This is a genomic window from Marinobacterium halophilum (assembly GCF_003014615.1).
Taxonomy (GTDB): Bacteria; Pseudomonadota; Gammaproteobacteria; order Pseudomonadales; family Balneatricaceae; genus Marinobacterium; species Marinobacterium halophilum.
Genome location: NZ_PYGI01000005.1, coordinates 1 through 57,671 on the forward strand (window position 1 = coordinate 1; position 57,671 = coordinate 57,671).

The 57,671-nt window shown below is 53.9% G+C and carries 55 protein-coding genes (1 of these 55 running past the window's edge); 10 read left to right on the forward strand and 45 right to left on the reverse strand.

What is annotated here, in order from left to right; genetic code table 11:
- Positions 1-326: transposase (locus tag CLV44_RS04395; protein WP_146139981.1), on the forward strand; the 326-nt coding region annotated here is incomplete at its 5' end.
- 28 nt (positions 327-354) lie between these two features.
- Here CLV44_RS04395 and CLV44_RS04400 read toward each other — a convergent pair.
- The 10 genes from CLV44_RS04400 to CLV44_RS04445 form a co-directional block, all read right to left on the reverse strand.
- Positions 355-1,074: a hypothetical protein gene (locus tag CLV44_RS04400; RefSeq protein ID WP_106590902.1), complete on the reverse strand. Its 720-nt coding sequence runs from the start codon at positions 1,072-1,074 to the stop codon at positions 355-357.
- Between the two features lie 124 nt (positions 1,075-1,198).
- The gene (locus tag CLV44_RS04405) at positions 1,199-1,579 is read right to left on the reverse strand and encodes a hypothetical protein (RefSeq protein WP_106590903.1); all 381 of its coding nucleotides are present in this window, start codon (positions 1,577-1,579) and stop codon (positions 1,199-1,201) included.
- Positions 1,580-1,681: 102 nt separating this feature from the next.
- Positions 1,682-2,026, reverse strand: a complete 345-nt coding sequence (locus CLV44_RS04410) for a hypothetical protein (protein ID WP_106590904.1) — start codon at positions 2,024-2,026, stop codon at positions 1,682-1,684.
- 93 nt (positions 2,027-2,119) lie between these two features.
- Positions 2,120-3,034, reverse strand: a complete 915-nt coding sequence (locus tag CLV44_RS04415; protein ID WP_211298078.1) for a hypothetical protein — start codon at positions 3,032-3,034, stop codon at positions 2,120-2,122.
- 80 nt (positions 3,035-3,114) lie between these two features.
- Entirely contained in the window at positions 3,115-3,657 is a 543-nt protein-coding gene (locus CLV44_RS04420) for a hypothetical protein (protein WP_106590906.1), read from the reverse strand.
- 104 nt (positions 3,658-3,761) lie between these two features.
- The gene (locus CLV44_RS04425; protein WP_106590907.1) at positions 3,762-4,064 is read right to left on the reverse strand and encodes a hypothetical protein; all 303 of its coding nucleotides are present in this window, start codon (positions 4,062-4,064) and stop codon (positions 3,762-3,764) included.
- 422 nt (positions 4,065-4,486) lie between these two features.
- The gene (locus CLV44_RS04430) at positions 4,487-5,290 is read right to left on the reverse strand and encodes an ABC transporter ATP-binding protein (RefSeq protein WP_106590908.1); all 804 of its coding nucleotides are present in this window, start codon (positions 5,288-5,290) and stop codon (positions 4,487-4,489) included.
- Positions 5,287-6,192 (reverse strand): ABC transporter permease, encoded by a 906-nt coding sequence (locus CLV44_RS04435; RefSeq protein WP_106590909.1) that lies wholly within the window; start codon positions 6,190-6,192, stop codon positions 5,287-5,289. Before CLV44_RS04435 ends, CLV44_RS04430 begins: the two co-directional genes overlap by 4 nt.
- 85 nt (positions 6,193-6,277) lie before the next feature.
- Positions 6,278-7,249 carry an ABC transporter substrate-binding protein gene (locus tag CLV44_RS04440; RefSeq protein WP_245912600.1) on the reverse strand — a complete coding sequence of 324 codons (972 nt, stop codon included), beginning with the start codon at positions 7,247-7,249 and terminating at the stop codon, positions 6,278-6,280.
- A 235-nt stretch (positions 7,250-7,484) separates the two neighbouring features.
- The gene (locus CLV44_RS04445) at positions 7,485-8,252 is read right to left on the reverse strand and encodes an EAL domain-containing protein (protein WP_106590910.1); all 768 of its coding nucleotides are present in this window, start codon (positions 8,250-8,252) and stop codon (positions 7,485-7,487) included.
- 495 nt (positions 8,253-8,747) lie between these two features.
- Between CLV44_RS04445 and paaX the strand changes: the two genes are divergently transcribed.
- Both paaX and CLV44_RS04455 read left to right on the forward strand, forming a co-directional pair.
- Positions 8,748-9,668: a phenylacetic acid degradation operon negative regulatory protein PaaX gene (gene paaX, locus CLV44_RS04450; RefSeq protein ID WP_106590911.1), complete on the forward strand. Its 921-nt coding sequence runs from the start codon at positions 8,748-8,750 to the stop codon at positions 9,666-9,668.
- Positions 9,669-9,701: 33 nt separating this feature from the next.
- Positions 9,702-10,274, forward strand: a complete 573-nt coding sequence (locus CLV44_RS04455) for a DUF2889 domain-containing protein (protein WP_106590912.1) — start codon at positions 9,702-9,704, stop codon at positions 10,272-10,274.
- A 43-nt stretch (positions 10,275-10,317) separates the two neighbouring features.
- Here CLV44_RS04455 and paaY read toward each other — a convergent pair whose 3' ends face one another.
- Positions 10,318-10,929 (reverse strand): phenylacetic acid degradation protein PaaY, encoded by a 612-nt coding sequence (paaY, locus tag CLV44_RS04460; protein WP_106590913.1) that lies wholly within the window; start codon positions 10,927-10,929, stop codon positions 10,318-10,320.
- A gap of 380 nt (positions 10,930-11,309) precedes the next feature.
- On the opposite strand from paaY, the gene CLV44_RS04465 reads away from it, so the two are divergent.
- Both CLV44_RS04465 and CLV44_RS04470 read left to right on the forward strand, forming a co-directional pair.
- Entirely contained in the window at positions 11,310-11,855 is a 546-nt protein-coding gene (locus CLV44_RS04465) for a hydrolase (protein WP_106590914.1), read from the forward strand.
- A gap of 120 nt (positions 11,856-11,975) precedes the next feature.
- On the forward strand, positions 11,976-13,925 hold the full coding sequence (locus tag CLV44_RS04470) for an acetoacetate--CoA ligase (protein WP_106590915.1): 1,950 nt from the start codon (positions 11,976-11,978) through the stop codon (positions 13,923-13,925).
- A gap of 51 nt (positions 13,926-13,976) precedes the next feature.
- Here CLV44_RS04470 and CLV44_RS04475 read toward each other — a convergent pair whose 3' ends face one another.
- Together CLV44_RS04475 and dsbD are read right to left on the reverse strand one after the other, a co-directional pair.
- The gene (locus CLV44_RS04475; protein ID WP_245912601.1) at positions 13,977-14,294 is read right to left on the reverse strand and encodes a hypothetical protein; all 318 of its coding nucleotides are present in this window, start codon (positions 14,292-14,294) and stop codon (positions 13,977-13,979) included.
- 17 nt (positions 14,295-14,311) lie between these two features.
- Positions 14,312-16,150, reverse strand: a complete 1,839-nt coding sequence (gene dsbD / locus CLV44_RS04480) for a protein-disulfide reductase DsbD (protein WP_106590916.1) — start codon at positions 16,148-16,150, stop codon at positions 14,312-14,314.
- Positions 16,151-16,388: 238 nt separating this feature from the next.
- Here dsbD and CLV44_RS04485 point away from each other — a divergent pair, with 238 nt between their 5' ends.
- Complete coding sequence (locus CLV44_RS04485; protein WP_106590917.1) at positions 16,389-17,456, forward strand: 3-deoxy-7-phosphoheptulonate synthase; 1,068 nt, start codon at positions 16,389-16,391, stop codon at positions 17,454-17,456.
- A gap of 71 nt (positions 17,457-17,527) precedes the next feature.
- On the opposite strand, the gene CLV44_RS04490 is transcribed toward CLV44_RS04485, so the two are convergent.
- The 7 genes from CLV44_RS04490 to CLV44_RS04520 form a co-directional block, all read right to left on the reverse strand.
- Positions 17,528-18,901, reverse strand: a complete 1,374-nt coding sequence (locus CLV44_RS04490) for a diguanylate cyclase domain-containing protein (protein WP_170069260.1) — start codon at positions 18,899-18,901, stop codon at positions 17,528-17,530.
- Between the two features lie 151 nt (positions 18,902-19,052).
- Positions 19,053-20,231 (reverse strand): 2-methylaconitate cis-trans isomerase PrpF, encoded by a 1,179-nt coding sequence (prpF, locus tag CLV44_RS04495; RefSeq protein ID WP_106590919.1) that lies wholly within the window; start codon positions 20,229-20,231, stop codon positions 19,053-19,055.
- A gap of 65 nt (positions 20,232-20,296) precedes the next feature.
- Complete coding sequence (gene acnD / locus CLV44_RS04500; protein ID WP_106590920.1) at positions 20,297-22,903, reverse strand: Fe/S-dependent 2-methylisocitrate dehydratase AcnD; 2,607 nt, start codon at positions 22,901-22,903, stop codon at positions 20,297-20,299.
- Positions 22,904-23,032: 129 nt separating this feature from the next.
- Positions 23,033-24,163 (reverse strand): bifunctional 2-methylcitrate synthase/citrate synthase, encoded by a 1,131-nt coding sequence (gene prpC / locus CLV44_RS04505; RefSeq protein WP_106590921.1) that lies wholly within the window; start codon positions 24,161-24,163, stop codon positions 23,033-23,035.
- An 84-nt stretch (positions 24,164-24,247) separates the two neighbouring features.
- Positions 24,248-25,138: a methylisocitrate lyase gene (gene prpB / locus CLV44_RS04510; RefSeq protein ID WP_106590922.1), complete on the reverse strand. Its 891-nt coding sequence runs from the start codon at positions 25,136-25,138 to the stop codon at positions 24,248-24,250.
- On the reverse strand, positions 25,131-25,853 hold the full coding sequence (locus tag CLV44_RS04515; RefSeq protein WP_106591045.1) for a GntR family transcriptional regulator: 723 nt from the start codon (positions 25,851-25,853) through the stop codon (positions 25,131-25,133). Before CLV44_RS04515 ends, prpB begins: the two co-directional genes overlap by 8 nt.
- Positions 25,854-25,982: 129 nt before the next feature.
- Complete coding sequence (locus tag CLV44_RS04520) at positions 25,983-26,849, reverse strand: alpha/beta fold hydrolase (RefSeq protein WP_106590923.1); 867 nt, start codon at positions 26,847-26,849, stop codon at positions 25,983-25,985.
- Positions 26,850-26,957: 108 nt separating this feature from the next.
- On the opposite strand from CLV44_RS04520, the gene pabB reads away from it, so the two are divergent.
- The gene (gene pabB / locus CLV44_RS04525; RefSeq protein WP_106590924.1) at positions 26,958-28,331 is read left to right on the forward strand and encodes an aminodeoxychorismate synthase component I; all 1,374 of its coding nucleotides are present in this window, start codon (positions 26,958-26,960) and stop codon (positions 28,329-28,331) included.
- Here pabB and CLV44_RS04530 read toward each other — a convergent pair whose 3' ends face one another.
- The 5 genes from CLV44_RS04530 to rluC form a co-directional block, all read right to left on the reverse strand.
- Positions 28,332-29,564, reverse strand: a complete 1,233-nt coding sequence (locus CLV44_RS04530) for a peptidoglycan DD-metalloendopeptidase family protein (protein WP_245912602.1) — start codon at positions 29,562-29,564, stop codon at positions 28,332-28,334. It lies immediately after the preceding gene.
- Between the two features lie 58 nt (positions 29,565-29,622).
- Complete coding sequence (thrH, locus tag CLV44_RS04535; RefSeq protein WP_106590925.1) at positions 29,623-30,240, reverse strand: bifunctional phosphoserine phosphatase/homoserine phosphotransferase ThrH; 618 nt, start codon at positions 30,238-30,240, stop codon at positions 29,623-29,625.
- Positions 30,241-30,300: 60 nt separating this feature from the next.
- Positions 30,301-31,275, reverse strand: a complete 975-nt coding sequence (gene cysB / locus CLV44_RS04540; protein WP_106590926.1) for an HTH-type transcriptional regulator CysB — start codon at positions 31,273-31,275, stop codon at positions 30,301-30,303.
- Positions 31,276-31,363: 88 nt separating this feature from the next.
- Positions 31,364-32,464, reverse strand: coding sequence for a DNA-binding protein (locus CLV44_RS04545; RefSeq protein WP_106590927.1), 1,101 nt, complete (start codon positions 32,462-32,464; stop codon positions 31,364-31,366).
- Between the two features lie 14 nt (positions 32,465-32,478).
- On the reverse strand, positions 32,479-33,447 hold the full coding sequence (gene rluC, locus CLV44_RS04550) for a 23S rRNA pseudouridine(955/2504/2580) synthase RluC (protein ID WP_106590928.1): 969 nt from the start codon (positions 33,445-33,447) through the stop codon (positions 32,479-32,481).
- 464 nt (positions 33,448-33,911) lie between these two features.
- Between rluC and rne the strand changes: the two genes are divergently transcribed.
- Complete coding sequence (rne, locus tag CLV44_RS04555; protein WP_170069261.1) at positions 33,912-37,241, forward strand: ribonuclease E; 3,330 nt, start codon at positions 33,912-33,914, stop codon at positions 37,239-37,241.
- A 104-nt stretch (positions 37,242-37,345) separates the two neighbouring features.
- Here rne and murB read toward each other — a convergent pair whose 3' ends face one another.
- From murB to CLV44_RS04595, 8 genes are all read right to left on the reverse strand, one after another.
- Complete coding sequence (gene murB / locus CLV44_RS04560; protein ID WP_245912603.1) at positions 37,346-38,359, reverse strand: UDP-N-acetylmuramate dehydrogenase; 1,014 nt, start codon at positions 38,357-38,359, stop codon at positions 37,346-37,348.
- A 2-nt stretch (positions 38,360-38,361) separates the two neighbouring features.
- Positions 38,362-38,850, reverse strand: a complete 489-nt coding sequence (locus CLV44_RS04565) for a low molecular weight protein-tyrosine-phosphatase (RefSeq protein ID WP_245912604.1) — start codon at positions 38,848-38,850, stop codon at positions 38,362-38,364.
- A 36-nt stretch (positions 38,851-38,886) separates the two neighbouring features.
- Complete coding sequence (kdsB, locus tag CLV44_RS04570; protein ID WP_106590932.1) at positions 38,887-39,648, reverse strand: 3-deoxy-manno-octulosonate cytidylyltransferase; 762 nt, start codon at positions 39,646-39,648, stop codon at positions 38,887-38,889.
- Positions 39,649-39,652: 4 nt separating this feature from the next.
- Entirely contained in the window at positions 39,653-39,844 is a 192-nt protein-coding gene (locus CLV44_RS04575; RefSeq protein WP_106590933.1) for a Trm112 family protein, read from the reverse strand.
- Positions 39,825-40,871 carry a tetraacyldisaccharide 4'-kinase gene (gene lpxK / locus CLV44_RS04580; protein WP_106590934.1) on the reverse strand — a complete coding sequence of 349 codons (1,047 nt, stop codon included), beginning with the start codon at positions 40,869-40,871 and terminating at the stop codon, positions 39,825-39,827. Before lpxK ends, CLV44_RS04575 begins: the two co-directional genes overlap by 20 nt.
- Positions 40,871-41,293, reverse strand: a complete 423-nt coding sequence (locus CLV44_RS04585; protein ID WP_106590935.1) for an ExbD/TolR family protein — start codon at positions 41,291-41,293, stop codon at positions 40,871-40,873. Before CLV44_RS04585 ends, lpxK begins: the two co-directional genes overlap by 1 nt.
- A gap of 14 nt (positions 41,294-41,307) precedes the next feature.
- On the reverse strand, positions 41,308-41,928 hold the full coding sequence (locus CLV44_RS04590) for a MotA/TolQ/ExbB proton channel family protein (protein WP_106590936.1): 621 nt from the start codon (positions 41,926-41,928) through the stop codon (positions 41,308-41,310).
- A gap of 63 nt (positions 41,929-41,991) precedes the next feature.
- A complete protein-coding gene (locus tag CLV44_RS04595) occupies positions 41,992-44,226 on the reverse strand; it encodes a DNA internalization-related competence protein ComEC/Rec2 (RefSeq protein ID WP_106590937.1) in 2,235 nt (744 codons plus the stop codon).
- A 106-nt stretch (positions 44,227-44,332) separates the two neighbouring features.
- Here CLV44_RS04595 and CLV44_RS04600 point away from each other — a divergent pair, with 106 nt between their 5' ends.
- Positions 44,333-44,842: a DUF2062 domain-containing protein gene (locus CLV44_RS04600; RefSeq protein ID WP_245912605.1), complete on the forward strand. Its 510-nt coding sequence runs from the start codon at positions 44,333-44,335 to the stop codon at positions 44,840-44,842.
- A gap of 12 nt (positions 44,843-44,854) precedes the next feature.
- Here the strand turns inward: CLV44_RS04600 and lolD are convergent, their stop codons facing one another.
- On the reverse strand, positions 44,855-45,541 hold the full coding sequence (gene lolD, locus CLV44_RS04605; protein WP_106590939.1) for a lipoprotein-releasing ABC transporter ATP-binding protein LolD: 687 nt from the start codon (positions 45,539-45,541) through the stop codon (positions 44,855-44,857).
- A complete protein-coding gene (locus CLV44_RS04610) occupies positions 45,534-46,784 on the reverse strand; it encodes a lipoprotein-releasing ABC transporter permease subunit (protein ID WP_106590940.1) in 1,251 nt (416 codons plus the stop codon). The genes lolD and CLV44_RS04610 overlap by 8 nt, the downstream gene beginning before the upstream one ends.
- Positions 46,785-46,971: 187 nt before the next feature.
- Here CLV44_RS04610 and CLV44_RS04615 point away from each other — a divergent pair, with 187 nt between their 5' ends.
- Positions 46,972-47,283: a hypothetical protein gene (locus CLV44_RS04615; protein ID WP_106590941.1), complete on the forward strand. Its 312-nt coding sequence runs from the start codon at positions 46,972-46,974 to the stop codon at positions 47,281-47,283.
- 31 nt (positions 47,284-47,314) lie between these two features.
- On the opposite strand, the gene sthA is transcribed toward CLV44_RS04615, so the two are convergent.
- From sthA to CLV44_RS04670, 10 genes are all read right to left on the reverse strand, one after another.
- Positions 47,315-48,715 carry a Si-specific NAD(P)(+) transhydrogenase gene (sthA, locus tag CLV44_RS04620; protein WP_106590942.1) on the reverse strand — a complete coding sequence of 467 codons (1,401 nt, stop codon included), beginning with the start codon at positions 48,713-48,715 and terminating at the stop codon, positions 47,315-47,317.
- Between the two features lie 88 nt (positions 48,716-48,803).
- Positions 48,804-49,043 carry a (Na+)-NQR maturation NqrM gene (nqrM, locus tag CLV44_RS04625; protein WP_106590943.1) on the reverse strand — a complete coding sequence of 80 codons (240 nt, stop codon included), beginning with the start codon at positions 49,041-49,043 and terminating at the stop codon, positions 48,804-48,806.
- A gap of 17 nt (positions 49,044-49,060) precedes the next feature.
- Positions 49,061-50,095, reverse strand: a complete 1,035-nt coding sequence (locus CLV44_RS04630) for an FAD:protein FMN transferase (protein WP_106590944.1) — start codon at positions 50,093-50,095, stop codon at positions 49,061-49,063.
- A 5-nt stretch (positions 50,096-50,100) separates the two neighbouring features.
- The gene (gene nqrF / locus CLV44_RS04635) at positions 50,101-51,333 is read right to left on the reverse strand and encodes an NADH:ubiquinone reductase (Na(+)-transporting) subunit F (protein WP_106590945.1); all 1,233 of its coding nucleotides are present in this window, start codon (positions 51,331-51,333) and stop codon (positions 50,101-50,103) included.
- Positions 51,334-51,371: 38 nt separating this feature from the next.
- Positions 51,372-51,980 carry an NADH:ubiquinone reductase (Na(+)-transporting) subunit E gene (nqrE, locus tag CLV44_RS04640; RefSeq protein WP_106590946.1) on the reverse strand — a complete coding sequence of 203 codons (609 nt, stop codon included), beginning with the start codon at positions 51,978-51,980 and terminating at the stop codon, positions 51,372-51,374.
- A gap of 3 nt (positions 51,981-51,983) precedes the next feature.
- Positions 51,984-52,643, reverse strand: coding sequence for an NADH:ubiquinone reductase (Na(+)-transporting) subunit D (locus tag CLV44_RS04645; protein ID WP_106590947.1), 660 nt, complete (start codon positions 52,641-52,643; stop codon positions 51,984-51,986).
- Between the two features lie 3 nt (positions 52,644-52,646).
- Positions 52,647-53,423 carry a Na(+)-translocating NADH-quinone reductase subunit C gene (locus tag CLV44_RS04650; RefSeq protein ID WP_106590948.1) on the reverse strand — a complete coding sequence of 259 codons (777 nt, stop codon included), beginning with the start codon at positions 53,421-53,423 and terminating at the stop codon, positions 52,647-52,649.
- Positions 53,413-54,621: an NADH:ubiquinone reductase (Na(+)-transporting) subunit B gene (locus CLV44_RS04655; protein WP_106590949.1), complete on the reverse strand. Its 1,209-nt coding sequence runs from the start codon at positions 54,619-54,621 to the stop codon at positions 53,413-53,415. The genes CLV44_RS04650 and CLV44_RS04655 overlap by 11 nt, the downstream gene beginning before the upstream one ends.
- Before the next feature lie 12 nt (positions 54,622-54,633).
- The gene (locus CLV44_RS04660) at positions 54,634-55,974 is read right to left on the reverse strand and encodes a Na(+)-translocating NADH-quinone reductase subunit A (protein ID WP_106590950.1); all 1,341 of its coding nucleotides are present in this window, start codon (positions 55,972-55,974) and stop codon (positions 54,634-54,636) included.
- 309 nt (positions 55,975-56,283) lie between these two features.
- A protein-coding gene (locus CLV44_RS04670; protein WP_106590952.1) for a glyceraldehyde-3-phosphate dehydrogenase crosses the window boundary here: on the reverse strand, positions 56,284-57,671 show its 3' portion. It continues 55 nt past the right edge of the window; only the last 1,388 of its 1,443 coding nucleotides appear in the window; its start codon lies beyond the right edge, outside the window; the stop codon is at positions 56,284-56,286.

The window sequence follows — 57,671 nt, forward strand, 5'->3', positions numbered from 1 at the left end:
CCCTCATCACCGAGTTGCCAGAGCTCGGTAAACTCAACCGTAAAGAAATTGCAGCTCTTGTCGGTGTCGCACCGATGAACCGCGACAGTGGCACCAGGAGCGGCAAACGACGCATCCGAGGAGGTCGTCACAGGGTACGTACGGTCATGTTCATGGCAATGCTCTCATCTATCCAGTGCAACCCCGTGTTCAAACGTTTTTACGAACACCTTAAAGCTCAGGGAAAACTGCCCAAAGTCGCCATCATTGCCTGCATGCGTAAGCTCATTGTGGTGCTCAACACACTCCTGAAAAACGAGGAAGTATGGTGCCAAAAAACGGCTTAATATATTGACAAAACACCACAGTCACTTGTTACGTGTTTTCGGAAGCCGCATTATTGGCCTTATACGCTTGGACCTTTTCATAGATCTTACGAACTGTATTATCAATAATTCTTTGCGCACTTTCCCTAGAGGTGTATCTAAGCTCTCCAGGTGTTTGACCTTCCTGAACCAGCTTTCTAAATAGGTCATCTCTCTGGCTTTCTGCTATTCCAGCTTGATCACATAGATCGTCAAATGGGCTAGATGCGCCAGTAAGGGCAATAATCTCAGATGCTTTAAGCGGCGAAGTTAGTACAACCTCGCCTTGTGAATCTTTAAAGTGAAATAAAGGCTTAGACTCTTCTGGAAAATTCTCTTTGAATTTGTCCGCCGCCTCTATGAATTCCTGATTTTGCCACAACGCACAAATATTAATTACCACCTCTTCATCCGTAGGCTTATGCTCAAATATAGCCCCTGAGACTGCTCCTTCTTTTTGGAGGTCTTTGAATCGCTCAGCAAACTCTTTGTCTATGGTCCAGCTAACGACCCCCTCGCTCTTTTCATCTTTCAGGATTATGTCAACGAGCTCTCCTTCATGCAGGAAGCGTTTTCGATAGCATATAGAAGGTACCTTTCTAAAAGTCGGATCGAGCCCCTTTGTGGACTCAAGCAATTTCTCAGAGAGCTCAATCCGCTTTGATTGATCCTCCCTCCAACCTTTTTGCCAATTTGCGATAGCGCGCAATAACTCTTCTGAAAAATTCAAATCAAAAACCCATACTCTAATTTAGCGGGACACGTAACGCCGCAATAAACGGACCGAAAAGCGTAGCTTTTTTGGTCCGGTGGAGGCCCAAAGGGCCGGAACGAATTTCATTGCCTTGTTAGCCTCATAAGAGACTACTTCCGTATTTTATTACCGTAGAGACTAAGCTCTTGATTAGCTCTTTTTTTCCAGTTTCAGCAGCGTCCTTAATTGCACCAACCAAATTAGATTCAATTTCTAATTTCACGGGAGCCTCAATATTTAAAATAGAGAAACCTTTCGAAGTTAGCCTTACTCCAAAAAATCCACCATATAATTGATCATCATATTTTATGTAACCCTCATCAAAATAAAAAGAAACCGTATTAATAAATATGCTAGAACTCTCTTCATTATCAAAATCAGGGTAATCACTGACACGAAGATCCAATTTACTTGGGAATACCTCATAAAGCTTAGGAAATATTAAAGCAGAAATCTCGTTAAACTGCGATATATTACTCATTTAAAGCCACCTCTTAGATAGGAGAGCTAACGCTCAATTAAGGGGCCGAAAAAGCATAGCTTTTGAGGTCCCAGCCCGCTTGCGGGCGCCTTGAATTTCTTGTTAGCATTTTTTGAAATTCTTCATATACTCGTAATTTCTAACTGCGTTTTCATACTGACTTAAAGCATTTAGTTTTTGGGGCTGACCTTGAATCAAGGTAAATGATGCTGCTTCATCTAAGCAAATACACCTCACTGCTCGAATGCAAGAAGAAACAACAGCTTCGGCGCACATGTATTCTTCATTATGCTCACCACCACGATTAATAAGCCTACAAGCATCTTTAAAAATTGATACAAGATTAACCTTATCTATTTCATGAGAGTCCCAAGAAAAACCATATAATCCGTCATGTAGCAGGTCCGCAGCTTTATGTTCGTATTGTAAATCTGTGATCTTATCCATAATTCCAGCTCACATCTTCCTGAATGCTAACGCCTGGCTCTGGGGCCGCATGGAGCGAAGCGTAGTGCGGTCCGTAGCAGCCACTTGTTACATTTATAGCTGTTCATAATATTCAATCAAACCAGAACAAAAATTCTTTCCAGCTTTATAAGCACCGAATCGGCCCAATTCCTTTTTTAGAAGGTTAACCCTCACTTTATGATTTTTATTATGGTCCGTATCTGGGAGATCAGAAGCCAACTTATGGTAAAAATAGAGTGTTTGATACTCCCCGATATGGTTTTCAAGAAGATGCCTATCAATGTCTTTTGCGACCGCATAGATCAAACTCTGGTACTCAATAGTATTTTCTCGTTGCAGTTTCTCAATAGGCATAATATCAATTACATCGTGGTTTCTACTTTTCTCAATATCTCTGCCAAAAGAGTGACCCACTCTATTTCTTAAATTTCTAATTTTTTCGAGCGTTGAAACATTATCTTTTAACTTACCAGGAACTTTCCCGAACACACGTTCATAGGCAGCGACACGACTACCCCATTCACCTTTTGTACATGATATAACCTTATCTTCAAAGTCGAATGGTTGCGACTTTCCGTGCTTTAATATCGACGCGCCATCTATTTTTCGATTAGCTCCATATAAAACCCCTACATCCGACTCCAAAGCCAATTTTATTACTGTAGCCATATAGGTTTCTAAGTTGGAAGCCATAGCCATAACAGAATTTAGGTTAATCCAATTGTCAAACGAATTAAACGAATCGGACCAACTGCGAAGATTTTCAAATGAATTTTCATGTGTCGGATCAGAAAATGAGAAGTGTTTAGTAACTCCATCATCCCACTTGGCAGATTTCCCAAGATTTGTATATACATAAGAATGTGCAGCAATATGCGCGATATACATCCTGCTTAATTCACGATTATGTTTCTGAAAAACCTGAAATGTCCAAGAGCTGAGTTCTCGAGATTTCCATCTTTCAAATCTTAATTGGCTACGAGACACGATATTCCTCAGGAATGTAACGCCCGCATTTGCGGCTTGTTTGGAGCGCAGCGGAAAACCAGTCCGACAACATGCGCTTGTTAGCATTGTAAGTACATTTCTGGTTTTGCCTTATAGCTTGGAGTTAAAGGGATACCCGATTCAAATTTTTGGTATGCCTCTGGACCAACACTGTATGACTTTACCTTTTTAAAGTTCTTTAGAAACACTTTCCTGAAGGTTTTATAAAGTGATGTAGAAAAATCACTGATACCAGGAGAAAACTCACCTGGAATAAGGTATGCCTCTTCATACTCCCCAGAAGGTACGAATCTAAAACAGATTTCCATTTGTTTATTCATATCATTTACTGAATACTTGATACCACCTCTACGCTGTGGAACTTCTTTTGGCACCACTTTAAAGTCGCTCGGATAGATTAGGTAGATCGGTTGAGAATTAGTGGTGCCTTGCGTTGAAAGCCCGAAGTCAGGAAAATCTTTGTACGTCTTATACTCAGTTGTCTCTGGCGAATCAAATAAACCAAGTCTGGTATATTTAATTGATACCTCTGATTCAATTTTTTCAAGTCCTGATTCCATATCTGCTTTGGTCGCAAAATAGAATATTCCTTTTCTAGGCATGAACTCTCCTCATGATGCTAACGCCGTGTTAAGGGGCCGAAGCAGCACAGCTGCGAAGGTCCCAGTGAGTGCAGCGAACGAACTTGAACACCTTGTTATAAAATCTAATCCCCTGCACAGATTATCTCTTGGTTTTTTCTAACGGCAATACTAAAAAAGCTTGATAAGCGAAGGATAAGTAATTTGAATTGTGCATTTGAATAAATATTTAATGAATTCAATTTTAGCAATTCAAATATGAGTTCGCTTGCTTCAAGTGAAGAAAAAACAACATTTCCATAAAAATTCAAATGCATTTTATTTAGCTGAGGATATTCTTTCTCGTCGCCATCGATCATGGATAGTATGTATTCTTCTTGAACATCAATCGAATCATGCTGGTTACCGATGTACATATCAAAAGCCATACATTCTCCCTGATTTATAACAGCCTATTTATGAGGTCTAATACCTCATAATAATTATTAGCGGGTATACCTTTTAATTCTGGCCACCAATATAATATTTCTTTAAAAACAACAGGTTATATTTTCCATATATTGAAAAAAGGTAATTTTCATGATGCCATAGCATCCAGCGGGTATTGAGCAAACAGGTACTCACAGCCGCAAACAACGGGCTGTTCGGGTAGTCATATGTGCCGCTTTGGGCTGTGGATGTGGCTGGCATGGCCTCTTCCCTGTTATCTGCCTGAGGATGGTCCCTTACAGTGGCCAACTCCATGCCACTGTTTAACTGAGCTTAACCTGATTGAGTGTTTGAATAAAGCAACAGAGTGCTCAAGACGACCAAGGTCTCAGCACTCTGTTGTGGTTGGGCCTGTGCTGAATCAGGCCCCCAGCAGCAGTTTGTCGTCGTCCAGTTCTTCCCCGTCGGGACGCATCTGGGCGAACAGGTTTAGCAGGTCTTTTACACCGTAGTTGCTGCGCTCTTCACCGGCCAAATCAAACGCGACCTTGCCTTCATGCATCATGAGGGTGCGGGTGCCGTGGTCCAGCGCCTGACGCATGGAGTGAGTGACCATCAGCACGGTGAGCTTTTTCTCCGTGACGATCTGGTCGGTAATTTCCATCACCAGTGCGGCTGTTTTCGGGTCCAGTGCGGCGGTGTGTTCGTCCAGCAGCAGAATTTTACTGGGCTGCAGCGCAGACATCAGCAAGCTAACAGACTGGCGCTGGCCACCCGACAGCAGGCCCATCTGGGCGTCCAGCCGGTCTTCAAGGCCCAGGTTCAAACGCGACAGCTGCTCGCGGAACAGTGTGCGCAGGCGATCGTTCAGCGCCAGTTTCAAACCGCCCCGCTTGCCGCGGCCATAGGCCAGTGCCATGTTCTCTTCAATGGTCATCTCGCCACAGGTGCCCGCCAGCGGGTCCTGAAATACGCGGGCCACATCGCGGGTACGCGCAGCGGCTGACAACGCGGTTACGTCACGGTCATCAAAGTAGAGACGCCCGCCAGAGCTGCGAATGTCACCGGCAATGGTGTTGAGCAGGGTCGATTTACCCGCGCCGTTGGAGCCGATCACGGTGATAAACTCGCCCTGGGGAATGCTCAGATCAACACCGCACAGAGCGCGTTTTTCCGTCGCCAGGCCGGGATTGAAGGTCACTTTAAGCTGTTCACAGCGGATCATGCGGCATCTCCCTTGGCGGCTTTGCGGGCTTTCCACTCACGGCGCAGCTGCGGCAGGATAAGCGCCAGGCCAACCAGTACAGCGGTAATCAGGTTGAGATCGGATGTAGTGAAGCCGATAAAGTCGGCGTTCAGGGCCACTGCGATGGCCAGTCGATACAGCAACGAGCCAATGATGCAGCTGAGTACAATGACCAGCATGGAGCGGCTGTTGAACAGGCTCTCGCCCACGATTACCGCCGCCAGGCCGACGACAATGGTGCCGACGCCCATGGTCGAGTCGGCAAAGCCGTTGGTCTGGGCAAATAATGCACCCGCCAGTGCGACCAGTCCGTTGGACAGTGCCAGCCCGGCATAGATTTTCTGGTTTACGACGATGCCGTTGGCCTGCGCCATGCGCGGGTTGGCACCTGTGGCGCGCATCGCCATGCCGTACTGGGTATTGAGGAACCAGGCCAGCAGCAGGCCGATCGCAATCACCACTACCGCTACGAATATGACCTTGAGGTACATGCTCGGAATACCCAGCGACTGGAACGGCGACAATACAGTCGGTTCCATGATCAGCGCCAGGTTGGGCTTGCCCATGATGCGCAGGTTGATGGTGTACAGCGCCGTCATGGTCAGGATACTGGCCAGCAGGTGCAGGATGTTGAAGCGCAAGTTGAGCCACGCGGTCACCAGTCCGGCGGCGGCACCACCAAAGACTGCGCTGATTGTGGCAAGGTAGGGGTTCACCCCGGAAATGATCAGTGCCGCCGCCAGTGCCGCACCCATCGTGAAGCTGCCGTCGACCGTGAGATCAGGAAAATCGAGCACGCGGAAGGTCAGGTACACGCCGAGAGCAACCAAGCCAAAAATAAAGCCGATTTCCAGCGTACCCATAAAAGAGAAGAGAGACATTTGAATCTACCGTGTCAGGTGTCGCAGCACGGCGCATGCCCAGGCTCACTAAGTACTCGTGGCCTCGGCAGCGCCGGTTCGGGTGTTACTGGATCACTTTAGTCGCACGCGCCAGCACGGCCGCAGGGATTTCGATGCCCATCAGCGGGGCCATTTTGGTGTTCACGTACAGGTCGGAACCACTGGCCACACGCACGGGGATATCACCGGCCATTTCACCTTTCAGGATACGTACGATGACGTCACCGGTTTGACGGCCAATATCGAAATAGTTGAAGCCCAGTGCCGCAACGGCTCCTCGCTTGACTGAGTCAGTATCAGCAGAAAACACCGGAATACGCCCATCAATACCGACTTTCACCACCGACTCCAGCGCCGTCAGGATGGTGTTGTCTGTCGGGCAGTAAATGGCTTCAACGTCACCGATCAGTTTCTGTGACGCCATCATCACGTCGGATGATTTCGGGGCCGGTGCTTCAACAATGGTGATGCCCTGCTTGGCCGCTTCTTCCTTCAGCAATGCCACGATCGCGACGGCGTTCGGCTCACCCGGATTATAGGGCACGCCCAAGCGGGTCAACTCGGGTACAAACTCGCGGATCAGTTCAAGATGCTGGGCAACCGGGGTTTTGTCCGACAAACCAGTGACGTTGCCACCCGGCGCATCCAGGTTGGCAACGAGTTTCGCTGACAGAGGGTCGGTTACAGCCGAGAATACGATAGGTATGTCACGGGTTGCGCTCACCAGGCTTTGCGCCGAGGGTGTAGAGATACCGACGATAACATCCGGTCCGTCACCCACCAGTTTACGAGCAATCTGTGCCGCTACGGCGGGGTTGCCCTGGGCGCTCTCGTAGGTGAATTTCAGGTTTTGATCGGTGTAACCGCTCTCTTCCAGAGTCTGTTTGATGCCGTCACGTACAGAGTCCAGTGCCGCATGTTCCACAATCGCTGTCGTGGCCACATAGACAGACTCTGCCTGTGCGGTTGAGAGTGTCAGGGTGGTAGCGGCCACAGCGGCGGCGCACAGTTTTTTCAGGGTCATTGAAGCTTTCATCGATAACACTCCGGTCAGTTATCTGTAGCCAGAAATGCAACGGCGCACGGGCATTCTTGCATTTGCCTGCGGTGCTTGGCCGCGCATATCTGCTGCTTGTCTTGCGAGACTGGCTCGGTTACATGGATACTTGGCGCAACAGTTTACCAGAGCTGCGCGCAAGTGATTAGCAGAGCTGCGCGCAAGTGATTAGCAGCACGCTGATTTCTCGGAGCATTGTTATAAGCCCTCAGGCTCAATGAGACAGAAAATCCACTTCGGGGAGACTTTCAAATCCGGGCTTGGCGAAGAGATACCCCTGCATCAGCTCTATACCGGCATCCTTCAACCACAGGTACTCTTCACGCGTCTCTATGCCTTCAGCCAACGGCGTAATATCAAGATCACGGAATATTCTCAAACAGTTCGTCACAATGGATTGACGCGCCTTGTGCTGATCGATGTTGCGGATCAACTCCATATCCAGCTTTATGATGTTTGTTTGGAAATCCGCCAATAAATTCAGGCCTGCATAGCCGGATCCAAAATCATCAATGGCGGTTTTAAAGCCCAGTGACTGATAGTATCGGACGATGCGCTCAACATGAGCGCTATCTTCAATACGCTCAACTTCCGTAAATTCGAACATGATCTGCTCTGTCGGAAAGCTATATTTATTGGCGGCTTCCAATGTTGTGCGGATGCATCGTTCAGGCTGATAGACGGCATTGGGAAGGAAGTTGATACTTAACATCGAACGTATGCCCAGCCTTGAAGCTAGGGCGATAGCCTTGATTCGGCAAAGTTGATCAAATACATAGCGGTTTTCATCGTTGACTCGAGAAATAATTGAATAGGCCGATTCATTATTCAAACCTCGAACCAGTGCTTCATAGCCAAAAACAGTCTGTTTTTTACAATCAATAATGGGCTGAAACGCCATTGTGAAATTAAAATCCAAATTATTGTCTTCAGAGCAATTACCACACACCACCCTGTCACAACCTGTTGATTTATTGATCATAAATCTGGCCTTTTAGGTTTTCAAACCTAAAGATTAGCCGCCTCTTTGGACTAACGCAACTACTACTAGTAGGCGATAGCAGACACTGGCTTATTACCGTATTTTACCCCCAAACCAGAGCACAAAAACCTACTGTACTGTGACTATCTAAGCGAGATAGCGCGACGCTTTCAGTCTGCCGCATGTTCGATCAATCGTTGCAGGATATAACCACCTACATCCCGTAACCTGGTACATGATAGGTGCCCGATAAGCCTCAGCGACCAGTGTCTCAGGAAGATGCGACCGACTTGAGCACTCCGCCATTTAGTGACACTAAATTATTAGTTTATTGGTATAATATGTATCATAACAGTACCGATGAGCTGACTACCCCGTGCCGATCCTTGATGATCACCTCAGGGCCACTTAGAATCCATTGCCTGCTGTCTGCTGCGTGACTGTCGAATACGCCGATATGGACAACAGCCAGTACCGACTACACAGAATCGAGGCATGACAAAAATACGCTGTATAGAAGAGCTCATTCAGGAATTCCAGGAACAGAGGCCCATCCGCGGAGGCTCGCTGATCATCACCATTTTTGGTGATGCCATTGCTGCGCGTGGCGGTACCGTCTGGCTGGGTAGCCTGATCAACCTGCTGGAACCGCTGGGGCTCAACCAGCGTCTGGTCAGGACGTCCATTTTCCGTTTGACCAAGGACGGATGGCTCACGTCCAATCAGATCGGCCGACGCAGCTATTACAGCCTGACGGATTCAGGCCGCCGCCGTTTTGAAAGCGCCTTCCGCCGCATCTATGCCGAGCTGTATCCCGAATGGGACGGCAAATGGGACATGGTGCTGGCCAACCAGCTGGACAACGAGCTGCGCAAGGTGCTGAAGAAAGAGCTGGAGTGGCAAGGTTTCGGCAATATTGCTCCCAGCATCATGGCGCATCCGATGGCTGATGCCCAGGAACTGAACAACACACTGCAGGAGCTGTGCGTCCAAAACGACGTTATTCACATGCGCTCCGAACTGGTTGATAGCCAAACGTCTGAAGCACTCAAGCAGCTGGTACATGAGTGCTGGAGCCTGCAACAGCTGGCTGAGGACTATCAACAGTTCCTTGACCGCTTCCGCCCGATCCTGCGCGCACTGAAATCCGCCGACACACTGGAGCCGGAGCAGTGCTTCCAGCTGCGCACACTGTTGATTCATCATTATCGACGTCTGTTGTTGCGCGATCCGCTGCTGCCGGAAAAACTCCTGCCCGCCGATTGGGCCGGTACGTCGGCGCGGGTGCTGTGCCGCAACATCTATCGTCTGATCTATGCTCAGGCTGACCATTGGCTATCCGAAACACAGGAAACTGCCGATGGCCCGCTGCCAGAGCCTGCGCCACGCTTCTATAAGCGTTTTGGCGGTCTCTGAACCCGTTCAATCATTTCCGAGGTACGTTTTATCATGCCCTTGTCCACACCTGTTGAGCGTGAGCCGCTACACACCCGATATGTTACCTGTAACGGCTACAAGCGTGCCGATGGGCTCTGGGATATCGAAGGCGAGCTGATTGATATCAAAAGCTTTGACCTGGAGGTCGCCGAGCGTAACGATGGCGTGATCCCAGCGGGTGAGCCCCTGCACAAAATGTCACTGCGGCTGACTATCGACTACGACCTGAATATTCTCGATGTTGAAGCGTGCATGGATTACACGCCATTCCAGTATTGCCCCAGCATTGCAGATAATTTCCGCAAGCTGATTGGCCACCGTATTGCACCCGGTTTCACCCGCCTCACGCGTGAACTGCTTGGCGGTACCCAAGGCTGCACCCACCTGCTGGAAATGCTGGGCGTTCTTGCAACCACCGCGTATCAGACGACCCATCATGAACGCGAAAAGCGTGAAGACTATGGCGCTCAGGGCGGTAATCGGCCGCCCATGTTGAATACGTGTCATACCTTCGATACTCACGGGCCTGTTGTCCAGCGCTACTGGCCACAGTTCCACGAAGGCGACACATCGACCGATAGCTGATCGTGATGGGTGGCGGCATCCGCGATGCCTCCACCCACTCCCGTTATTCGGCAGTCTGTTTGACCTGATACAACGGCACCACATCTTCCTCGAAACTGAGACGTTTCCGATCCGCCTCCACTTCGGTCAGCGGCTCCACCGCCTGCATGGTGTTCAGACTGCGCACGGCCAAATCCTGATACTGGCGGGTCCCTGCCGTTTTCCAGGCAATCTCTTTTTCGCCCAACTCGCGCACGATACGAGCCGGTGATCCTGCCACCAACGTACGATCAGGCACTTCAAACTTGGCTTTTACGAACGCCATCGCGGCAACAATCGAAGACTCACCCACCACGGCACCATCCATGATCACGGCATTCATGCCGACCAGCGCATTACGCTTGACCACACAACCATGCAATACGGCACCATGACCGATGTGCCCATCCTCCTCCACCACGGTATCCGTACCCGGGAAACCATGCATCACACAGGTATCCTGAATATTGGCACCCTCTTTCAACACCAATCGACCAAAGTCACCGCGTAAACAGGCGGCTGGCCCGACATAGCAACGAGGGCCGATAATGACATCACCAATCAATACCGCACTGGGATGCACAAAGGCTGTCGGGTCAATCACCGGCGTAATGCCGTCAATGGAATACACTTTCATGGGGTCTCCTTGACTACGGATTTATCATTATTGTGGCTATTTCATAGCACGCGCCGTGATCCGACTCCAGTACCGCAAGCCAAACCCTAGCCGCTTAAGTGATACACTAATATATATTAAATATAAAAAACTGTATCTTTTATGGCTTTATGCTAGCATGGTTTCAACTGCTGGAAGGGCACGCCTGCCAGCAGGTTCATCTCCTTTCGGGTATTGTTCACCCGATGCACACATTGCAGCTTTGCCCTTATATGGCAGACCCAGGTCTGCCTTTTTTACGTCTGTATCTCTTAATGCGCCGCCCTCAAAACGCGCCATGCAATTCACGACAGGCATTGTTCAGGCTATGCTGCAGCGACGCATAACAAGAGGACGAGACTATGCTGATTCATCCCGACAACTCATGCCTGTTGGTCATTGATATCCAGGACAGGATGGCACCGGTTATTCATGACGTTGAAGTGACGGTGACAAACTGTCAATGGCTGATCGATATTGCCAACCGCCTGAACGTTCCAGTACTGGCGACCGAGCAATACCCCCAAGGCCTGGGTACCACCGTACCTTCCATACGTGAGCGCATCCAACCGGAGAATATCGTCGAGAAGATCCACTTCTCTGCAATCTCCGACGCCGAGCCCAACCAGTTAATCAGTGCAGGCAAACACCATCAGATCATTTTGATCGGCATGGAAACCCACGTTTGCGTTCTGCAAACCGCCATTGAGCTGAAGCAACAAGCCCATGAAGTGTATGTTGTCGAAGACTGCGTTTCATCACGTTCGCCAGCGGACAAGGCTGCTGCCCTTGAACGCTTCCGCCAATGTGGCATTTTTGTCGTAACCCGCGAAATGGTCGCCTTCGAATGGCTGCGCCGAGCCGGTACCGACACATTCCGCGAAGTCAGCAAGACCTACCTGCGCTAATCTTTCCCGATGCTCTTGACTCCACCGCGCATATCAATGAAAGTTTACGTTAACGTAAACTTTCATTGTCTATCGGCTTGATTGCCATCTCACTCATAATAATTAGATCAGGAGAGATCGATGACGGCGCCACTCTGGACACCGGATCAGACGCGTTGCACGCGCACTCGCATTTACCAGTTTATGCAGCAGCTGAACCGATCACATGCTCTGTCATTGGATACCTATGACAGCCTGTACCAGTGGAGTATTGATGACAGCCCTGCCTTCTGGGGTGCGCTCTGGGACTATGCCGGGGTTATCGCCAGCCATCGGGGCGATACGGTACTCGAACATCCAGAACGCATGCCCGGAGCCCGCTGGTTTCCCGAGGCACGCCTCAACTTTGCCGAGAACCTGCTGCGTTTTCGCGACGACCGACCTGCTGTTATTTTCCGTGGGGAAGATGACACCCGCATCGAACTGAGTCATGCCGAGCTGTATCGCCAGGTATCACAGCTGGCCAGCGCACTGCGCCGACAGGGTGTCACCGTTGGTGATCGTGTCTCCGGCTTCATGCCCAACATCCCCGCCACCCTGATCGGCATGCTGGCTACAACGTCCATTGGTGCCGTCTGGAGCTCTTGCTCACCGGACTTTGGCATCAACGGCGTACTCGACCGCTTCGGTCAGGTCGAGCCCAAAGTGCTGCTGACAACTGATGGGTATCGCTATAACGGCAAAGTGCTTAACAGCCTGGAGCGGGTTCAAGGGATCGCAGATCAGTTGAACTCGGTTGAAACGATCGTCGTTGCCCCTTTCATTGATGCTCAACCCGATATCAGCCAGCTCGACCGCGCCGTGCTCTGGGACGATTTTGTCGATAGCACCGCAGAAGAGATCAATTTCGAACAGTTGCCGTTCGACCACCCGCTATACGTAATGTACTCCTCGGGCACTACCGGTGTGCCAAAGTGCATCGTACACAGTGCGGGGGGCACACTGCTCCAGCACCTGAAAGAACATATTCTGCATACCGATGTGGGCCGTGATGACCGTCTGTTCTATTATACGACCTGCGGCTGGATGATGTGGAACTGGCTGGTCAGCGGACTGGCCACCGGCTGCACGCTGATCCTGTTCGATGGCTCACCCTTTGCCCCCAGGCCGGAAGTGCTTTGGGATATTGCCGAGCAGGAAAAGATCAGCATCTTCGGCACCAGCGCCAAGTACATCGCCGCACTGGAAAAGGCCGGCGTCAAACCCCGTGAAAGCCATAATCTGTCGGCCCTCAAGGCCGTTCTGTCGACCGGCTCACCTCTGGCACACGAAAGCTTCGAATATGTGTACCGTGACATCAAGGCGGACCTGCAGCTTTCGTCCATTTCCGGCGGCACCGATATCGTGTCCTGCTTTGCCCTTGGCTGCCCGATCCGGCCGGTCTATGCAGGCGAGCTGCAATGCCGCGGCTTGGGTATGGCGGTGGAGATTTTCGATGATGAGGGCCGTCCCTTGCGCGGTGAGAAAGGCGAACTGGTATGTACCCAGCCCTTCCCTTCCATGCCCATCGGGTTCTGGAACGACCCGGATGGACGCAAATACCATGATGCCTACTTTGGCCAGTTCGACAATATTTGGGCCCACGGTGACTACGGCGAGATTACCGAACATGACGGCCTGGTGATCCATGGCCGCTCGGATGCGGTACTCAATCCCGGTGGCGTGCGCATCGGCACTGCAGAGATTTATCGACAGGTGGAAAAGGTGGAAGGGGTGCAGGAAAGCCTCTGCATTGGACAGCCCTGGGACAACGATGTGCGCGTGGTGCTGTTTGTACGCCTGCAGGAAGGCCTGACGCTCGATGATGCATTGATCAAGCAGATACGTGACACGGTACGCGCCCACACTACGCCGCGCCACGTGCCGGCCAAGGTAATTCAGGTGGCCGATATCCCGCGCACCATCAGTGGCAAGATTGTCGAGCTGGCTGTACGCAAAATGGTGTTGGGGGAAGAGGTCAAAAACAAGGATGCCCTCGCCAACCCCGAGGCACTTGAGTTGTTCCGCAATCTGCCCGAACTGCAGTCCTGAGCCAATAAGCCCTGAACGCAGCAGGCCCCGCCATTGACGGGGCCTGCTGCGTTATTCTTCGAAGCGGTAGTACGTTGCATTCATCCAGCTGGCAACGGCCGACACTTCATCCGGAAACCAGCCCACATCAAGGTTGGTATTACAGCCTTCGACAAATGCCTCCAATGACGCGTAGCTGTGTACCTTGCGGTCAGCACGCTGATAAAACGCATCATCATGACAGGTTTCACAGTTGGCATCGGTGTAATCAACGCCCTGAATGGTACGTTCAATTTCCACACCGTAATACAGCATACGTCCCTGCTCCCCATCATCAGCCACTACACCTCCGGCATAGAGCGCCAGTATCAGAACCATTCCCCTGCTCAAGGGCCACCTCCGCACAATTAATGCTGGACGCGACCCACCTGGGCAATGAAATCTTCGGGGTCGATTACACCGATAAACGTCAGCTCGGGTCGCACCTGACCGCTGGCATCATAGAAGATAATCGCCGGCGGCCCGATAATGGAGAAACGACGATACAATGATTTGGCATCTGCATCGTTGGCTGTCACATCCAGTTTGATCAATTTGAAGGGTGCCAGCGCCTGCTGCACCCCCGCATCACTGAAAGTAACATAGTCCAATTCAATACAAGCGACACACCAATCGGCATAAAAATCGAGCATCACCGGCTGGCCTGTCTGCTTGGCTTCAGCCAGCAACCGATCCAGATCCGCTTCTCGACTCACCACCTCAAAGGGCAGTTTTGTAGCCTGAGCACTTTGGGCTGAAACGCCGCCCACAACGCCTTGCAGCGGATAGAGCAGGCTGTTACCGCCAGACAGCACACCGATCATCAGCGCTGCACCGTACACCAGCAAAATGACACCCACACCTTTCCAGAAACGGTGCCAGCCGCGTGCATGCTCCTGCAGTCGGTCCAGTGCGCCCAGATAGACCGCACTGATCAACAGAATCAGACTGATCAGTAACATGGTGATTTCGGTTGCCATGATCCGGTCCAGCATCCAGACCGCCATCAACAGCAGGACCACACCGAAGCCGGCTTTTACGCCTTCCATCCAGGCTCCTGCGCGTGGCAGCAACTTACCGGCAGACGCGCCCACCAACAGCAACGGTACGCCCATCCCCATGGAGAGGCTGAACAAGGCACTGCCGCCCAGAACCGGGTCACCACTCTGGCCGATGTAGATCAACGCACCCGCCAACGGGGCTGCCATACAGGGGCCGACAATCAGTGCCGACAATAGACCCATCACGGCAACGCCGGTCAACGTTCCACCTTTCTGGCGGTGGCTGACATTACTCAAACGGCTCTGCAGTGCAGACGGCAACTGCAATTCATAAAAACCAAACATGGAACAGGCGAGCAGCACAAAGACAATACTGAAGCTGCCGATGATCCAGGGGTTCTGGAAAGCGGCCTGCAGATTCTCACCGAACAGACCGGCGGCCACACCTGCCACGGTATAGGTCAACGCCATCGCAAGCACATAGACCAGCGACAACATGAACGCACGAATCGTGCTGATATGATGCCCCTGCCCAGCGATGATGCTGGATAAAATGGGAATCATCGGCAACACGCAAGGGGTCAATGAAAGCGCCAGCCCAGCCAGGAAAAACGCGCCCATCATCAGCAGCCAGTCATCGCCGGATAACAGCTGAGCAAACTGATCCTGTTCGCTTAGCGGTACAGCCGATGCCGGCGCGTCGGAATTCTCAGTCGCACCCTCAGCCAAATCTTCGGGCCAGCTCAAACCTGCTGCCGCCGGTAAGTGGCTGACACTGACTGTTTTAGTCACCGGAGGATAGCAAACGCCACCATCCCAACACCCCTGATAGGTCACGGCCAACTCGGCGCTGCCCGATGCTCCAGCCGTATGGCCCAGCAACAGGGCAACACTGGCTTCGTTATGGTAAACCTCAACCGTACCGAACAGTGGGTCATCCTTCATGTCGCCACTGGCATCGCGACGTTCGATCAGCTCGACGCCATCCGGTACTTCGATCTGAATACGTTCACGGTACAGGTAGTAGTCCGGCTCCACCGACCAGACCAGCCGTGTCACTCCGGTGTCGGTCGCTTCAACCCGCAACTGGAACGCCTCATCCACATGCATAGGCTGGCCACTGGCCGCACCAAACAGACTGGCATGCGCCGTGACGGCAAACAACAGGGAAACCAACAGCAGCAAAGGCCGCAACAATCCACGCATCAACAAGACAATTTTCCTTATGCAGTCATATCACTGTGGGTAAGACCGGGCCAACGCGTAAATGTTCGCCGCCCTTTGCTTATTACGTAAAGTTTATCATCTCGGCCCTCGCTTCCGGTATTCAGCAAGATCTAACACCTTCAGAGACTTATAACCGCAGCAGTGATGTGGTAAAACAGAATGGATTGTTTGCGCATAAGCCGACAACCAGCATTTCAGCCGCTGTCAGGACGATAAGATGACCGATACACGCGTAGAAGACCTCAATATAGAATCCAACATCCGCTTGATCACTCCGGAAGAGCTCAAAGCCAAGCTGCCGATCACTGAAGCCGCTGCGGCAACCGTGATGCAGGGCCGCCAGGTGATCAAGGACATACTCGACCGTAAGGACAAGCGCCTGTTTGTGGTCGTCGGCCCCTGTTCCATCCATGACCCGGAAGCGGCCCTGGAATATGGTCGCAAGCTGAAAGCCCTGGCGGAAGAGGTCAAGGACAGCCTGTATCTGGTCATGCGTGTCTATTTCGAGAAACCCCGCACCACCGTGGGCTGGAAAGGCCTTATCAACGATCCGCACCTGAATGATTCCTTCGATATCGAAGAGGGTCTGCATATTGCGCGCAAGCTGCTGATCGACCTTTCTGAAATGGGCCTGCCGCTGGCAACCGAAGCACTGGACCCGATTTCACCGCAGTACATTCAGGACTTGATCAGCTGGTCAGCCATTGGCGCACGTACCACCGAATCCCAGACTCACCGCGAAATGTCATCCGGCCTGTCTTGTGCAGTCGGCTTCAAGAACGGCACCGACGGTGGCCTGGATGTGGCCGTCAACGCCATGAAATCCGTCAGCCATCCGCACAACTTCCTCGGTATTAACGGTAATGGCGAAGTGTCCATGGTCCGCACCCGAGGCAACCGTTACGGGCATGTCGTACTGCGCGGCGGCAACGGCAAGCCGAACTATGATTCCGTGAGCGTTAAGCTTTGTGAACAGGCGCTGGAAAAGGCCGGACAGCAGAGCAATATCATGGTTGACTGCAGCCACGCCAACTCCAGCAAAGACCCCGCCCTGCAGCCGCTGGTCGCCGAAAACGTGGCTAACCAGATCCTGGAAGGCAACGGCTCCATTGTCGGCCTGATGATCGAAAGCAACCTTGGCTGGGGCAGCCAGTCCATTCCGGATGACCTGAGCCAGCTCAAGCACGGCGTGTCTGTTACTGATGCCTGCATCGATTGGGATGCAACTGAACAGTGCATGCGTGATATGAACAACAAACTGAAGACCGTGCTGCCGAACCGTTAAGACCGGCACAGACTTCATGCGGAGCGGCACCCCTCAGGGCCGCTCCGCACTCTACCCTTACCACCCCGCTTTCAACCTTCGCCTTCCTGCTTTTTTTCCAGCTGCTTCTTTTCGCGCTTGCGCTCATACATCCGGCTGTCGGCCAAATTGATGATTTCATCAGCCGAATGACCATCATCCGGGAAAACCGCATACCCCACACTGGCCGAAATGGAGAGCGTCAGTCCATCAATGATGAATGGCTCTGCCATCAGCTCCTCTATTTTGCTCGCCAGTTGCTCCACATGTTCCCGCGCAACGCCCGGCTGCAACACAATAAATTCGTCACCACCATTGCGCGCAAGCGTATCGCTGACTCGGGTATTCTGCTCGATGCGCGCGGCTGCCTGAATCAATAACTGGTCACCCACTTGGTGACCGAAGGTATCGTTGACCTGCTTGAAATGATTGAGGTCGATGAATAGCAGCGCAAAGCCATCACCGGTTCTGGCATACAATTGGCTCAGTTGCTCGGCGCGATACATCAGCAAACGACGATTGGCGCTGCCGGTCAAGGTATCGGTCAACGATTGCTTGTGAGCAAAACGGTACAGCTGAAACATGAGCACAGCTCCGCCCGCCAAAATGGCAATGATCAACCATGACACCAGTCTCAAGATCACCACAGACGGCAACGTATGTCGCGTCAGACTGGCAGCCATCACCCAGCTACCGCTGGGGAAATACACCGACATTTTAGCCAGTGCCTGCTCGAAGACAACTTCCTCACCAAAGAACAGGTCACCCTGTTCGCCTTCCCCATCTGCACCACGGATGGCAATATTGAACCCACCCAAAACCTCGTGAACATCGGCCTGTCCAAGCAGTCGATCATAGTCGACAACAATAGACGCCAGCCCCCAATAGCGACGCACCGCATCGTCCTGGTAATAGATCGGCGTACGAGCAATCAACCCATGCCCACCCTGAATCAACGGCACCGGCCCTGCCAGCTTCATCTTGCCACTGCTCATGGCTTCCTCAACAGCAGGCCACTGCTGTGCATTCGTGCGGTAATCCAACCCGATTGCCGCTTCGTTTCCTTGCAACGGATACACGAAACGAATCACATTGTCAGGAGCAAGACCAATATTGCGAACCAACGGCGCCTCACCCACAATTTCTCGCGAGAGCTCACGCCAGCGTTCAGGGGTACTCTGCGGTTGGACCGCAATAAATGTGGTTAAACTGCGGGAGAGGTAAAGCACCGAATTGATTTCACTCTCCATTCTGGCACGCATGCGCGCCAGCACAACAGTCGCTTCCATCTGAAGGATCTGTTCGGCGCGCTGTTGTGCCAAACCCGCCACATACTCAGTCAGACCCAAGCACACAATCAACATCACACCAATCAGGCTATACACCGGTGCGGCCGAAAGGCCTGCCCTGAGTAACTTCTGCTTCATGGGAAACCGCTCCCTGCCACCGTGCTGGCATAAAAACTTATCCAGACAATATGGCATACTCTTGCGCACAGTGCATTGATATAAAAGCACTAACGCAAAACGCCCGCTATCTTAGCGGGCGTTTGAAGCATGCTTGGTCATCATGGTGATATCAGAAGATATCACCTGGCACACGCACCAACCCTTCCATCAATACGCGAGCACTACGGCTCATGACCGCTTTCTTTGCGGTCCATTCACCATTGACTTCTTCCGCCGCTGCGCCTACACGCAAGGTGCCAGAAGGATGGCCAAAGGTAACGGCATCGCGATCAACACCACCGGCAGCAAGGTTGACCAGCGTACCCGGCACGGCAGCCGCCGTTGCGATGGCAACAGAGGCGGTCCCCATCATTGCATGGTGCAACTTGCCCATGGACAAGGCACGCACACAAACATCGATGTCATTGGTCGTAATCTGCTTGCCACTGGACGCTTCATAGTCAGTAGCCGGGGCGACAAAGGCGATCTTCGGCGTATGCTGACGAGCAACGGCTTCAGAGATATCCTGAATCAGACCCATCTTCACCGCACCGTAGGCACGCATGGTTTCAAAACGTGCGAGCGCTTCAGCATCGGAGTTGATGTCTTTCTGCAGCTCGGTACCGGTATAACCGATATCAGCCGCGTTGACGAAGATTGTCGGGATACCCGCATTGATCATCGTTGCCTTGAACGTACCGACACCCGGCACTTCCAAATCATCAACCAGATTGCCGGTCGGGAACATGGAACCTTCGCCATCGGCCGGGTCCATGAATTCGATAACCACTTCGGCAGCCGGGAAGGTCACGCCATCCAGCTCGAAATCACCGGTTTCCTGCACCTCACCATGGGTGATAGGCACATGAGCGATGATCGTCTTCTGGATGTTTTTCTGCCAGATCCGCACGGTGCAGATACCGTTTTCAGGGATACGGTCAGCGTCAACCAGACCGCCACTGATGGCGAATGCACCGACCGCTGCGGTCAGGTTACCGCAGTTACCGGACCAGTCCACAAACGGTTTATTGATGGCAACCTGCCCGAACAGGTAGTCGACATCGTGATCCGGCTGGGTACTTTTATCCAGAATGACCGTCTTGGAGGTGCTGGAGGTCGCGCCACCCATGCCGTCGATCTGCTGACCATAGGGATCAGGACTGCCGATTACACGCTGCAGCAGCTTGTCACGGGCTGCACCGGGCTCCTGACACGCGGCAGGCAGATCCTGACGGCGAAAGAAGACGCCCTTGCTGGTACCACCACGGATGTACGTGGCAGGTACTTTAATCTGGGGAACACTGGACATGGATATGCTCCACGAAAGAAACAGAAAATACCCGAACCATCAGCGATGGCTCGGGCAAATGGGGATCAGCTGGTGGTTTCAGACTGCAGGAAGTCCTGTGCGAAACGCTGCAGTACACCGCCGGCGTTGTACACGTTGACTTCAGCCGCAGTATCCAGACGGCAGGTCACTGCAACTTCAACGGTTTCGCCATTGCGACGGTTGATAACCAGTGTCAGCTCAGCGCCCGGTGAAATGTCGCCTTTCACATCGTAGGTTTCAGTCCCATCGATGTTGTAGGTGTGACGCGTTTCGCCCGCTTTGAACTGCAACGGCAGTACGCCCATGCCCACCAGGTTGGTGCGGTGAATGCGCTCGAAGCCTTCAGCCACGATCGCTTCAACACCCGCCAGACGCACGCCCTTGGCCGCCCAGTCACGGGACGAACCCTGACCATAGTCGGCACCGGCCACGATGATCAGCGGCTGCTTACGCTCCATGTAGGTCTCAATCGCTTCCCACATGCGGGTGACTTTGCCTTCCGGCTCGACACGCGCCAGCGAACCCTGTTTGACTTCACCATCAACCACGGCCATTTCATTGATCAACTTCGGGTTAGCGAAGGTTGCACGCTGTGCGGTCAGGTGATCACCACGGTGAGTCGCGTACGAGTTGAAGTCCTCTTCCGGCAGACCCATCTTGTGCAGGTACTCACCTGCAGCACTGTCCATCATGATCGCGTTGGACGGCGACAAATGGTCAGTGGTGATGTTATCCGGCAGTACTGCCAGCGGACGCATACCGGTCAGGGTACGTTCAGCGGCCAACGCGCCTTCCCAGTATGGCGGACGACGGATGTAGGTAGACATCGGACGCCAGTCATACAGCGGGCTTTCAGCTTCTTCAAACTTGCCCAGATCGAACATCGGGATGTAGATCTGGTTGAACTGTTCCGGCTTGACGCTTTCTTTTACGATTGCATCGATTTCTTCATCCGACGGCCACAGATCTTTCAATGTGATCGGGTTACCCGCCTGATCGGTACCCAGCACATCTTTCTCGATATCGAAGCGCATGGTACCGGCAATCGCGTAGGCAACAACCAGTGGCGGAGACGCCAGGAACGCCTGCTTGGCATACGGATGGATACGACCATCGAAGTTACGGTTACCGGACAGTACGGCAGTTGCGTACAGGTCACGATCGATGATCTCCTGCTGGATTTCGGGGTCCAGTGCGCCAGACATGCCGTTACAAGTGGTGCAGGCATAGGCAACGATACCGAAACCGAGCTTTTCCAGCTCAGGCAGCAGGCCAGAATCTTCCAGATACAGACGCGCTACTTTGGAACCCGGTGCAAAAGAAGATTTCACCCACGGCTTGCGGACAAGACCCAGCTCGTTGGCTTTTTTGGCCAGCAAGCCAGCCGCGACCACGTTACGCGGGTTGGAGGTATTGGTGCAGGAGGTAATCGCTGCGATGATCACCGCACCATCCGGCATCAAGCCTGCTTTCTCTTCCGCCTGCGCTTCTGCCAAATGACCTGAAATACCACGTTCAGCCAGTTCAGAAGTCGGCAGACGACGGTGCGGGTTGGACGGACCTGCCATGTTGCGCACAACACTGGACAGATCGAACTCCAGTACACGCTCGTATTCGGCTTCAACCAGGCTGTCTGCCCAGAGACCGGTTTCCTTGGCGTACTGCTCAACCAGCGCAACCTGTTCCGGTTCACGACCGGTCAGTCTCAGGTAATCCAGCGTCTGGTCATCGATGTAGAACATGCCGGCAGAGGCACCGAACTCCGGCGTCATGTTGGAGATGGTCGCACGGTCACCGATGGTCAGGCTATTGGCACCTTCACCGAAGAACTCCAGATAGGCACCCACCACGCGCTCCTGACGCAGGAACTCGGTGATCGCCAGAACGATATCCGTTGCCGTGATGCCCGGCTGACGCTTGCCCACCAGCTTCACGCCGACGATATCCGGCAGACGCATCATGGAGGGCAGACCCAGCATGACGGTTTCAGCTTCCAGTCCACCAACGCCGATGGCAATAACGCCCAGACAGTCTATATGCGGGGTATGGGAGTCAGTACCCACACAGGTGTCCGGGAATGCAACACCGTCACGCGCCTGGATCACCGGAGACATTTTCTCCAGGTTGATCTGGTGCATGATGCCGTTACCGGCCGGGATTACATCCACGTTTTTGAATGCGGTTTTAGTCCACTCGATGAAGTGGAAACGGTCTTCGTTGCGACGGTCTTCAATGGCGCGGTTCTTTTCGAACGCGTCCGGATCGAAACCTGCCGCTTCAACGGCCAGCGAGTGGTCAACGATCAGCTGAGTCGGCACTACCGGGTTGACCTTGGAAGGGTCACCGCCCTTTTCAGCGATCGCATCACGAAGACCCGCCAGATCGACCAGTGCGGTCTGACCCAGAATGTCATGGCAGACCACACGGGCCGGGTACCATGGGAAGTCGAGGTCACGCTTGCGCTCGATCAGCTGCTTCAGCGAGTCGGTCAGCGCTTCTGGCTCACAGCGACGTACCAGCTGCTCGGCCAGTACACGCGAGGTGTATGGCAGTGTAGCGTATGCGCCCGGCTGGATCGCTTCGACGGCCGCGCGGGTGTCAAAGTAGTCCAGATCGGTACCGGGCAGGGATTTACGGAATTCTGTATTCATGGCGTCGGGCATCCATCGAGTAGTATTCATTGACGCGGGGCACACGCAAACACGTTGCTAGCGCATGCACCCAGGTGATTATGCCGCTGAGACGGCGACTGCCACGGCAGCCACCACTCAAGGACAGAATCAGGCGCGATCTTCGATCGCAACCCACTCGGCCGACTCGGGGCCGGTGTAGTCCGCGGACGGACGGATGATGCGGTTATTGGCACGCTGTTCCATGACATGCGCGGTCCAGCCTGCGACACGCGAACATACGAAGATCGGCGTGAACAGCTCGGTCGGGATACCCATGAAGTGGTAAGCCGACGCGTGGAAGAAGTCTGCGTTGCAAAACAGTTTCTTTTCACGCCACATGACGGCTTCAACACGCTCGGAAACCGGATACAGCACAGTGTCACCCACCTGCTCAGCCAGCTTCTCGGACCATTCTTTAATGATCGCGTTGCGCGGGTCGGAGTCACGGTAGATCGCGTGACCGAAGCCCATGATCTTGTCTTTGCGTGCCAGCATGCCCATGATCGCGTCTTCCGCTTCATCAGCAGATTTCCAGCTCTCGATCATCGCCATGGCCGCTTCATTGGCACCACCATGCAGCGGGCCGCGCAGTGAGCCGATCGCGGCAGTCACGCAGCTGTGGATGTCAGACAATGTAGAAGCACATACACGTGCCGTGAACGTAGAGGCGTTGAACTCGTGCTCGGCATACAGGATCAGCGAAGCGTGCATCACTTTAACGTGCAGCGGCTCCGGTTTCTTGTCGTGCAGGGTCCAGAGGAAGTGCTCGCCAATGGAGTCCGCGTCGGTCTCGGTGTTGATACGCTTGCCGTTGTGGGCAAAGTTGTACCAGTAGTTGATGATCGACGGGAATACAGCCAGCATGCGATCGATATGATCGTGCTGTTCAGAGAAGTCCTGCTCGGTTTCCAGGTTACCCAGCATGGAGCAACCGGTCCGCATAACGTCCATCGGGTGGGCGTCTTTCGGGATCTGCTCAAGCACGACTTTCAGCGCTTCAGGCAGCGCACGCATGTTCTTCAGTTTGGCTTTGTATGCATTCAGCTCAGCCTGATTCGGCAGCTTGCCGTACAGCAACAGGTAGGCCACTTCTTCGAATTCGGCCTTGTCAGCCAGTTCCTTGATGTCGTAGCCACGGTATGTCAGGCCGGCACCACTTTTGCCGACAGTACAGAGTGCGGTTTCACCCGCTGACTGGCCACGCAGGCCTGCACCACTGAGTTTTTTAGCTTCAGCCATCTGTATCTCCTTCATCTGTTGTCGGGAGGGCGCACCCTCCCTGTATCTGTCATCTTTCCGGTTGCCCGGATGATCACAGTGTTATTATTTGTTTTTGCCTTCTTTAAAGAGGGCGTCCAGCTTCTGCTCGAAATCGTGATAGTTAAGGAAGTCGTACAGGTCCATGCGGGTCTGCATGCTGTCAACAACCGCCTTCTGATCACCGTCTTTCAGCAGGTGTTCGTAGACATTCAGTGCCGCCTTGTTGGCTGCACGGAAAGCGGACAGCGGGTACAGCACCATGGTAGCACCCGCGTCAGCCAGCTCGGCCTTGTTGAACAGCGGCGTAGCACCGAACTCGGTGATATTGGCCAGCAGGTGCGAGCCGTTGATGCCTTTGGAAAAGGCCTGGTAATCATCAAGCGTATGCACGGCTTCAGCGAAGATACCGTCGGCACCGGCTTCCAGACACGCCTGGGCACGTTCAACTGCAGCATTCAGACCTTCCATCTGGAACGCATCGGTACGGGCCATAATGAAGAAATCTTCATCGGTACGAGCGTCTACAGCAGCCTTGACGCGGTCAACCATCTCTTCCAGAGACACGATTTCCTTGTTCGGGCGGTGGCCGCAACGCTTCTGCGCAACCTGATCTTCGATATGAACAGCGGCCGCGCCGCCTTTAGTCATCTCTTTCACGGCACGGGCAATGTTGAATGCACCACCCCAACCAGTGTCGATGTCGACCAGCAGCGGCGTATCAACTGCGCTGGTGATACGGCACACGTCTTCCAGCACATCATTCATGGAAGTCATACCCAGGTCAGGCAGGCCATACGATGCGTTGGCGACGCCGCCACCGGACAAATAGATCGCCTGATGACCCACACGCGTTGCCATCATTGCATTGTACGCGTTAACAGTACCTACGATCTGCAGCGGCTGGTTTTCAGTCAATGCTTTACGGAAGCGCGCACCTGCGGTCAAATTAGACATGTTCATCCCCTTCTGGTTTGGTCTCGACATCCAGCTTGGCTTCGATGTTGCGACGGGCCGCACTGATGTGACGACGCATCAACATTTCGGCCAGCTCTTCATCCCGGGACTCGATCGCATCGATAATCTGGCGATGCTCTTTGAGTGCCCGCTTGGGACGAGAACTGGATACACTGAATTGATAACGGTACATACGTACCAGGTGATACAGGTCATCTCCCAGCAGCTCCAGCAGCTTGGAGTTTTTACTGCCCTGTACGATTCGGTAATGGAAATCGAGATCGCCCTCTTTCTGAAAGTAGGACCGACCCTCGCGTTGTTCGACAGAGGTTTCATGCTCGTCCAGCAAGCGTTTGAGGCTCGCGATCTCTTCATTCGTCATGTTCTGTGCGGCCTGACGGCAGGCCATGCCTTCAAGTGCTTCGCGCACTCGGTAGATCTCGATCAGTTCACGTGTTGATAACTGAACGACCCGCGCACCCACATGGGCCTTGCGCTCAACAAGACGCCAGCCTTCCAGGCGACGAATCGCCTCACGCAACGGACCACGGCTAATGCCGTAGGTGCGTGCCAGCTCAGGCTCACTGATCTTGTGTCCGGGCGGTATATCGCCCTTGACGATCGCCGTTACGATCTGACGGCAGACCTTGTCAGCCAATGTCCGTGCTTCAGGTTCCAGTGGCGCCGTTTTCGGCTGCCCGCTTTTATCACTCACGTTCTGCACAACCCCGATCAAGATTGTCGACAATATTTTAAGAAACAACCATACCGATGCCAAATCCGAGCGTCAACTCAACCAGACTGAAAAATTGTCAACATCATACAAAAGTCTAGGGGGATTCCCTCAGACGGCATCCAGGTAACGTTCCAGCTCTGCGCCCATGATCCTTGCGATCTGTCGCGGCTTTTGAAAAGGCAGTGAATGATCCGTGCCCGACACCATGAAATAGTGCCAATTCGGCATCCTTTCCGCCAAACTCAAATGTAGCTGATGCATCAATTCGACGCTTTGCCCACCAATAAAGCTACTGACATCCCCCTGTGCAGCAACCAACGCATTACGATCAATGCTGTTAATGGCAGCTGTGACCGCATCCAATGAGTGCGCAAAACCAAGAGGACGACGCGCCAAGCGACTCACTGCGGCGGCATCAGCCTGCTCGGACACCCTCCGGTTCGGCGAGATGGTATTCAGAAATTGTCGAATACCCTGTTCGCGATCAACTGATCGCAGGTGTACCGCCGCTTCCGAATACCGCTGACGCAACTCGACGGTGCTCTGCCAATCCGGACGATCCAACACTGCAGACTCGAGCAGGAACTGCTTGCCAACCCGGTCAGGGTAACGCTGCTTGAGCAGCATACTGACCAAACCACCCAGCGAATATCCTCCGAGGTCGAATTGCCACCATCCCAGATGATCGACCAATACCCCCATATCATTGACCAGCTCATGCACATCAAACGCATGCTCTTGATGATCCGGAAAATGACTGTGCCCGGTACCGCGCAGGTCGGGTACCAGTATTTCACTCCAATGGTTCAAACAGGCCGTCAGCATATGCCAGGTATCTTCGCCTGCCACGCCGGCACCATGAATCAATAACAGCCGACGCGACGACAACGCGCCCCGATTGCGATACACGCGGTAGTGCAAATGCTGATCCGGTAGCGTGAGCACGGCGTCCTGATGTTCAAAAGGGTGTTTCATCTTAAATGTCCTGTAGGTACAACCAGTCATATTATAAACACCGATGCCCCCAAGGCTCGCACAGACTCCCCTGAACACGCTAAAATAGGGATTTTCCGGGGCTTAAGGTTGATTCAACAGCTGTTCATTGATTACACACTGGATGCGCATGCCGTGCTGGAATGCGTTCGACCGCTTGGCCATGCCGTACTGCTCGACAGCAGTCATCCACAGGCAGCAACAGGTCGCTATGACATTATCAGTGCTGCACCCGACCGCATCATTCGCTTTGGCCCCGAGGGGCTATATGTTGAAGATGGACAGCAGCAGCCTGTTACACCCACAACTACCGAGCCTTTTGGTTATCTGGAACACTGTCTCGGCGAACTCGGTCAGCATGCTGCTGAGGCAAACCTGCCATTCTGTGGCGGCCTGATCGGGATCTTCGGTTATGACCTGGGCCGAGCCGTCGAGGTATTGCCACAGCAGGCCGAAGCCGATATTGATTACCCCTGGATGCAGGTGGGACGCTATCTGTGGGCCATCGTGATTGATCACCAGCAACGCACCAGCCGCCTGGTCAGCCACCCGCTCGCCGAGCCCGCAATGCTGAAGCAGGTTGAACAACGCTTACAGGCACATACAGTCGCAACCGATTCACCCTTCACACTGACCGAACCCTTTCACAGCAACCTCAGCCCTGCAGCGTATCGCCACGCACTCGAACAGATCGATGATTACATTCATGCCGGTGACTGCTACCAGATAAATTTTGCCCAGCGCTTCAATGCTCGCTTTCAGGGCGACCCCTGGCATGCCTATAAAGCCCTGAGACAGATTGCCCCAACACCCTTTGCGGCTTATCTGGAATCACCGCTGGGCTCCATCCTGTCATTGTCACCCGAGCGACTACTCCTGGCCGACCACTATGGCGGCGTTGAAACACGCCCGATCAAAGGCACCCGCCCTCGCGGTAACACCCCTGCCGAAGATGCCGCACTGGCGGCCGAACTCGCCGCTTCAACCAAGGATCGGGCCGAAAATCTGATGATTGTGGATTTGTTGCGCAATGACCTAAGCAGAAGCTGTCAGGCCGGCAGCATAAAAGTACCCGAGCTGTTCAGCATCGAGCAGTATCCGAACGTCCACCACATGGTCAGCGTCATTAGCGGCCAGCTCAGGGATGGGGCAACACCGCTACAGCTACTCAAAGATTCATTCCCCGGGGGCTCGATTACCGGCGCTCCCAAGATACGCGCCATGGAAATTATTGATGAACTGGAGCCACATCGACGCTCAATCTATTGCGGATCGATTGGCTACATCAGCTGCTGCGGACGTATGGACACCAGCATCACCATTCGTACGCTGCTGTGCCAGGAGAAGAATATCTATTGCTGGGCCGGAGGCGGCATAGTTGCCGACTCACGGATAGAGGATGAGTATCAGGAAACGTTCAACAAGGTGGACAACCTGCTCAACTGCCTGCAGGGACTGAACTGATCAGCCGTTGCCTGTTGTCGACATCTGCGTCAACAGGCGCTCTTTAAGCGCATTGAATGCGACTCGATCTTCGTCACCGACAGCATCCGCGACAGGTATCGGCGCTTTCATGGCATTGACCGGCCGGCCATTGATATGCAACTCATAATGCAGATGCGCACCCGTTGAACGACCGGAGTTGCCCGACAGTGCAATTTTCTGCCCACGACTCACCGTTTGCCCCTTGCTGACCAACGCCTTGCTCAGATGAAGGAAGCGCGTTTTGTACTTCTCGCCATGTTCGATAACGATGTAGAGACCGGCATAGGGATGTTTGGTCACGCGGGTCACAACACCATCACCGGTCGCCAATATGGGGGTACCGATAGGTGTCGCAAAATCGGTGCCGTTGTGCGGACGCACACGACCAGTAACCGGATGCTTGCGGTATGGATTGAAATGCGAGCTCAAACGGAACTGGCGCTTGGTCGGGACACGCATAAATGCACGCGCCAGACTTTCGCCATTGAGATCGTAATAGTTACCGTCAAACATGAAGGCCGTCAGTTCACGCGCACGATTAAGTACTCGCAGCCCTTCCAGGCGGGTGTTGCCGGTTGGCTGACCATCAACGAATTGCTCAGCCCGCACCACCTGAAAACGATCGCCGGCACGCAAATCGCGACGGAAGTTAATCTTGTCCTGCAACAGGGCCGACACACGCTGCACTTCGGCTGCACTCAAACCCGCCGCTTTCGCAGACGTATAAAAACTGCCGTTTATCTCACCGGCAACAACCTGTTCGCGCCATTCGCCATCCACATGCACTTCATCGTACTCGAACGCCTCATCCGCTACCTTGCTGAACACTACCTGATGCGCCGGACTGAAGCGCAATTCCAGCTTCTGCAAACGGCCCTGCTTCAACCAGAACCCGAGCTTATCACCCGGCTTAAGCGTATCCAGCGCCAGAATGGAAACATCACTTTCCAGCACCTGATACATCTCTTTCTGAGATACGCTCAAGGTCTGGAAAATGGTGCTTAAGGTATCACCCGATTGAATCGTGTAGACATAATCAGGAATGCTGATGTCTGCCAGCTCTTGCAATGACGCTTCAGCCGACACTGTCAATTGCGGCAGCTCAAGCGGCAATGAGTACTTGAGTGGCTGGTAGGAGAATGCACCCAGCGTTAACACTGCAGCAGGCAGGAAGACCCCAAGCATCAACGGCTTGCGTAAATATCGTTTCATGGTTTGAGGTCTCCTGTCACTGCCCCGACATTAACCCGAGGCAGTCGTTACTGGCAGCTTAAACGGTCAGGTCACGCACACTGGCTTTAACAAATTCAGCCTTGAGATCTTCATAGGTGTGAACGGCCGGATACTGAGGAAACTCCTCGATCACATTCTTTGGCGCATGGAACAAGATTCCGGCCTCGGCCTGTGACAGCATGGTGGTGTCGTTGTAAGAGTCACCGGTCGCGACTACACGATAGTTCAACAGCTGGAACGCACGCACAGACTGACGCTTGGGATCACGCTGACGCAAAGTATAGTCAGTGATACGACCTTCTTCATTCACCTCAAGCTTGTGGCACAGCAGCGTCGGGTAACCCAACTGCTTCATCAGCGGCTCAGCAAATTCGTAGAAGGTGTCGGACAGTATCACGACCTGATAACGCTCGCGCAGCCAGTCGACAAATTCACGTGCACCCTCAAGCGGTGACAAACGACTGATGGTGTCCTGAATCTGCGGCAGGGTCAGACCATGCTCATCCAGAATACGCAGACGCTGCTTCATCAGCACGTCATAATCGGGAATATCCCGGGTTGTGGCCTTCAGTTCCTCGATACCGGTTTCTTCCGCAAACGCGATCCAGATTTCGGGAATCAGTACACCTTCCAGGTCAAGACAAGCCAGTTCCACGCGGGACGCCTCCAGTCAATTATTAATAGCCGCACAATTTACCCTGTCACCTGCATCCTTTCAATGCTCCGGCAACTCCATATCGGCAAATAGCGCATCGACATCATGGCGATTGCCACATGCCTGTACCTGTCGAACCAGATCCGGCGTCAAGTGCGGCGCAAAGGTCTGGATAAAATCATACATATAGCCACGCAGGAATGTGCCCTTGCGGAAGCCGATCCGCGTTACGCTGTGCTCGAACAAGTGGCTGGCATCCAGAGCGACAAGCCCGTCATCATTGCCCTCTTCGAAGGCCATGGTCGCGATGATGCCAACGCCCAGACCAAGACGGACATACGTCTTGATGACATCGGAATCCACCGCTGTCAGCACCACCTTCGGTTCCAATCCTTTGCTGGTAAAGGCTTCATCCAGCTTGGAGCGACCGGTAAACCCAAACACATAAGTAATGAGCGGCCACTCAGCCAGCGCTTCCAAGGTCAATTCAGGCAGTTCAGTCAATGGATGGCCGGCAGGCACAACCACCGAGCGATTCCAGCGGTAGCACGGCATCATGATCAAATCGCTGAAATGCGCCATCGCTTCAGTTGCAATCGCAAAATCGACTGTACCATCTGCCGCCATCTCGGAAATCTGCATGGGCGTTCCCTGATGGATATGCAGCGAAACATCCGGATACACCTTGATGAAATCATGAATGGTTTCCGGCAAGGCATAACGTGCCTGGGTATGCGTGGTTGCAACTTCCAGCTTGCCCTTGCGCTCATCACTGAACTCCTGGGCGACCTGGCGAATAGCCTCACATTTTTGCAACACTTCACCGGCAATCGCCAGAATCGCTTCACCGGCAGGGGTCACCCGTGTCAGGTGCTTGCCACTGCGCGCAAACACCTCAACCCCCAGCTCATCCTCAAGCAAACGGATCTGCTTGCTAATGCCGGGCTGAGAGGTATACAGGCTCTGTGCGGTTGCCGAGACATTAAGGTCATGGCGTGCAACTTCCCAGATGTAACGCAACTGCTGCAGTTTCATTACTTACGCTCTAATCAGGTTATAAATATTTTTTTAATATAACACCAGGGCATAAAGAATCAAAACCCTATTCCATAAAGGGTTTAATTCACACTCGCTGCTTGAGGCGACGCATCTCTTCCTCAAGCGCACCCGCACGCTTTTCAAAACCTTGCGCGCGCGCCTGGGACTTCAACAGCTCTTCTTCACACTGTTTAAGCTGTGAACGCAATTGACTTTCCCGGCGTGCGCTTTCGCTATTGTTGCTGACCTGCTTCTGATTGAGCTTTTGCAAAGATTCTTCCAGCTGGCGAAGCTGCTCTTCATAGCGTTTACTTTTATTGGTTTCGGTCAACAATTGCGCACTGATTTGCGTCTGCTCACGCTGCTGCTGCGCATCCCTCGACTTCAGGCCACGCAGTGCTTCATCCTGGCTCTTCACCTGAGTTGTCAGTGTCTCGATTTTGACATCACGACGAGCCAGCACGCCCTGAAGCTCATGCAGTTCACGCGTCATTTCGGCTTCACGACGACCACTCTCATCCCGCAACTTTTCCAGCGCATTACGGTAGTGGCGTGTGTCCACGTCCACCTTGGCAAGGGCTTCCAGGTTATGTCGCTGCTCATCGCGTACACGCTGATCAAAGACGCGCTTGTTTTCTTCGTACGAGCGCCGCAGCTGAGCCAATTCTTGCTCGGCGTTCGCTCTCAGCTGCTCTTCTTTTTTGCGCTGGGTCGTTTCATTGGCAAGGTTGTGACGCAACACCTGCAACTCGGCACCCAGTGCTTCATACTGCTCATGGGCTTCATCCAGTTTCAGCGCCTGCTCACGGTAGCGCTGCTCCAGCTCCCCAATCTCCCCCTGCGAGCGCTTCAGTGCATCATCCCTTTCCCGCTGCATGACATCGGCTTCAAGATCAGGCCGTTTGACCTGCGCATTCAACTCGACCGATGCTTCCTGCACCGCTTGCTGCCACACGCGGGTGAACACCTGGCGCATTGCCTCAGGCATATCCGGAGACGATGCGGTCTCATCACGCAAGTGCAGACGTGAAGGCAGCTGTTGCCACCACTCGGCAAGTATCGCTGCAATCGACTCCATTGAAGCCTCGGGTGAAAGCGATAGCAAACGCGAGGCATGCGGTGCTTCACCGGTCAGCAGGCACTGATCGGCGGCGGTAAAAATTGCAACCTTGAGCTGATTATCCATGAAGACGTGTTCCTTTATTCAGCGTAGCGATCGGCCAACTGGGCCAGAGCTTTTTCGGTGTCAGCATCCAGTGGTGCCTCGACGCGCAAACGTTCACCATCCGGCAGATTCAATTCCAGCCTGGCCGCATGCAACATTAAGCGTTTAATACCCTGTTGCCTGAATTGATTATTAACATCATCAGGGGTGTATTTCACATCACCCACAATCGAATGACCGGCAAACTGGGTATGCACACGAATTTGGTGCGTACGCCCGGTTAACGGCCGTGCCTCAACCAGGGTGGCAAGGTCCTGATAACGGCGCAATACCGTAAAGTCCGTCAAAGAGGCCTTGCCGTCCTGCTGGACCTTGACAATACGCTCACCGGATTTGAGCTCACAACGCAGCAAAGGCGCATCAATCCGCTCTTTACGCTTGACCCAACGTCCGACGACCAACGCATGGTAAATCTTGTTGACCTTGCGCGACCGTAACGCATCATGCAGATACCGCAGCATGCTGCGTTTTTTGGCAACCATGATGCAACCGGATGTATCCCGATCAAGACGATGGACCAATTCCAGAAAACGGCAATCCGGGCGCACCTGTCGCAACGCTTCGATCAAGCCGAGGCTGACGCCACTGCCACCATGCACGGCCAAACCTGCCGGTTTGTTGATAACCATCAGGCTATCGCTTTCATACAGTACGGCACCGTCGAGATGATCCGCCAAACCGGTACCCACCGGAGTCGGCTCACCGGGTTCAGATACCCGTATCGGCGGAATGCGGATCATATCACCGGCATTAAGCCGGGTATCGGGCTTGACCCGCTTCTTGTTTACACGAATTTCGCCTTTGCGCACGATACGATAGATAAGACTTTTCGGCGCGCCCTTGAGCGCGGTGCGCAAAAAGTTATCAATACGCTGACCGGCCTGATCCTCATCGACTTCCACGAAACGGACCTGATTCTGTTGCTGCTCTTGTTTATGCGCCATAAAGACGTGTTGACTCTCAATTGATGCCTTAGGGGTTAGCTGTTATATTCTACCGATGCCGCAGGCGGTTGGCTTTAGTAAATTTCAAATCCATGCAGCCGGCCCCGCCATTCATTCCGGACGAGTGGCCGCTCAAGACCCGACCGACGGCAGTACACAACATATATCGTGAAATACAACACTTTCACGTAACGCTTTCACGACCTTCGTATGACGGAAGGTTCAGTTGGAGGTGAAGATGCACGCTGACCAGGAACCTGCCTACCTCACGATAATCAGGCAGCCACAGCCAGAAACCATAAAAATATAGGTTCGCGTTTCCTTCACTGACGATAGTGGCAGCCCGCCGTTTGCGAGGCTGCACGAGGGTTTTTGCATTTTAGCCCCTCATCCAAAGACTGGACATTGATTTATCTCCCTCACAGCCAGGGCGAGAAGCGTTGCGTTTATGAGAACGCACCAACATGAAAAGAATGCTAATCAACGCAACTCAGCCTGAAGAGTTGCGCGTTGCACTGGTCGATGGCCAGCGCCTGTTCGATCTTGATATCGAATCCGACAGTCGTGAACAGAAAAAAGCCAATATATACAAAGGCCGTATTACCCGTGTAGAGCCCAGCCTTGAAGCCGCTTTTGTCGATTTCGGTGCCGAGCGCCACGGTTTCCTGCCCCTGAAAGAGATCTCCCGCGAATATTTCTGCAAGCAGCCTGAACGTGGCCAGCGGCCAAATATCAAGGAAATGGTCAAGGAAGGCACTGAGGTTATCGTGCAGGTCGACAAGGAAGAGCGTGGCAACAAAGGCGCTGCCCTGACCACCTTTATCAGCCTGGCGGGCCGATACCTGGTCCTGATGCCGAACAACCCGCGTGCCGGCGGCATTTCACGTCGCATTGAAGGTGATGATCGTACCCAGCTCAAGGAAGCCCTGTCTGGCGTCAACATCCCGAACGGCATGGGCGCCATCGTGCGCACCGCTGGCATTGGTCGCAGCTCAGAAGAACTGCAGTGGGACCTGGACTACCTGATCACCCTTTGGGATGCCGTTCAAGCTGTCAACGAACGCCCTGCTCCGTTCCTGGTTTACCAGGAAAGTGACGTCGTGATCCGCGCGATCCGTGACTATCTGCGCGCCGACATTGGCGAAGTGCTGATCGACAACCCCAGTGTGTACGAACAGGCACAGCAGTTCGTACAGCAAGTGATGCCGAGCTATGAGAGCCGCATCAAGCTGTACAAGGAACAGACACCTCTGTTCAACCGCTTCCAGATCGAAAGTCAGATCGAAACCGCCTTCGAGCGCGAAGTGAAACTGCCTTCCGGCGGCTCAATCGTCATCGACCCGACCGAAGCACTGGTCTCCATCGATATCAACTCCGCACGCGCCACCCGCGGCAGTGATATCGAAGAAACCGCCCTGCAGACCAACCTGGAAGCGGCTGAAGAGATCGCCCGCCAGTTGCGTCTGCGCGATATCGGCGGCCTGATCGTGATCGATTTCATCGACATGACACCCATCAAGAACCAGCGTGAAGTTGAAAATCGCCTGCGTGACTCCCTTAAGCTGGACCGCGCCCGCGTACAAATGGGCCGTATCTCCCGCTTCGGCCTGCTGGAAATGTCGCGCCAGCGTCTGCGCCCTTCTTTGGCCGAATCACGCGGCAGTGTTTGCCCGCGCTGCCACGGCCAGGGCAGCATCCGTGACACCGAGTCCTTGGCTTTGTCCATCCTGCGTCTGATCGAAGAGGAATCTTCAAAAGATCGTACCGCACAGATTCGGGCCATTTTGCCGGTAACGGTGGCGACTTATCTGCTGAATGAAAAGCGCCATGAGGTACATAGCATCGAACTGCGCCACCAAGTGCGCATCGTGATTGTGCCCAATCCAAACATGGAAACACCGCATTACGAAGTCGTACGTCTGCGCGACGACCATACGGTGATCACTACTCAGGATCCGAGTTACAACCTGCAGCCGGAAGCAGAGCCTGAAGTACTTGAAACTACACGTGCGCCAGCACCCAAGCGTGAAGAAGCGGCCGTCAAAGCGGTTGCTCAGCGCAAACAGGCTCCCAAGCCCACCACACCTGAGCCAGCTGCCAAACCAGCATCAACACCAGCTCCTGCGCCTGCACCGCAAGCAAAGGCTGCACCTCAGCGTTCAGCTGCAGAACCACAGCGCAGCGCAGCCACTGCCCGCCCAGAGCCACAGAAGCGCACACCGTCGTTCGGTGAACGTATTCTTGGCACTCTGCGCGGCCTGTTTGGCAGCAAGCCCGAAACAACCGTCGCCCCCAAGCCTGCCGCACAGCCCAACGCGGAAAGCACGCCGCCGGCAAGGGAAAAAAGCGATGTGCGCAGCAGTGTCAGCAAGGACGCGCGCGATAATCGCCAGCGTCGTCGCGAACATGATCGCCGCCGCAGCAACCGTGACAAGCGCGAGAAACGTGATAACGACGAGATCATCACAGTAGAGCGTGACTCGAACTTGCCGACCATTGGTGCCAGCGAAACGCAGGATAAGCCGGAGAATACCCGTCGTCGTCGCAGCCGCAGCCGCAGTCGTAACCGTCGTGACGACACTCAGGACACCAATGCCGTTGAAAGCACTACAACCGACAACGTGCAGCCAGCCGATGCTGCCGTAGTGGAAGAAGGTACACAAACAGCCAAGCAGGAAGATAGCAGCCGCGCCCGCCGTCGTGGTCGTCGTCGTCGCAACACCGAGCAGCGTAATGCAGTACGCACACCGCTGCCGGAAGAGATGCGCGACGCCACTGCAGAGAGCGAAATCCAGGCTCTGCTGGCAGAAGAAAAAATCACCAATGCTACGTTCGGTGGTGACAGCACGGCTGAAACAGCTACCGAAACTGCAGCAACGACAGATGCAACGGTCGAGCAGAAAGTCGAAGCAACCAGCGACGCTGTTACAGCGACAACTGCCGAAAGCTCTGCAATTGCCACTGAGGCAGACAATGAAGCGGAGGCACCTGCAGCTGATGTCGCCACACCTGTCGAACAGCAGACTGAAGCCGTTGAAGCGTCAACTGAAGCGACTGAACAGGCAGAAGAAGCCACAGAACAGGCACCGGTTAAAACCGAAAAGCGCAGCTCTCGTAGCCGTCGCAAGCCTGCACGCGGACGCGGCAAATCCGAGAAAAAGGAATCAGCCGATAGCACACCTGCAGCTCAGACTGAAGACAAGTCCGGCGAAGTTCAGCAGGAACTTCAACTGAACGAAGCTGAAACCAGCGCAAGCGTGACTGAAGTTACAGATGCGCCCGTAATGGCTGAAACAACAGAAGCTGAGGCAACTGAGGTGACCGCCGCAGAACCCGAAAAAGCGACTGAGAGCGCTACTGAAGCGGCTGTAGAGCCTGTTACAGAAGCACCTGAGCAGCTGGCTACTGAAGAAAAAGCTGCTGATGCAGAAAAACCTGCCGAATCGGCCGTGAAAACCGCTGCCGAAGTGACGCCGGTTGAAACAGCCGAACAGGAGCAGACATCAGCACCTGTCGACAGCGATACGGCTACTGAGACTGAAGCATCTGCAGAATCGACACCGGCACCGGCACACCCGGCAGCAGTTGTAGAGGAAGACACTGCACAGGCCGATACAGCGGAGAAAGCAGCCTCCACTGATGAGCAGTCAGAGCCCGAGGAAACCGCAGCGGTACAGGCAGATGAAAATGCCCAGCCCGCCGCCAAACCGGCTCGCTCACGTCGCCGTGCAGGACGCGCACCCAACGACCCACGTGAAGTACGTCGTCGCGAGAAGATGGAAGGCGATCAGTAAAAACTGATCGCCCATTAAAAAGCCGCTGCAGTTAACGCTGCAGCGGCTTTTTTGTATCTAATCATTAACGGCGTTAATACTGATCGAGATGAGTCACCAAACCGTCAGGGATAAAAGCGTGGCTCTGGCTCAAGCCATACACCGAAGCGTGCCATTACTTGCTGCTGAATATAATCGGCAAGCTGCTCCACTTCCGTACGGTTACCACGCCCCCAATTAACCACAACCAGTGCCTGCTCTGGATAAGTACCGACATTCCCTTGACGATAACCTTTCAACCCACAGCGATCGATCAACCACCCAGCCGCCAGCTTATAGCCACCACCCACATCAGGATATGCCACCAGGTCGGGCTCCTGTGCCTTGAGCACCAAACCCTGCTCGACACTCACCAGCGGATTCTTGAAGAAACTGCCCGCATTGCCTAACACTTCTGGCGAAGGCAGCTTTTGTCGACGCACCCTGCACACAGCATCAAACACTTGCCGAGGCGTAACTGGACCATCTTTCTCAATTGCAGCATCCAGCGCCGCATAGCCGACCTGAACACCCGCTACGCGACTGAGCCGAAACTCTACCGCCGTGATGATATAGCGGTCAGGCTCACCAGACTTGAACAGACTGTCGCGATATGCAAAAAGACAGTCAGCATTATCCAGCAGCTTCAATACCCTATTCTGCCGGTCGAATACTTCTACCCGACCCAGGCGGTCCTTGATTTCGACACCATAGGCACCGATATTCTGCACCGGCGCAGCTCCGACCGTGCCGGGAATAAGCGCAAGATTCTCGAGTCCGTAAAAGCCCTCGAACAGCGTCCTTTCTACCGTCTCGTGCCAGTTCTCGCCAGCCCCCACCCAGACACTGACTTCATCACCCTTAAACGCCACATCCCAGCGCCTGATCGCCATACGCGCGACAACACCCGGTATGTCAGCCGACAGTACCAGGTTGCTGCCTCCACCCAACACCAGCAATGGCTGCGGGTTGCGTTCAAGCCATTCCTGCAGCTCAACAAGCTGCCCAGGCTCTGTAATGGTAACCAACTGCTCGGCCTCTACATCAAAGCCGAACGTGTTGTGCTCACTCAATGGCACATGATTCTTGAACTGCAGCACGCTCAGGCTCTCCCTTCCTGCTGCAGGTGTCGATATAACCCCTGACTGGCCAACTCCACCAAATCCAGCACTTCGTCAAAGCCACGCTCACCGGCAGTGTAATAAGGGTCTGGCACTTCTTTCAGCTTACTGCCCTCGGCAAATTCAAGAAACAGCCCCAAATGACCGCCAAAATCTCCCGGACACAGGCTGCGCAGCTCACGCAAGTTGGCTGCATCCATCGCCAACACGTAGTCAAATCGTTCAAAATCGGAAGTATCTACCGCACGGGCACGCAAGTGCTCTAGGTCATACCCGCGCCGGCTCGCGGCTGCACGGGTTCGTGGATCAGGTGCTTTGCCAATATGATAAGCCGCCGTGCCTGCCGAATCGATCAGGAGACGATCGCCCATATCGTGCGCCTGCACCATCTGCTCAAACACACCATGCGCAGTGGGCGAACGACAGATATTCCCCAGGCATACGAACAGGATGGATGTCTGCTTTTTCACATCGATACCTTCAACATCATTCAGTACAACAAGGCGTCACTTGCCCGCCAATAACTCGGCAATACGCGCCAGATCTTCCGGGGTATCAACACCTGCAGGCGGCGCTTCATCAGCCGCATCCACGTGAATACCCACGCCATGCCAAAGCGCACGCAGCTGCTCCAGACACTCGGTCTGCTCCAGCGGAGCCGGTGGCCAGGCAACGAAATCGTTCAACATTTTGACCCGGTAGGCATATAGCCCGATATGGCGCTGCCACGAGAATCCTCCCGGCATTTCGCCCTGCCCCTGCATGAAGGCATCACGTGGCCATGGAATCGGGGCGCGACTGAAATACAACGCCATTCCCTGATGATCCGTCACCACCTTAACCACATTCGGGTTAAGCAGTGATTCGACCGTTTCGATCGGCTCGGACAGCGTTGCGATACCTGCCGCCGGTAGCGCCATCAAATTATGCGCAACCTGATTGATGATACGAGGCGGGATCAGTGGCTCATCACCCTGCACGTTGACGACGATATCATCCGCATAGAACCCAAGCGTATGAACAACTTCCTGCAAACGATCCGTACCTGAAGGATGGTCCGACGAGGTCATGCACACTTCGGCACCGAAGCCACGGGCAACCGCTGCAATGCGCTCATCGTCCGTCGCAATGACAACACGTACCGCTTCACTTTCGCAGGCGCGCTCATAGACATGCTGCAACATCGGTTTACCGGCAAGATCTGCCAGCGGCTTGCCCGGGAAACGGCTGGATGCATACCGGGCAGGGATAACCACAGAGAAGCTCATGACGTTACTTGCTCTCCTTCAGTCGCTCATCGGCCGTCAGCGTACGGGCTTCAGATTCCAGCATCACTGGAATATCATCACGAATCGGGTATGCCAGGCCACTGGTACGACAGATCAGCTCATGCGTTTCTTTATTCCATTCCAGAGGTGCTTTGGACACGGGGCATACCAGAATATCAAGCAGTTTGGGATCCATCATTCTGTCCTGTCTGTTGCGCCGACAGCTGTGCCAGGCGCTGAATAAGTTGTTGTTCAAAGCCTTCAGGCAGCTGCGCATCCACACGCAATGCCCAGCAATTTTCAGGCGTTAACTGCCGACATTTTACGGCATCCTTTTCCGTCATGATAATGGGCAATTGCGGTTCCAGTTCAAGCATCTCCGGCTGTATCTCGGCATGGTCCATCAGCGGATGCTCAATCGGATCAAACCCCATTAGCCGCAGAGTATCAAAAAAGCGCGATGGATTACCTATACCCGCCAGGGCATGCACCCGGCGCGAGTACGGCCAGCCGTCACCTGTCAGCACTGGGCCATCCTGTAACGGCACCAGCGCCATCGGTGCCAATTGCATCTGCACTGCGTCAGCGGCCAGTACTGGCAAGCCTTGCACGCCTTGCATTCCATCACCGCCGTTAATGACCACCCAGTCAACCGACGCCAGCCGCTCAGGAGGCTCTCGGAGCGGCCCTTCCGGCAGACAGCGCCCATTACCCAACCCACGAACGCCGTCCACGACCGCTATTTCAATATCGCGCGCCAATGCGTAATGCTGCAGGCCATCATCACTGATAATCAGATTACACGCATGGTCCTGCAACAGGGTACGCACGGCTTCGACACGGTTTGGGTCGATGACCAGAGGCACGCCCGTGCGCTGCACAATCAGACAGGGTTCATCTCCCCCCTCACTCGGGCGACTATCAGCCGTGACAGTCCAGGGATATGTGGGTGGTTTGGCACCGTATCCACGACTCACCACACCAGGGCGATAGCCGTGCCGACGCAATATCTCGATCAATACAATCGTCAGCGGTGTCTTGCCCGTCCCGCCGATGCTGATGTTGCCCACAATAATGACCGGCACCGGAATACCAGCCGCTGCTGCGCCGAGCTGCCGCAAACGACGACAACGACGACGCACCAGATGTGTAAACAGTGCTGACAATGGACGCAGTAGCCGCAGCCATCCCGCCCGCGCATACCAGGCATGCTGCAACGACATCACTCAGCTGTTTTCCGGGTCGCTATGCTCAACTGCTTAAAGCCAAGCTGACCGGCAACATCCATCACGGTCACCACCGACTGATGACTCGCAGCGGCATCTGCCGTAATGATAAAGGGGATGTCACGCTGCTCACCGGTCAATTTAACCACTGCCCGCTTGAGGGTCGCGGCATCGCTGGTGACCAGTGGCTGGCCATTGACTGAGTATTGTCCCTGGGTACCCACGACAACATCAATGCTGTCCGTTTCAGCAGCTACCGCTCGCGGTTCGCTCGAAGCGTCAGGCAAGCTGATGCTCAAATGTGATTCCTGGGTGAACGTGGTTGTTATCATGAAGAAGATCAGCAGCAGAAACACCACATCGATCAGCGGTGTCAGGTTAATGCTGATCTCTTCACGTCGTTGACGTTGAAATTTCACCGCACTCTCCGCGACTATTGGATATCGACTTCGCGATCACCATGAATCGCTTCCACCAGTTTGATGGATTCCTGCTCCATGGTCAGAACCAGCGTATCGATTCGGCGCTGGAAGTAACGGTGCATCACCAATGCGGGAATGGCCACCGACAGGCCAGCAGCGGTAGTAATCAGCGCTTCCGAGATCCCTCCCGCCAAAATACTGGCATTACCGGTCCCCTGAACCATGATCTCCATGAAGACCTTGATCATGCCTATAACAGTACCCAGCAAACCCAGCAAGGGTGTGATTGCCGCGATCGTACCCAAAGGATTCAGAAAACGCTCAAGGTCATGAATGACATGAGAGGCCTCTTCCTGAATGCTTTCTTTCATGATGTCCCGACCATGACGCGAGTTATTGAGTCCCGCGATAATGATCCGCCCCAACGGACTCGCACCACGAATGGCAGACAGACGTTCGGCGGTCATATTGCCGCTTTGCGTCAGCTCCCACACTTCCGCCAACAAACCCGGCGGAGTAATCAGACCTGGACGCAGAACCAACAGACGGTTGCCACAAATTGCCAACGCAGCAATCGAGCAAGCCACGATGGGCAACATCAGCCAGCCACCCGCAACAATAATCTCAAACACCTTGGATTCACCTCCTGTTGAATTGGTAAACTTTATCACAGCAACACTAGCGGGAGTAAGGCGTTAACCAGCTGTCCAATAACGCTTTTCCTGCTCTCTGTAGCGATTGATCCGACACTGTCCCGCATCGGCAACCATTTCCACAGCACCGGTCTCCGCCGTCAGCACCCAAGGTATTTGACGATGACTGAGACGCGCCAATACCTGTTCGTGCGGATGCCCGAAACGGTTGTAACGACCTGCACTGATCAACACCTGCGCCGGCTGCAGCAGATCAAGAATCGCAGCTGTCGTGGAATCTCGACTGCCATGATGCCCAGCCACCAACCACGTTAGCGGCTCCTGAAAGCCACCCGACAGCAGCCGGTATTCACCACTGACATCCAGATCACCCGTCAGCAGCAGACTGCAGTTATCATTGACCACATGCAGGACACAGGAGCGATTGTTCGCCGTTGGCTCAGCGGTAACATCAAATACCGGCAGGAAGCCAAACGCTACACCACCCAGATGCCAACGCTGCGCCCGGCACTGTATCGCACCCGGAGCTTGCTCCGGTTCACCGGCATAGACACGCCCTATCGCGAGAGTATCGATCACTGCCGGATATCCACCACTGTGGTCAGCATCACCATGACTGAGCACCAGGTACTCCAGTCGCTTAATGCCACGCGCCCTCAGCCAGGGTTCCACTGCAAACGCAAAGGCCGACCCACCACTGGAATAACCGGGTCCGGTATCATACAGCACCGCCCCTTCGGCCGTTTCGATCAGCACCGCCTGCCCTTGCCCTACATCAAACATCCATGCATTGAAATCCCCTGATTCCGGCACAGGCCCTCGCACCGACAGCAAGGGAATCAAGAGCGGTAACACCAGCATGCGGTATAGCATCGGCATGGGCAGCAGCAACAGTGCGATGGCGACACTTGCCAACATCAGGGTTATCGTCGACGGCGCAGCGACTTCAACATACAGCCCTGGCACCTCGGCACACCACGACAGCAGCTGCCACAGGAGCCCAATACCCGACTCAAGTACCTGAGCCACCAGCGGGCTGAACAGTGACGATACCAATAGTAACGGCAGCGACCAGACCAACAACGTGACCACGGGCACCGCGATCAGGTTGACCGGCACCGACACCAGGCTCATCTGGTTGAAAGATGCCGCCATTAAGGGCAGCATGCCGAAAAAAAGTACACCCTGCAGACGTAACCACACATGCACCGGCAAACGCGCCGCAGGGCCGTCGTCACGTACTTGAAATAACCAGAGAATCAGTGCTACCGCACCGAATGAAAGCCACGTCCCCGCCTCCAGCACCGCCAATGGTTGCAGGCTGATAACAACGACCAGAGCCACTCGCCAGCGTTGCCAGCCCGTTAATGGCTGCAGAAACCAGCCTCCCAGCACAAAAATGGCCAGCATCAGCCAGGCCCGCTGCACCGGCACCCCCCAACCCGAAAGCCCTGCATACGCACCGGCAATCGCCAGTGCACAGAGTACTGGCACGAAGCGCACCCACCGTGCAGAAAAGCCCAACAGCAGCCCGGGGAGCATCAAGCCGCGTCCCACACACCAGCCCATAGCCGCGACGACGGCTACATGCAGGCCACTGACCACAAACAGGTGTGCGGTTCCCGTCATCCGCAACACGTCCCATTGCTCACCCGTAAGCTGACTGCGGTCACCCAGCAGCAACGCTCTCAGAGTCGCCGCCGCCACCGGTTCGAAGCTGGACTGTAGATAATCAGCCAACGACTGCCTCAGGTAACGCAGCTCTCCCTGCGCCGGGACACGGGACAGCACCTGTTTGATATAGCCTCGCGCATCTATCCCTCGACTCAGATAAAAGCGCTCCAGATCAAATGCAGCCGGGTTACTCAACCCTCGCGGTGGACTGACCCGCACAACCACGCGCAACCGATCACCCTCGGCGAAATCATGATCGGTACCGTAATAGCTGACCCTAAGCAACCGCAGGCGCTGCAGTTGCGGCTGATCAGAGTCAACAACCAGGGGTTTGAGCAATAAGCGGTAACGGCCATCCTGAAGGTGCGGTAACGTAACGATCTCAGCTTCCATATTCACGTCTTGAGGTGGCAAGGTGAAGCGATATGACAACTGCCAGCCACCATATACCGTCGCCAGCAGTACGCCGACTGCACATAACAGGAGGGGTTTGCGGATACGTTTGTATAACGCCCCCGACAGCAGAATCAATAAGCACCACCCCGCCCAATACAGATCCGGCAGAAGGGCAACACACACAATTCCGAACAGATAAGCGATCATCCTTGATCCTTACAGTTGGCTTAACGACGTTCTGGCGGCATAATGGCCGCACTCATCAGAACCGGTAAATCAGTCCTCGATGCCTCGCAAGCTGCTTAGAAAATACATGCCCGATGAAAAAACGCTGCGCAGCCATCGTCACCTCAGCTGGCTCGGGCGTCATTTGCATGATCCCAACCTATGGCACCTGACGCGCAAATCCGTTGCACGTGCCTTTCTCGTCGGGATCCTGTGCGCGTTCATGCCGATCCCGGGACAAATGGTCGTCGCCGCTGTACTCGCGATCATAGCGTCCAGCAACTTGCCGATCTCGATTGGATTGGTCTGGATTACCAACCCCATAACCATACCGCCAATATTCTATGCCTGCTACCGCCTGGGTACATGGATATTGGGAACGGGGTCTCGAGTCGATGCGGGGTGGGCATGGGACCTGGCGACCATTCAGAGTGAGTTTGCATCCATCTGGTGGCCGTTATTGCTGGGTAGTCTTTTGTGCGGTGTGGTATTTGGCATTGCCGGCTACGCACTGATCAGCCGTTTCTGGATTTGGCATGTAAATCGCAGCTGGCGCAAGCGCGCGCAACTGCGTACCAAACATCCTCGTAAAAAGTAAGAGAGTGCCGGGTCAGGTGCCACGATCCGTCAGCACACCGTCTACAAGTTCCATTGCCCGCCCCATACGCTCAGCCAGCTGCATATCATGCGTCACGATGACAAACGCCGTATCCAGCGTACGATTGAGCTCATCCAGATAGCTCTGCACATCAGCTGCCGTATGGCGATCAAGATTACCCGTTGGCTCATCCATCAGCACACAGGCAGGCTCGGTCACCAGCGCCCGCGCAATGGCAACACGCTGACGTTCGCCCCCGCTGAGCTGCGAAGGCTTGTGACGCACGCGATGACTCAACCCGACGCGTTCCAGCAAGGCACTGGCACGTTCAGCCGCCAGACGGCTGGATTGTCCTGCAATCAACAAGGGCATCGCCACGTTTTCAAGTGCCGTGAATTCATGCAACAGGTGATGAAACTGATAAACAAACCCCAGCGACTGGTTACGCAGACGTGAACGCTGACGCTCACTGACTGTATACAGGGATTGTCCAAGTACACTGACACTGCCCTCATCCGGCGTATCAAGCCCACCCAGAATATTCAGCAGTGTACTTTTGCCACTGCCGGAGCTGCCGATGATTGCAACCCGCTCACCAGGCGATACCGACAGTGCGACCGATTTAAGAATATGAATCGGCTGACCCGCTTCCTCATAGCTTTTACTGATGCCCTCACAGCTCAGTACAGGATTATTCATAACGCAGAGCCTCCGCTGGCTGAGTCCGCGATGCACGCCAGGCCGGGTATAAAGTGGCCACAAAACTGATCGCGAATGCGGCCAGTGTAATCATGCCAACATCCGACCAGATCAATTGTGACGGCAAGTAACTGATGAAATACACATCGGCCGACAGGAACTCGATACCCAGCATGCGTTCAATCCAGGCCACCAGATCCGTAACGGTCAGTGCCAATGTGACACCCAGCACCACTCCCAGCGCCGTACCAATCAGCCCAATCACGATCCCCTGCACCATGAAAATGCGCAATATCGTCGAAGGCGTCGCCCCCATCGTACGCAGAATGGCAATATCGGAACGCTTGTCCGTCACCACCATCACCAGGGTAGAAACAATATTGAATGCTGCAACAAACACAATCAGCAGCAAAAGCAGACCGATCATGCGCTTTTCCATTTGAATGGCCTGAAACAGGTTGCCATGTGTACGCGTCCAGTCATTGACATACAGCGGACGCGATTGGCTCCGTGCGATCTGCTGTGCCTGTTGCGGCGCAGTAAACAGGTCATCAAACTTCAGGCGCAAGCCATCGACACGTTCAGCAGGCATGCGTTTGATGCGGGCGGCATCCGTCATGTGGATATAGGCAAGATTGGCATCCAGCTCAGCCCCAACCGAGAAAATCCCGATCACATCAAAGCGTTTAAGCCGGGGAATAACACCCGCAACACTGATCGAAGCTTCCGGCAACACCAGTGTCACCTTGTCACCAACCTCAACACCAAGAAAACGGGCCAGCAGCTCACCCAGTACGATACCGTACTCGCCGGCAACCAGATCATTCAGCTCACCGGCCTGCATGTGCTGCGCAATAATCGATACGCCCGGCTCCAGTACCGGGTCTATACCATTAACCAATACACCCTGTACGCGGCCACGACTGGTGAGCATGCCCTGGGCCTGCACATAGGGAGCCGCACCAGCGACACCAGACTGCGCAAGCACCTGCTCACGCAACACGGACCAGTCATCTAGGCCCTGATCCGCATAACCGGCCAGTGTGGCATGAGGTACCATGCCAAGAATCCGCTGGCGCAGTTCACGATCGAAACCGTTCATCACGGACAGCACGACGATCAAGGCTGCTACGCCCAGCATCAAGCCAAGCATCGACACCAGGGAAATGAAAGATATGAAATGGTTGCCGCGCTTTGCAGCGGTATAGCGCAAGCCGACAAAAATCGATAGTGGTCTAAACATGGTGCAGGATTAAAGCACAGTTATCGCCCGAGCTCTAACAGAATCAGCAAAATCCTGCCGGAAGACAGTTACTTGAACCACCGCTCATCAACAACGAGGAATCATCTGTATATACAGCCTTAGCCGCAACCGTATCAGGCTGTTATTATGCCCCAACGTATTTTGTAACCCGAGCGGACCTTTACCCATGAGTCACAAACCCCTGGATACACCACACCCCAGGCTATATCTGCTTGCCACTGGCGCAGGCTTTGTCGGCCTTATCGCCTGGTTCTATACCGGCCGCCAACTGGGTGTCTTGCAGTGGATTATTGATCTTTTCCCTGCTTCTCATGCAGGCGCTGGCCTGATGATTGCTATCATGCTGATGATGACACCGGGATTTCTGCTGTGGAAGCTCTTCAACCGCTGGGTAGAAGCAAAACTGAAAGTAAAGGGACGTTTTCTCGAAGACGACATCTACTTGCCGCCCAAAAACAAAAAACACACGCCGAAGTAAGCAACCTCGACGTGCGTTGATAGCCGCTCTATTACAGGTTGGCGATACGGTTCAGACCCGAAATCGCTGCCACCCGGTAGGCCTCGGCCATAGTCGGATAGTTGAAGGTCGTGTTGATGAAGTACTTCAAGGTATTGGCCTCACCTTTCTGACCCATGATGGCCTGACCGATGTGGATGATCTCCGACGCCTGATCACCAAAACAGTGAATACCCAGGATCTGTAATGTCTCCCGGTTAAACAGAATCTTCAACATGCCAACCGGCTCACCGGAAATCTGTGCCCGCGCCGTGTCCTTGAAGAACGCCTGCCCCACTTCATAGGGCACACACTCTGCCGTCAACTCCTCTTCAGTTTTACCGATGGAGCTGATCTCCGGAATGGTATAGATCCCGGTCGGTACGTCATTGATGTAACGGAAGTCATCCGCCGACAGCATATCAGCAGACGCCGAACGCCCCTGATCCAGCGCGGCCGATGCCAGACTCGGCCAGCCGATGACGTCGCCTACCGCATAAACTCCATCTACCGAGGTACGGTAGTGCTCATCAACAGCCACCTGGCCACGGCTATTGATATCAAGACCAATGATATCCAGACCGAGATTCTGGGTATTGCCTGAACGACCATTACACCAAAGGAAAGCATCAGCACGAATACGCTTACCGGATTTCAGTGCAACGGTCACGCCATGGGCATCGCCAGTGACAGACTCATAGTCTTCATTATGGCGAATTTTCACCGCGTTGTTGCGCAAGTGATAGCTCAGCGCATCGGAAATCTCGTCATCCAGGAATGACAACAAACGATCACGCATGTCGATCAGATCGACCTTTACACCCAGCCCGCTGAAAATGGACGCATACTCGCAACCGATAACACCGGCACCGAAGATAACCAGTGTACGAGGAGTATGACTGAGCTTCAGGATAGTATCAGAGCTGTAGATACGCGGATGGTCGAAGTCGATATCCGGCGGACACCAGGGACTGGAACCGGTGGCGATCACAACATTCTTGGAACGTAGCAGCTCACGCCCTCTGTTGTGCCCCTCAACTTGAATTTCGCCCTGCTTCAGAAACGTGGCATGACCGAAGAACACATCCACACGATTACGTGCATAGAAGTTGGTGCGCAACATTACCTGATTGGAGATCACTTTTTCAGCACGGTTGAGCACTTTGGGGAATGAGAACCAGCGCGGCTCACCGATATCACGGAACATCGGGTTAGTGTTGAATTCAATGATCTGCTTGACGGAATGACGCAGTGCCTTCGACGGAATGGTCCCCTTATGGGTGCAGTTGCCACCGACGGTATCCTGCTCTTCCACAATCGCAACCCGACGCCCCTGCTTGGCCGCATTGATTGCAGCACCTTCACCCGCAGGACCGGAACCGATTACCACGACATCATAGTCATATACAGCCATTCTTTTCCCCTTAGTTGAGCAAACCTGGTGCAGACCCAAACACGTAATGGCCTGTCACCAGCTTAGAGATCTCAATACCAACAACCAATTAACCTTTAGATTTAATCTCGTATGCAAGATCAGCCGGTGCAGACACTGCAGCCGTGCGTTCCTGCTCTTCATCGCATTTATTGGGATCACCACCACAAATATCGCAGACGGTATCCATGCCCAGAGCACTCATGCCCCCGCAAGAACCGGCGATCGGCTTACCGCCCAACAACACGCCCACCGACATGGCGATGATAATGCACAGCAACGCGGCAAACGTCAGAATCATTGTATCCATCACAACCTCCCAAAGGGTTATTGCAGATAAGGTGCAAAGCCCGGTGTAGAACGCACATCAAACCCGGCACTGCCCTTGCTGATAAATAAAGCGTTGATGCCCTGTTCAAGGGCAAAATTGTAACCTTGTTCGTCTCCCATCACCATCAAGGCCGTAGCCAATGCATCAGCCTCTGCACAGGTTTCACTGATAACCGTGACGGACGCCAACTTGTGGCGAATAGGATACGCCGTACGTGGATCAATGGCATGGGAGTAACGCACACCATCTTCTTCAAAGTAATTGCGATAATCCCCGGATGTCGCCACAGCACCGCGCTGAATACTGATCACCCGCTCCACCGTGCGTTCGCCGATTTCAGGTGCTTCAATCGCCAGCCGCCAGGGATCGTCTCCGGGCTTCAGCCCCTTGATTCGCAACTCACCGCCAATTTCTACCAGGTAACGCTGGATACCATAAGATTCCAGCAGTTCCGCCAACTGGTCGACGCCATAGCCCTTGGCGATCGCGGACAGATCTATGTACTGGTCGTGCTCTTTGGTCAGCGTAGACTCGGCAGAATCCAGGTGTACGAACTGGTAACCGATGCGGGCTTTCAGCTGATTGACCTTGTCTTGATCCGGCTGATGAGTAATACGGCCATCCGGCCCGAACCCCCATAAATTGACCAACGGCCCAACCGTTACATCAAAAGCACCTCCCGTACGCTGACTGATCTGCTGTGCGAGCACCATCACCTGCATCAACTCAGGTCCGATATGATGCGGCACGCCCGCCTCAGCACGATTCAGACGTGACAGTTCGGACTCTTCGATATAAGTCGACATCTGCTGATTTACGTCACTCAGCAACGCCGCTGCAGCCTTACGGATCACCGGCACACGACCGTCATCAACATCAACCCACTTCATACTGAAGCTGGTGCCCATGGTCAGCCCCTGAAAGCCGACGACACGTTCCGGCGGTGTCTGATTACATCCGAGCAAGCCCAAAACAAAAACGGCCAGCAGCGAGGCTGCCAGCCATTTAGTCAGACGTATCTGATCAACCATTAATATCAGCCACCAAAGTCATCCAGCAGGATATTGTCAGGCTCGACACCCATATCTTCCAGCATTTTGACAACGGATGCGTTCATCATCGGCGGACCACACATGTAGTATTCACAATCCTCAGGCGCATCATGATCGCGCAGGTATTGCTCGTACAGTACGTTATGGATGAAGCCGGTATAACCGGTCCAGTTGTCTTCCGGTTGCGGATCAGACAGTGCCAGATGCCAAGTGAAGTTTTCGTTCTCTTCCGCCAGCTTGTCGAACTCTTCCACGTAGAAAGCTTCACGGACGGAACGAGCACCGTACCAGAAGGAGATCTTGCGTGTGGAGTTCAGACGCTTCAGCTGATCGAAGATGTGTGAACGCATCGGGGCCATGCCCGCACCACCACCGATAAACACCATCTCGTTGTCGGTATCCTTGGCGAAGAATTCACCGAAGGGTCCGTACACCGTGATCTTGTCGCCCGGCTTCAGGCTGAACACATACGAGGACATCTGGCCCGGCGGAATACCCTGACTACCCGGAGGCGGAGATGCGATACGGATGTTGAACTTGACCACACCACGCTCTTCCGGATAGTTCGCCATGGAGTACGCACGAATGACAGGCTCATCGACCTTGGACACAAACTGCCACATGTCGAACTTGTCCCAATCACCACGGAACTCAGGCTGGATATCGAAATCCTTGTAGTTGACCACATGTGCCGGCGCTTCAAGCTGCACGTAACCACCCGCACGGAAATCAACGCTTTCACCTTCAGGCAGACGCAAAGTCAGCTCTTTGATGAAGGTTGCCACGTTCGGGTTGGACTCGACCGTACATTCCCACTTCTTCACGCCGAAAACATCATCTTCAACATGAATTTTCATGTCCTGCTTGACGGCTACCTGGCACGACAGACGCCAGCCTTCCTTGCCTTCACGCAGGGTGAAATGGGATTCCTCTGTCGGCAGCATGGAGCCGCCGCCATCGGTCACCTGACATTTACACTGTGCACAGGTACCACCGCCGCCACATGCGGACGCCAAGAAGATACCCTTGTCGGCCAGGGTCTGCAGCAGCTTGCCACCGGCCGGAACAGTGATCGATTTTTCCGGATCATCGTTGATCTCGATGGTCACATTACCGGAACTGACCATCTTGGCTCGGGCTGCAAGGATGACGGCAACCAGTGCAAGCACCACTGCCGTAAACATCACAACACCGAGGATAATGACTTCTGTATTCATCTGTTTATCCTATCCTTTAGGCATTTCATGTCGGCTGCTTACAGCTGAACGCCGGAGAACGACATGAAGCCAAGAGACATCAGACCCACAGTGATGAAGGTGATCCCCAGACCACGCAGACCGTGCGGCACGTCACTGTACTTGAGCTTCTCACGAATACCTGCCAGGGCGGCAATCGCCAGCGCCCAACCGATACCTGCACCCGCACCGTAGACCACACTTTCACCGAAGGTGTAATCGCGCTCTACCATGAACAGAGCAGCACCCATGATGGCGCAGTTCACGGTGATCAGCGGCAAGAACACACCCAGCGCGTTGTAAAGCGCAGGTACGAACTTGTCCAGGAACATCTCCATGATCTGTACGATCGCAGCAATTACGCCGATGTAGGAGATATAGCCCAGGAAGCTCAGATCCACTTCCGGGTAACCGGCCCACGCCAGCGCACCTTCGCGCAGCAGATAATTGAAGATCAGGTTATTGACCGGCACGGTAATGACCAGCACCACGATAACCGCGATACCCAAGCCAATAGCCGTCTGCACCTTCTTTGAAATCGCCAGGAATGTACACATCCCCAGGAAGAAGGCCAGCGCCATGTTTTCAACGAAAATCGCCTTGACCGCAAGGCTGATCAGCTGTTCCATGATTTACACCGCCCCCTTCTTGGTGTTCGGAGCCATCTCGAAGTCAGGTTTTTCAACCTGATCCGGCTTCCATGTACGGATGATCCAGATAAAGATACCGATCAGGAAGAACGCACTCGGCGGCAACAGCATCAAGCCATTACCCTGGTACCAGCCACCATTGTTCACCAACGGCAGGATTTCGACACCAAACAGTGAACCGGAGCCGAACAGTTCGCGGAAGAAACCGACGAATAGCAGTACCACACCGTAGCCGAGGCCGTTACCGATACCATCCATGAAGCTCTGTACCGGCGGATTCTTCATCGCGAAGGCTTCCGCGCGCCCCATAACGATACAGTTGGTAATGATCAAGCCAACGAATACCGACAGCTGCTTGGAGATCTCATAGGCAAACGCCTTGAGGATCTGGTCAACCACGATTACCAATGATGCAATGATCGTCATCTGCACGATGATACGAATATTGCCTGGAATGTGATTACGAATCAGCGATACGAAGAAGTTGGAGAATGCGGTTACGGCTATTACCGCAAGCGTCATTACCAACGCAGTCGCCATGTTGGAGGTAACCGCCAACGCAGAACATACACCCAGGATCTGCAGTGCAATCGGGTTGTTCGTAAAGATTGGCGATACCAGAACGTCTTTAGTCTTTGACATGGATTAAGCCTCCCCTGCACGCAGGTTGTTCAGGAAGGGCGCATAGCCGTTCTCACCCATCCAGAACTGAACCAGGTTAGTCACGCCATTGGCCGTCAGGGTTGCGCCCGACAGACCATCGACCTTGTACTCGGCATTAGATGTAGACGCATCAACACTGCCCTTGATCAGGCCAATCTTCGGATCAGTGGTGTCTTCGCCATATACCTTTTTGCCGGGCCAAAGTGCTTTCCAGTCCGGGTTATCGACTTCGCCACCCAGACCCGGTGTTTCAGCATGGGAGTAGAAGCCCAGACCGACAACAGTATTCAGGTCACCTTCCAGTGCCAGAAAACCGTACAGCGTTGACCAAAGACCCTTGCCATGAACCGGCAGAATGACACGCTCAACCTGACCGTCGGCACCTTCAACCAGGTAAACCGGCATGATCTTGGCCTGGTATTTGATACCGGCGATATCGGCTTTACGCGGCAAGGATTCGCCCAATTCGGCGTCTTTTGCTGCCTTGCCTTCATCATAACCGGCCGGCGGCTCTACAAACTTGCCGCTGTCCAGCTCGACGTAGCGGGTCGTGATCTGTTCGAACAGTTCATCGACGCTTTTGTTGGCATCAGTGATACCTGCCGCCGCAAGAATATTGCTCTTGCGGTCGACTTCCTTGTTGGCTACCTGCTTGGGCTTCAGAATTACCGCTGCGCCCGATACCACTACTGAGCAGATAACGCACAGCAGAATGGTTACCAGCAGGGTTTTGCCCATAGTATCGTTATTAGACGACATTACGTTTCATCCTCCGCTTGATATTCGCCTGCACGACAAAGTTGTCAATCAGCGGCGCAAACAGGTTGGCAAACAGAATGGCCAGCATCATCCCTTCAGGAAACGCCGGGTTGGCAACACGAATCAGTACAACCATCACACCGATCAACGCACCAAACGCCCATTTGCCAGCGCTGGTCATTGAAGCCGAAACCGGATCCGTCGCCATGAAGAACATGCCGAACGCAAATCCGCCCAGCACCAGGTGCCACCAGAACGGCATATTGAACATCGGGTTGCTGTCCGAGCCGATCATGTTGAACAGGCTCGACATGGCTACCATGCCCAGGAATACACCGGCCACAATCCGCCAGGCTGCGATACGGGCAAACAGGATCACCGCACCACCGATCATGATCGCCAGCGTCGAGGTCTCACCAACAGAGCCCTGGATCGTACCCACAAAGGCATCAAACCATGTCAAATTGGTATTCAGGATCGCTTCCACGCCACCCATCGCTGCCAGGCCCAGAGGCGTAGCACCGGAGAAACCGTCAACGGCAGTCCAGATCGCATCACCCGACATTTGTGCCGGGTAGGCAAAGAATAGGAATGCACGACCTGTCAGCGCCGGGTTCAGGAAGTTTTTGCCGGTACCACCGAACACTTCCTTACCGATCACGACACCGAAACTGATACCCAGTGCAACCTGCCACAGCGGGATGGTCGGCGGCAGAATCAGGGCGAACAGGATCGAGGTCACAAAGAAGCCTTCATTGACTTCATGACCACGCTTCATGGCGAACATCACTTCCCAGAAGCCGCCCACAATGAATGTGGTCAGATAGATCGGCAACCAGTAGACAGCACCATGAATTATGTTGTCCCAAATGCTTTCGGGGTTGAACCCGGTCAGGGATGCCGCCAACGCTCCACGCCATCCGGTTGACTCGGCCAAGCCGAGCTCAGCCATGGCGGTATTCGCCTGCAGACCCACGTTGTACATCCCGAAGAAGATCGCCGGGAAGGTACACATCCACACCAGAATCATGATGCGCTTCAAGTCGACACCATCGCGCACATGTGCAGCGGCTTTGGTGACATGACCCGGGGTATAGAAAATGGTATCGACTGCTTCATACAGTGCGTACCAGTTTTCGTACTTGCCGCCTTTGTGGAAATGCGGCTCCATTTTATCCAGAACGGTTCTCAAACTCATGACCAGCCTCTCTTACGCCTCTTTCTCGATGCGCGTCAGGTTGTCGCGAAGAATCGGACCATATTCATACTTGCCCGGGCACGCAAACGTACACAAAGCGAGGTCTTCTTCATCCAGCTCAAGACAGCCGAGCTGCATCGCGGTCACGATATCGCCGGTTACCAGCGCACGCAGCAACTGGGTGGGCAAGATATCGAGCGGCATCAGTGCTTCAAACTGACCTACGGGAATCATGGCCCGTTCAGATCCGTTTGTTGTAGTAGTAAAGTTGAACAGCTTGCGCGGAGACAGCGCAGAGGCAAACATGTTCAGCACGGAGAACTTGTTGCTGCCAGGCACGATCCAGCCCAGGAAGTCACGGCTATCACCTTCCAACAACACACTGAGCTGGTTGGCATAGCGCCCCAGATATCCCTGCGGACCGGAAGCAGCGTGACCGTTCCAGACAGATCCGCTGATAACGCGGTTCTTACCGGACTTAAGACGACCGGCAGTCAACTCTTCAGTCGACACACCCATACGGGTGCGGACAAGCAACGGCTGTTCAACCTGAGGACCTGCCAACGCGACGACACGATCCGTCGGCAGACGTCCGTCGATGAAGAGCTTACCGAACGCAATTACGTCCTGATAGCCGATAGACCAAACGGTTTTATCCGCAGAGACCGGGTCAAGGAAGTGAACATGTGTACCAACGTTGCCCGCCGGATGTTTGCCCGCGAACACTTCGACACTCACACCCTCAGTGGTCGGGATGCTGACACCTTCAGCCTGACACAGGAACACCTTGCCGCCGCTCAGCTGCGTCAGCAACTTGAGGCCATTGGTGAACGCTTCCGGCTGCGCATTGATGATCAGCTCAGGACTGGCCGCCAATGGATTGGTATCAATCGCGGTAACGAAGATAGAGCTGGGCGTTGTACCAACCTGCGGCACACGACTGAACGGACGTGTTCTGAAAGCAGTCCACAAGCCGGAAGCCAGAAGATTTTCTTCAATCTTCTCGCGAGACAGTTTACCCAGCTCGGCCGCTGAATAACTGGCAAATTCGACTGACTCTTCCTGATCATCCAGTTCAATGACCACAGATTGCAATACACGACGATCACCACGGTTGATGGCACGCACTGTACCGGCACCGGGAGCCGTATATTGAACCCCTTCTGTTTTTTTATCGGTAAAGATCACCTGACCGAGTTTCACTCGATCACCCTCTTTGACCATCATTGTCGGCTTCATACCAACATAATCCTGGCCAAGCAGGGCCACAGTCCGCACCTTGGGACCATCCTGGATGGTCTGTTCAGGCGCACCTGCGATTGGTAGATCCAGACCCTTATTGATCTTGATCATGCGTCTCACCCAACTTTCTAAAATATTCAGGAGGCTCCGTACAGACAGCATAACAGTCGAGCAGACCCGCTCTAAAACGATCCGCACACTGCTGCCGGCACTGGAGATTTCCCACCAAAAAATCCCTGCAAGTATAACCGAGTCGGTCAGCCTTTTGCTACAAACCACTGTTTTACTTGGACGAATGGCCGAGAAATTCTAAACCCCGCGATAGACTTTTTTTGAACCTGCATATTTCTTAATGGAATATGCAGTAACACCTATAAAAAAAGGCCGCTTTTCAGCAGCCTTCTATCATCCCGCCGGCGCTTAGTGCTTGGCCTTCGGGAAGGCATCCAGCGTACACTTGGCCAGATGCTGAGCCATGCGAATAACCTGACAGCTATAGCCGAACTCGTTATCGTACCAAACGTAGAGTACGCAGCGGTTACCATCAACGATGGTTGCCAGCGCATCAACCACACCGGCAGCGCGCGAACCGACAAAGTCAGACGAAACCGCTTCCGGTGAGTTGCTGTAATCGATCTGCTTCTGCAGCTCGGAATGCAGCGCCGCGTCACGCAGATATGCGTTCAGCTCATCCTTGTCAGTCGCCTTCGACAGGTTCAGGTTCAGGATAGCCATGGACACGTTCGGTGTCGGTACACGAATTGCGTTACCGGTCAGCTTGCCTTCCAGCTCAGGCAGCGCCTTGGCAACGGCCTTGGCAGCACCCGTCTCGGTCAACACCATGTTCAACGCAGCAGCGCGACCACGACGATCACCTTTATGGTAGTTGTCGATCAGGTTCTGGTCGTTGGTGTAGGAGTGAACGGTTTCAACATGACCATTCACAACGCCGAACTGATCGTTAACGGCCTTCAGCACCGGCACAATCGCATTAGTGGTGCAGGACGCTGCTGACAATACGCGATCATCATCGCATACATCGCCATGGTTCACGCCCATTACAATGTTCTTGACGCCTTTGCCCGGAGCGGTCAGCAATGCACGCGCAACGCCCTTGGATTGCAAGTGCAGGGACAGGCCTTCCTCATCACGCCACTTACCGGTGTTGTCGATAACCAGTGCGTTCTTGATACCGTACTGGGTGTAATCCACCTTGTCCGGCCCGTCAGCGAAGATCACCTGAATGTAGTTGCCATTGGCAATGATCGCATTGTTTTCTTCATCGATCTGAATGGTGCCCTTGAAGGAACCGTGTACAGAGTCACGACGCAACAGGCTGGCACGTTTTTCAATATCGCTATCAGCACCGCCGTTACGCACCACGATGGCACGCAGACGCAGAGAGTGTCCGCCACCGGCACGATCCAGCATCAGGCGCGCCAACAGGCGACCGATGCGACCAAAGCCGTACAGGACAACGTCGGTAGATTCGTGAGCTTCAGCCGGCTCGGTAGAAGCATCTGCCAGCTCAGCCTGCAGAAATTCCTGCAGCGTGCGGCCATTGCCTTCATTGCGGAATTCTACCGCCAGCTTGCCAATGTCGATGTGCGCATTGGTAACATCCATTTCAGCAACAGCTTCAAGGATCGGGAAGGTGTCAACGACTGACAACTCTTCTGCTTCCAGCTGACGCACAAAACGGTGTGCTTTCAAAATATTGATCACAGACCGCTTGACGATCAGACGACCGTAAACAGAGATCTCGATGTTTCGGTCACGGTACAGACGACCAACCAGGGGTACCATCG

Bases quoted from the DNA above. Each gene is read 5' to 3' on its own strand.
- CLV44_RS04430 (WP_106590908.1), bottom strand. From the start codon at position 5,290: ATGATCCGCTGTGAACAGCTTAAAGTGACCTTCAATCCCGGCCTGGCG.
- paaY (WP_106590913.1), bottom strand. From the start codon at position 10,929: ATGAAAGTGTATTCCATTGACGGCATTACGCCGGTGATTGACCCGACA.
- cysB (WP_106590926.1), bottom strand. From the start codon at position 31,275: ATGAAACTGCAGCAGTTGCGTTACATCTGGGAAGTTGCACGCCATGAC.
- CLV44_RS04405 (WP_106590903.1), bottom strand. From the start codon at position 1,579: ATGAGTAATATATCGCAGTTTAACGAGATTTCTGCTTTAATATTTCCT.
- lpxK (WP_106590934.1), bottom strand. From the start codon at position 40,871: ATGTCGTTGCAGCATGCCTGGTATGCGCGGGCGGGATGGCTGCGGCTA.
- CLV44_RS04615 (WP_106590941.1), top strand. From the start codon at position 46,972: ATGAGTCACAAACCCCTGGATACACCACACCCCAGGCTATATCTGCTT.
- prpC (WP_106590921.1), bottom strand. From the start codon at position 24,163: ATGGCTGAAGCTAAAAAACTCAGTGGTGCAGGCCTGCGTGGCCAGTCA.
- CLV44_RS04660 (WP_106590950.1), bottom strand. From the start codon at position 55,974: ATGATCAAGATCAATAAGGGTCTGGATCTACCAATCGCAGGTGCGCCT.
- CLV44_RS04465 (WP_106590914.1), top strand. From the start codon at position 11,310: ATGCTGATTCATCCCGACAACTCATGCCTGTTGGTCATTGATATCCAG.
- CLV44_RS04545 (WP_106590927.1), bottom strand. From the start codon at position 32,464: ATGGATAATCAGCTCAAGGTTGCAATTTTTACCGCCGCCGATCAGTGC.
- acnD (WP_106590920.1), bottom strand. From the start codon at position 22,903: ATGAATACAGAATTCCGTAAATCCCTGCCCGGTACCGATCTGGACTAC.
- rluC (WP_106590928.1), bottom strand. From the start codon at position 33,447: ATGGCGCATAAACAAGAGCAGCAACAGAATCAGGTCCGTTTCGTGGAA.
- sthA (WP_106590942.1), bottom strand. From the start codon at position 48,715: ATGGCTGTATATGACTATGATGTCGTGGTAATCGGTTCCGGTCCTGCG.
- CLV44_RS04440 (WP_245912600.1), bottom strand. From the start codon at position 7,249: ATGAAAGCTTCAATGACCCTGAAAAAACTGTGCGCCGCCGCTGTGGCC.
- CLV44_RS04520 (WP_106590923.1), bottom strand. From the start codon at position 26,849: ATGAAACACCCTTTTGAACATCAGGACGCCGTGCTCACGCTACCGGAT.
- CLV44_RS04470 (WP_106590915.1), top strand. From the start codon at position 11,976: ATGACGGCGCCACTCTGGACACCGGATCAGACGCGTTGCACGCGCACT.
- CLV44_RS04435 (WP_106590909.1), bottom strand. From the start codon at position 6,192: ATGTCTCTCTTCTCTTTTATGGGTACGCTGGAAATCGGCTTTATTTTT.
- CLV44_RS04485 (WP_106590917.1), top strand. From the start codon at position 16,389: ATGACCGATACACGCGTAGAAGACCTCAATATAGAATCCAACATCCGC.
- nqrE (WP_106590946.1), bottom strand. From the start codon at position 51,980: ATGGAACAGCTGATCAGCCTTGCGGTCAAGGCGATTTTCGTTGAAAAC.
- CLV44_RS04645 (WP_106590947.1), bottom strand. From the start codon at position 52,643: ATGTCAAAGACTAAAGACGTTCTGGTATCGCCAATCTTTACGAACAAC.
- nqrM (WP_106590943.1), bottom strand. From the start codon at position 49,043: ATGGATACAATGATTCTGACGTTTGCCGCGTTGCTGTGCATTATCATC.
- CLV44_RS04455 (WP_106590912.1), top strand. From the start codon at position 9,702: ATGCCCTTGTCCACACCTGTTGAGCGTGAGCCGCTACACACCCGATAT.
- rne (WP_170069261.1), top strand. From the start codon at position 33,912: ATGAAAAGAATGCTAATCAACGCAACTCAGCCTGAAGAGTTGCGCGTT.
- lolD (WP_106590939.1), bottom strand. From the start codon at position 45,541: ATGAATAATCCTGTACTGAGCTGTGAGGGCATCAGTAAAAGCTATGAG.
- CLV44_RS04530 (WP_245912602.1), bottom strand. From the start codon at position 29,564: ATGAAACGATATTTACGCAAGCCGTTGATGCTTGGGGTCTTCCTGCCT.
- prpB (WP_106590922.1), bottom strand. From the start codon at position 25,138: ATGTCTAATTTGACCGCAGGTGCGCGCTTCCGTAAAGCATTGACTGAA.
- CLV44_RS04610 (WP_106590940.1), bottom strand. From the start codon at position 46,784: ATGTTTAGACCACTATCGATTTTTGTCGGCTTGCGCTATACCGCTGCA.
- dsbD (WP_106590916.1), bottom strand. From the start codon at position 16,150: ATGCGTGGATTGTTGCGGCCTTTGCTGCTGTTGGTTTCCCTGTTGTTT.
- CLV44_RS04630 (WP_106590944.1), bottom strand. From the start codon at position 50,095: ATGGTTGATCAGATACGTCTGACTAAATGGCTGGCAGCCTCGCTGCTG.
- CLV44_RS04600 (WP_245912605.1), top strand. From the start codon at position 44,333: ATGCCCGATGAAAAAACGCTGCGCAGCCATCGTCACCTCAGCTGGCTC.
- CLV44_RS04650 (WP_106590948.1), bottom strand. From the start codon at position 53,423: ATGTCGTCTAATAACGATACTATGGGCAAAACCCTGCTGGTAACCATT.
- CLV44_RS04490 (WP_170069260.1), bottom strand. From the start codon at position 18,901: ATGAAGCAGAAGTTACTCAGGGCAGGCCTTTCGGCCGCACCGGTGTAT.
- CLV44_RS04425 (WP_106590907.1), bottom strand. From the start codon at position 4,064: ATGGCTTTTGATATGTACATCGGTAACCAGCATGATTCGATTGATGTT.
- CLV44_RS04575 (WP_106590933.1), bottom strand. From the start codon at position 39,844: ATGGATCCCAAACTGCTTGATATTCTGGTATGCCCCGTGTCCAAAGCA.
- prpF (WP_106590919.1), bottom strand. From the start codon at position 20,231: ATGTCCAGTGTTCCCCAGATTAAAGTACCTGCCACGTACATCCGTGGT.
- kdsB (WP_106590932.1), bottom strand. From the start codon at position 39,648: ATGAGCTTCTCTGTGGTTATCCCTGCCCGGTATGCATCCAGCCGTTTC.
- CLV44_RS04410 (WP_106590904.1), bottom strand. From the start codon at position 2,026: ATGGATAAGATCACAGATTTACAATACGAACATAAAGCTGCGGACCTG.
- CLV44_RS04655 (WP_106590949.1), bottom strand. From the start codon at position 54,621: ATGAGTTTGAGAACCGTTCTGGATAAAATGGAGCCGCATTTCCACAAA.
- paaX (WP_106590911.1), top strand. From the start codon at position 8,748: ATGACAAAAATACGCTGTATAGAAGAGCTCATTCAGGAATTCCAGGAA.
- nqrF (WP_106590945.1), bottom strand. From the start codon at position 51,333: ATGAATACAGAAGTCATTATCCTCGGTGTTGTGATGTTTACGGCAGTG.
- CLV44_RS04595 (WP_106590937.1), bottom strand. From the start codon at position 44,226: ATGATCGCTTATCTGTTCGGAATTGTGTGTGTTGCCCTTCTGCCGGAT.
- CLV44_RS04445 (WP_106590910.1), bottom strand. From the start codon at position 8,252: ATGATCAATAAATCAACAGGTTGTGACAGGGTGGTGTGTGGTAATTGC.
- CLV44_RS04420 (WP_106590906.1), bottom strand. From the start codon at position 3,657: ATGCCTAGAAAAGGAATATTCTATTTTGCGACCAAAGCAGATATGGAA.